Source organism: Microbulbifer maximicatervae (SeqCode) (assembly GCF_052467325.1).
This window is the reverse complement of the sequence record NZ_CP174310.1, coordinates 348530-406200: the sequence shown is the minus strand read 5'-3', so window position 1 is coordinate 406200 and position 57671 is coordinate 348530. Positions and strand designations below refer to the sequence as shown.

At 45.4% G+C, this 57671-nt stretch carries 51 protein-coding genes and 2 tRNA genes (2 of these 53 running past the window's edge); 33 read left to right on the top strand and 20 right to left on the bottom strand.

Annotation, left to right across the window (positions count from 1 at the left end; all coding sequences use genetic code 11):
• The 5 genes from ACJJIE_RS02130 to ACJJIE_RS02110 all read right to left on the bottom strand — a co-directional run.
• Nucleotides 1–90, bottom strand: partial view of a tetratricopeptide repeat protein gene (locus ACJJIE_RS02130; RefSeq protein WP_413662567.1) — the start only. 495 nt of this gene lie to the left of the window's left edge; the window shows 90 of its 585 coding nt (coding positions 1–90); it begins with the start codon at nt 88–90; its stop codon lies off the left edge, out of view.
• Between the two features lie 32 nt (nt 91–122).
• On the bottom strand, nt 123–3257 hold the full coding sequence (locus ACJJIE_RS02125; RefSeq protein WP_444893366.1) for a tetratricopeptide repeat protein: 3135 nt from the start codon (nt 3255–3257) through the stop codon (nt 123–125).
• Nucleotides 3254–5284 (bottom strand): tetratricopeptide repeat protein, encoded by a 2031-nt coding sequence (locus tag ACJJIE_RS02120; RefSeq protein WP_444893365.1) that lies wholly within the window; start codon nt 5282–5284, stop codon nt 3254–3256. Before ACJJIE_RS02120 ends, ACJJIE_RS02125 begins: the two co-directional genes overlap by 4 nt.
• 2 nt (nt 5285–5286) lie before the next feature.
• Nucleotides 5287–5796, bottom strand: coding sequence for a hypothetical protein (locus ACJJIE_RS02115; RefSeq protein WP_282932151.1), 510 nt, complete (start codon nt 5794–5796; stop codon nt 5287–5289).
• Between the two features lie 244 nt (nt 5797–6040).
• Complete coding sequence (locus tag ACJJIE_RS02110; protein WP_444893364.1) at nt 6041–7435, bottom strand: MFS transporter; 1395 nt, start codon at nt 7433–7435, stop codon at nt 6041–6043.
• A 279-nt stretch (nt 7436–7714) separates the two neighbouring features.
• Between ACJJIE_RS02110 and ACJJIE_RS02105 the strand changes: the two genes are divergently transcribed.
• Nucleotides 7715–8143, top strand: a complete 429-nt coding sequence (locus ACJJIE_RS02105; protein ID WP_444893363.1) for a DUF4174 domain-containing protein — start codon at nt 7715–7717, stop codon at nt 8141–8143.
• Nucleotides 8144–8360: 217 nt separating this feature from the next.
• Entirely contained in the window at nt 8361–9008 is a 648-nt protein-coding gene (locus tag ACJJIE_RS02100; protein ID WP_444893362.1) for an NAD(P)H-binding protein, read from the top strand.
• 109 nt (nt 9009–9117) lie between these two features.
• Here ACJJIE_RS02100 and ACJJIE_RS02095 read toward each other — a convergent pair whose 3' ends face one another.
• Entirely contained in the window at nt 9118–9717 is a 600-nt protein-coding gene (locus ACJJIE_RS02095) for a CPBP family intramembrane glutamic endopeptidase (RefSeq protein WP_444893361.1), read from the bottom strand.
• A gap of 382 nt (nt 9718–10099) precedes the next feature.
• Here ACJJIE_RS02095 and ACJJIE_RS02090 point away from each other — a divergent pair, with 382 nt between their 5' ends.
• Nucleotides 10100–10684 (top strand): exopolysaccharide biosynthesis protein, encoded by a 585-nt coding sequence (locus ACJJIE_RS02090; protein WP_444893360.1) that lies wholly within the window; start codon nt 10100–10102, stop codon nt 10682–10684.
• A gap of 56 nt (nt 10685–10740) precedes the next feature.
• Here ACJJIE_RS02090 and ACJJIE_RS02085 read toward each other — a convergent pair whose 3' ends face one another.
• Genes ACJJIE_RS02085 through ACJJIE_RS02075 form a run of 3 tightly spaced genes read right to left on the bottom strand, consistent with a single transcriptional unit; the run spans nt 10741 to nt 13212 of the window.
• Entirely contained in the window at nt 10741–11352 is a 612-nt protein-coding gene (locus ACJJIE_RS02085; RefSeq protein ID WP_444893359.1) for a CPBP family intramembrane glutamic endopeptidase, read from the bottom strand.
• A 19-nt stretch (nt 11353–11371) separates the two neighbouring features.
• Nucleotides 11372–11899, bottom strand: coding sequence for a GDYXXLXY domain-containing protein (locus tag ACJJIE_RS02080; RefSeq protein WP_444893358.1), 528 nt, complete (start codon nt 11897–11899; stop codon nt 11372–11374).
• On the bottom strand, nt 11896–13212 hold the full coding sequence (locus ACJJIE_RS02075; protein WP_444893357.1) for a DUF2157 domain-containing protein: 1317 nt from the start codon (nt 13210–13212) through the stop codon (nt 11896–11898). The genes ACJJIE_RS02080 and ACJJIE_RS02075 overlap by 4 nt, the downstream gene beginning before the upstream one ends.
• A gap of 241 nt (nt 13213–13453) precedes the next feature.
• Between ACJJIE_RS02075 and ahpC (ACJJIE_RS02070) the strand changes: the two genes are divergently transcribed.
• The 8 genes from ahpC (ACJJIE_RS02070) (at nt 13454) to ACJJIE_RS02035 (ending at nt 22539) form a co-directional block, all read left to right on the top strand.
• Entirely contained in the window at nt 13454–14020 is a 567-nt protein-coding gene (ahpC, locus tag ACJJIE_RS02070; RefSeq protein ID WP_413662577.1) for an alkyl hydroperoxide reductase subunit C, read from the top strand.
• A gap of 254 nt (nt 14021–14274) precedes the next feature.
• Nucleotides 14275–14841, top strand: a complete 567-nt coding sequence (ahpC, locus tag ACJJIE_RS02065; RefSeq protein ID WP_282932142.1) for an alkyl hydroperoxide reductase subunit C — start codon at nt 14275–14277, stop codon at nt 14839–14841.
• A 76-nt stretch (nt 14842–14917) separates the two neighbouring features.
• Complete coding sequence (ahpF, locus tag ACJJIE_RS02060) at nt 14918–16468, top strand: alkyl hydroperoxide reductase subunit F (protein ID WP_444893356.1); 1551 nt, start codon at nt 14918–14920, stop codon at nt 16466–16468.
• A gap of 301 nt (nt 16469–16769) precedes the next feature.
• A complete protein-coding gene (locus tag ACJJIE_RS02055; RefSeq protein WP_444893355.1) occupies nt 16770–17747 on the top strand; it encodes a right-handed parallel beta-helix repeat-containing protein in 978 nt (325 codons plus the stop codon).
• A gap of 499 nt (nt 17748–18246) precedes the next feature.
• A complete protein-coding gene (locus ACJJIE_RS02050; RefSeq protein ID WP_444893354.1) occupies nt 18247–19200 on the top strand; it encodes a NosD domain-containing protein in 954 nt (317 codons plus the stop codon).
• 354 nt (nt 19201–19554) lie between these two features.
• A complete protein-coding gene (locus tag ACJJIE_RS02045) occupies nt 19555–20487 on the top strand; it encodes a hypothetical protein (RefSeq protein WP_444893353.1) in 933 nt (310 codons plus the stop codon).
• A gap of 178 nt (nt 20488–20665) precedes the next feature.
• Nucleotides 20666–21175 (top strand): ester cyclase, encoded by a 510-nt coding sequence (locus tag ACJJIE_RS02040; RefSeq protein ID WP_282932136.1) that lies wholly within the window; start codon nt 20666–20668, stop codon nt 21173–21175.
• Between the two features lie 77 nt (nt 21176–21252).
• Entirely contained in the window at nt 21253–22539 is a 1287-nt protein-coding gene (locus ACJJIE_RS02035; protein ID WP_444893352.1) for a hypothetical protein, read from the top strand.
• 34 nt (nt 22540–22573) lie between these two features.
• Here ACJJIE_RS02035 and ACJJIE_RS02030 read toward each other — a convergent pair whose 3' ends face one another.
• From ACJJIE_RS02030 to ACJJIE_RS02020, 3 genes are all read right to left on the bottom strand, one after another.
• Complete coding sequence (locus tag ACJJIE_RS02030; RefSeq protein WP_444893351.1) at nt 22574–24292, bottom strand: SulP family inorganic anion transporter; 1719 nt, start codon at nt 24290–24292, stop codon at nt 22574–22576.
• Nucleotides 24293–24383: 91 nt separating this feature from the next.
• Nucleotides 24384–24797: a protein tyrosine phosphatase family protein gene (locus tag ACJJIE_RS02025; RefSeq protein ID WP_444893350.1), complete on the bottom strand. Its 414-nt coding sequence runs from the start codon at nt 24795–24797 to the stop codon at nt 24384–24386.
• A gap of 55 nt (nt 24798–24852) precedes the next feature.
• On the bottom strand, nt 24853–25731 hold the full coding sequence (locus ACJJIE_RS02020; RefSeq protein WP_444893349.1) for an MBL fold metallo-hydrolase: 879 nt from the start codon (nt 25729–25731) through the stop codon (nt 24853–24855).
• 92 nt (nt 25732–25823) lie between these two features.
• On the opposite strand from ACJJIE_RS02020, the gene ACJJIE_RS02015 reads away from it, so the two are divergent.
• From ACJJIE_RS02015 to ACJJIE_RS01940, 16 genes are all read left to right on the top strand, one after another.
• Nucleotides 25824–26138, top strand: a complete 315-nt coding sequence (locus tag ACJJIE_RS02015; RefSeq protein WP_282932131.1) for an ArsR/SmtB family transcription factor — start codon at nt 25824–25826, stop codon at nt 26136–26138.
• A gap of 4 nt (nt 26139–26142) precedes the next feature.
• Nucleotides 26143–26586: a YeeE/YedE family protein gene (locus tag ACJJIE_RS02010; protein WP_444893348.1), complete on the top strand. Its 444-nt coding sequence runs from the start codon at nt 26143–26145 to the stop codon at nt 26584–26586.
• A complete protein-coding gene (locus tag ACJJIE_RS02005; RefSeq protein ID WP_444893347.1) occupies nt 26586–27020 on the top strand; it encodes a DUF6691 family protein in 435 nt (144 codons plus the stop codon). The genes ACJJIE_RS02010 and ACJJIE_RS02005 overlap by 1 nt, the downstream gene beginning before the upstream one ends.
• Nucleotides 27021–27115: 95 nt before the next feature.
• Nucleotides 27116–28846: a SulP family inorganic anion transporter gene (locus ACJJIE_RS02000; protein WP_444893346.1), complete on the top strand. Its 1731-nt coding sequence runs from the start codon at nt 27116–27118 to the stop codon at nt 28844–28846.
• Between the two features lie 66 nt (nt 28847–28912).
• Complete coding sequence (locus ACJJIE_RS01995; RefSeq protein WP_444893345.1) at nt 28913–31132, top strand: ATP-dependent helicase; 2220 nt, start codon at nt 28913–28915, stop codon at nt 31130–31132.
• A gap of 61 nt (nt 31133–31193) precedes the next feature.
• Nucleotides 31194–31682, top strand: coding sequence for a DUF1993 family protein (locus tag ACJJIE_RS01990; protein ID WP_444893344.1), 489 nt, complete (start codon nt 31194–31196; stop codon nt 31680–31682).
• A 246-nt stretch (nt 31683–31928) separates the two neighbouring features.
• On the top strand, nt 31929–32540 hold the full coding sequence (locus ACJJIE_RS01985; RefSeq protein ID WP_282932124.1) for an outer membrane beta-barrel protein: 612 nt from the start codon (nt 31929–31931) through the stop codon (nt 32538–32540).
• A 257-nt stretch (nt 32541–32797) separates the two neighbouring features.
• A tRNA-Arg gene (locus tag ACJJIE_RS01980) sits at nt 32798–32874 on the top strand.
• 1144 nt (nt 32875–34018) lie between these two features.
• Nucleotides 34019–34095, top strand: a tRNA-Arg gene (locus ACJJIE_RS01975).
• 107 nt (nt 34096–34202) lie between these two features.
• The gene (locus ACJJIE_RS01970) at nt 34203–34373 is read left to right on the top strand and encodes a hypothetical protein (protein ID WP_282932123.1); all 171 of its coding nucleotides are present in this window, start codon (nt 34203–34205) and stop codon (nt 34371–34373) included.
• Nucleotides 34374–34659: 286 nt separating this feature from the next.
• Complete coding sequence (locus ACJJIE_RS01965) at nt 34660–35064, top strand: right-handed parallel beta-helix repeat-containing protein (RefSeq protein ID WP_444894736.1); 405 nt, start codon at nt 34660–34662, stop codon at nt 35062–35064.
• A 199-nt stretch (nt 35065–35263) separates the two neighbouring features.
• Nucleotides 35264–35578 (top strand): hypothetical protein, encoded by a 315-nt coding sequence (locus ACJJIE_RS01960; protein WP_282932121.1) that lies wholly within the window; start codon nt 35264–35266, stop codon nt 35576–35578.
• Complete coding sequence (locus tag ACJJIE_RS01955; RefSeq protein WP_444893343.1) at nt 35578–36120, top strand: hypothetical protein; 543 nt, start codon at nt 35578–35580, stop codon at nt 36118–36120. Before ACJJIE_RS01960 ends, ACJJIE_RS01955 begins: the two co-directional genes overlap by 1 nt.
• 609 nt (nt 36121–36729) lie before the next feature.
• Nucleotides 36730–37890, top strand: coding sequence for a patatin-like phospholipase family protein (locus ACJJIE_RS01950; RefSeq protein ID WP_444893342.1), 1161 nt, complete (start codon nt 36730–36732; stop codon nt 37888–37890).
• Nucleotides 37891–38596: 706 nt separating this feature from the next.
• Nucleotides 38597–39244, top strand: coding sequence for an MOSC domain-containing protein (locus tag ACJJIE_RS01945; protein WP_282932118.1), 648 nt, complete (start codon nt 38597–38599; stop codon nt 39242–39244).
• 317 nt (nt 39245–39561) lie between these two features.
• Nucleotides 39562–40932 (top strand): cytochrome-c peroxidase, encoded by a 1371-nt coding sequence (locus ACJJIE_RS01940; RefSeq protein ID WP_444893341.1) that lies wholly within the window; start codon nt 39562–39564, stop codon nt 40930–40932.
• 100 nt (nt 40933–41032) lie between these two features.
• Here ACJJIE_RS01940 and ACJJIE_RS01935 read toward each other — a convergent pair whose 3' ends face one another.
• From ACJJIE_RS01935 to ACJJIE_RS01925, 3 genes are all read right to left on the bottom strand, one after another.
• On the bottom strand, nt 41033–42520 hold the full coding sequence (locus ACJJIE_RS01935; protein WP_282932116.1) for an APC family permease: 1488 nt from the start codon (nt 42518–42520) through the stop codon (nt 41033–41035).
• A 438-nt stretch (nt 42521–42958) separates the two neighbouring features.
• Nucleotides 42959–44128: a serine hydrolase domain-containing protein gene (locus ACJJIE_RS01930; RefSeq protein ID WP_282934669.1), complete on the bottom strand. Its 1170-nt coding sequence runs from the start codon at nt 44126–44128 to the stop codon at nt 42959–42961.
• Between the two features lie 283 nt (nt 44129–44411).
• Nucleotides 44412–45119 carry an alpha/beta fold hydrolase gene (locus tag ACJJIE_RS01925; RefSeq protein ID WP_282932115.1) on the bottom strand — a complete coding sequence of 236 codons (708 nt, stop codon included), beginning with the start codon at nt 45117–45119 and terminating at the stop codon, nt 44412–44414.
• Between the two features lie 285 nt (nt 45120–45404).
• Here ACJJIE_RS01925 and ACJJIE_RS01920 point away from each other — a divergent pair, with 285 nt between their 5' ends.
• The 4 genes from ACJJIE_RS01920 to ACJJIE_RS01905 are packed head-to-tail and all read left to right on the top strand — an operon-like array spanning nt 45405 to nt 47895.
• Nucleotides 45405–46367: an alkene reductase gene (locus ACJJIE_RS01920; RefSeq protein WP_444893340.1), complete on the top strand. Its 963-nt coding sequence runs from the start codon at nt 45405–45407 to the stop codon at nt 46365–46367.
• Between the two features lie 19 nt (nt 46368–46386).
• A complete protein-coding gene (locus ACJJIE_RS01915; RefSeq protein ID WP_444893339.1) occupies nt 46387–46959 on the top strand; it encodes a TetR/AcrR family transcriptional regulator in 573 nt (190 codons plus the stop codon).
• A 26-nt stretch (nt 46960–46985) separates the two neighbouring features.
• Nucleotides 46986–47285 (top strand): YciI family protein, encoded by a 300-nt coding sequence (locus ACJJIE_RS01910; RefSeq protein WP_444893338.1) that lies wholly within the window; start codon nt 46986–46988, stop codon nt 47283–47285.
• A 1-nt stretch (nt 47286) separates the two neighbouring features.
• Nucleotides 47287–47895 (top strand): DNA-3-methyladenine glycosylase I, encoded by a 609-nt coding sequence (locus ACJJIE_RS01905; protein WP_444893337.1) that lies wholly within the window; start codon nt 47287–47289, stop codon nt 47893–47895.
• 213 nt (nt 47896–48108) lie between these two features.
• On the opposite strand, the gene ACJJIE_RS01900 is transcribed toward ACJJIE_RS01905, so the two are convergent.
• Together ACJJIE_RS01900 and ACJJIE_RS01895 are read right to left on the bottom strand one after the other, a co-directional pair.
• Nucleotides 48109–49341, bottom strand: a complete 1233-nt coding sequence (locus tag ACJJIE_RS01900; RefSeq protein WP_444893336.1) for a serine hydrolase domain-containing protein — start codon at nt 49339–49341, stop codon at nt 48109–48111.
• 1058 nt (nt 49342–50399) lie between these two features.
• On the bottom strand, nt 50400–50525 hold the full coding sequence (locus ACJJIE_RS01895) for a hypothetical protein (protein WP_444893335.1): 126 nt from the start codon (nt 50523–50525) through the stop codon (nt 50400–50402).
• A gap of 449 nt (nt 50526–50974) precedes the next feature.
• Between ACJJIE_RS01895 and ACJJIE_RS01890 the strand changes: the two genes are divergently transcribed.
• Entirely contained in the window at nt 50975–52954 is a 1980-nt protein-coding gene (locus tag ACJJIE_RS01890) for a hypothetical protein (RefSeq protein ID WP_444893334.1), read from the top strand.
• 150 nt (nt 52955–53104) lie between these two features.
• On the opposite strand, the gene ACJJIE_RS01885 is transcribed toward ACJJIE_RS01890, so the two are convergent.
• Nucleotides 53105–53461, bottom strand: coding sequence for a hypothetical protein (locus ACJJIE_RS01885; RefSeq protein ID WP_444893333.1), 357 nt, complete (start codon nt 53459–53461; stop codon nt 53105–53107).
• A 326-nt stretch (nt 53462–53787) separates the two neighbouring features.
• On the opposite strand from ACJJIE_RS01885, the gene ACJJIE_RS01880 reads away from it, so the two are divergent.
• Nucleotides 53788–55365: a phytoene desaturase family protein gene (locus ACJJIE_RS01880; protein ID WP_444893332.1), complete on the top strand. Its 1578-nt coding sequence runs from the start codon at nt 53788–53790 to the stop codon at nt 55363–55365.
• An 889-nt stretch (nt 55366–56254) separates the two neighbouring features.
• Here the strand turns inward: ACJJIE_RS01880 and ACJJIE_RS01875 are convergent.
• Both ACJJIE_RS01875 and ACJJIE_RS01870 read right to left on the bottom strand, forming a co-directional pair.
• Entirely contained in the window at nt 56255–56572 is a 318-nt protein-coding gene (locus ACJJIE_RS01875; RefSeq protein ID WP_444893331.1) for a hypothetical protein, read from the bottom strand.
• A gap of 967 nt (nt 56573–57539) precedes the next feature.
• Nucleotides 57540–57671: the final stretch of a hypothetical protein gene (locus ACJJIE_RS01870; RefSeq protein ID WP_444893330.1), read on the bottom strand. The gene runs 150 nt beyond the window's last position; only the last 132 of its 282 coding nucleotides appear in the window; its start codon lies beyond the right edge, outside the window; its stop codon occupies nt 57540–57542.

Sequence of the window (57671 nt, the reverse complement as noted above, 5' to 3'; positions counted from 1 at the left end):
GATTTTTCCAGACTTGGTTTGGGTGCTGGCGCAAGCTGCTAACAACAAGGCTAAGCCCACCAGAAAAAACAAACGCATTTGTTTTTGCATAACTTTCCACTCCAAAAGGCAAATGCCTGTTATTACTGACCCGAAACTGCTGATCCCGCTGAGGGCAATTCCGGCTCTGGTGGCAGGGGTACAATACTCTGGAGATACTCACCAGCCTCTTCCGCCCGTGCATAGCGAGCGGGCATTAAATTGGCAAGCTTGCCAATACTTTTATCAATCCAGGGGTTATAAATACCGACGCCCAGTAACTCGACATTCTTCTGGTGAACAGAAATGGCTTTTTCCTCGAAGGGATAAATCTGCTCCTCCAGTGCCAACTCATACTCTTCCAGCTCCAGGGCATTCAGGTTGGTTGGACGTTCAGAGTCCTTCAGGGCCACGCTAAAGTGGAGATAAATTTCAGCCAGGTAAAAGGTTGCCGCAGCGGTCACATCGGCCACCTGATAATCAACCAGGTCAGTAAATGCACGGGTGGCTGCTTTCATACGCTTGCGCTTGAGGTTGAGGCTTTTCTCGATAGGCGCAACCAAATCCACCTGGGTGAAAGCCTCAAAGCTGGGTTCAGCCAATAGCAGGGCCGCATTACCTGCGAGATAACGGGTTCGGTCGCTGCGCTGGGAACCACCGCGGGACTCAACTTTCACCAGTTCACGAAGCTCTGCCATATAAAGTTTTTGATTCCCGGACACTTTGTAGATATCGGCAATTTTCTGGCGGGTCTCCAGCGCCGGTTCCATGGGTTCGGGGAAATAATCGACGTAGCGACGCAAAACAGACAGCGCTTTAGCGCTATCTTCTGCCGCTGCGTAAAGATCTGCCGCCTGGGTTAAGGCCTCACGGCGTATTTCATCGTCCTCGGATTCCCGCTCAATACGCTCAAATTCCGCAGCTGCCAGCAACAGCTCACCGCTCTCCTGGTAAACCACTGCCAACTTCTTGGTGACATCTTTCGCCAGCTCATGCTCCGGGAAGTGACTGCGGAAGTTATTCAATACCGTTGCCGCTTGTACCCAATCCTTAAGCACGATCAATGATGCGGCAGCATCGTACTCCGCCGTAGCCAGAATGGTCGCGCCAGGTGCAGCACCTCGAATACGCAGGAAGTGACTCGCTGCGGTTGCATGATCCTCCTGCTTACGGGCCATATCACCCTGCTGGTAGATAGAAGCCGCCAGGTTATCTACCAGACCCGCCCTATCCTTTGCATCCTGGGCAGTCAGCGTCAAAGTTTCACCGTAAGCGATTTCTGCATCCGCAAAGGCCGCAGTATCGAAAGAAGCGTGAGCCACCAGCAGCCAGGCAGAACGTCTAATCTCCTGCTCCGCAGCGGGGAACTGCTCCAACAGTGAACGACCATTGGCGATTGTCGGGGCATAGTCTTTTAACCCGTAGAGATCCTCCACCGCTCCGAGCATGATCTGAGGGGCTTTGGCATGCTCAGGAAATGTGGCTGCAAATGTCAGCGATGAACGGATAATTTCCCGCAATAGTGGTGCACGCTGCTCATCCGTTGCATCTTTTAAGTTATTGGCCAGATGTTCGCGATAAGCGTAAACCGCTGCGTAGCCTGCTTCGCTGGAATCCTTATGCGCAGGATATTCATAGGCCGTGCGCTCATACTCCAGAGCTGCACCATGGAAATCCCAGTTTTCTAACATCAATCCGGCAAGCTGATAATTGATTTCCGGTGCGCGCTCAGTTTCCCGGAAGGAATCGAGATAGCTGCGATACCAGTGAATCGCCTCGCGATAATTCTCGGCCTTCTTATCTTTTAACTTCTTATTCTGGTAAGCCGCATGGTAGTGCCCGGCGAGGTCGATCAGGTTGGTCTGCAGGAAGGCAACCACCTCTCCGTATTCATTAATATCGAAGACAGTCCAGTAATCGGCATTAAGTGCATAAGTAGTGGCGAAATCCTTCTTCGCTTCCAGCACCAGCTTGGGGAATCCGCCTTTACCGTAGATTTCAATAACACGAATTGAGAAATCCGCAGATACTCTGTGCAACTGGTTTCGATCAACAAACGCAATATAGGATTTTGCCGCATCCTGGTAGCGACGCTTTTCCAAATAATATTCACCCAGCTGGCTATATACCCGGAATTCGTAATCTCTATTGCCCTTGCGGGAGAAGTAATCGACAACCGAATCAGGACCTTCCAGGTAAGAAAAGCTCAAGCTGACCACACGGAAAGTATCGTCAATATGCTTGCGCTCGCCTTTATTGTTTTGCTGGTCGAAGTCATATCCCTGGGAGACTTTGTAATCCAGCATGGCGATATAGTCATCCAGGGCCATTTCATACATATCCTGCTTAAACAGCGCCCAACCGCGTTTATACAGGGCAAGCTCGTAGAAACTGGATATCACACCAATATCGATAACTTTTCCGTAGGACTCTTCCGCATCGAGAAACTTCTTGCGGGTAAAATAGTATTCGCCCAACCGGAACCAGGATTCATCGATATGTCGCGAGTCCGGATAGTTGGCCACCAGCTGACGCAGCACATCCACCGCTGCATCAATCTCTCCCGCCTCTTCATAAGCCCGGGATAACTGATACATCACCTGGTCGTTGCGGTGATACAGGGGGTACTTTTGCAGCAATTTAATATAGAGATCGATAGCTTCGCGGGCATTGGCTGACATCATCTCTTCAGAATCAACGCCCGGCGCTTCAAGCGGAGTATCATCTGCAGCTATTTCTATGCTGCCACTAGCGCGGGTTTCAAACTCCTCATCAGACTCGACAACCCCTGGGGCCTGCGCCTCAGTCACTACCGGCTCTACCTTCGCCACCGGCGCTGACGTCTCTGGAGCATCCAGGGTATTTTCAGCCATAGCTTCTGACGCATCGACAGAGATCACCGCCCCGCTTCCAGCAGCTACTCCAGCAAGGTTATCGTATTCTGCATCTTCAGCGCGGTGCGCCTGCTTGATTTTCAGGTCGGCAATCCTGCGCATCGCCTCGGGGGTCAGCTTGGATTCAGGGGTTTCCTGCAAGTACTTCTGGTAGCTGGCCAGTGCTTTCTCCAGGCTGCCATCAATATGCTCTTCCTTGATTTCTACTTCAACATTTTGAAGACTGCCGATGGTCTTGCCGCTGTTTCCCGCACAACCCCCTAGCACTATAAGTGCAGAGAGAAGACCGGCGCCGCGATTGAGAGATTTACCAGCTCGGGATTTAGGTTTGAGCAACTTACTCACGAATCACCTCCCTCTGCTGATTTTTCTTCCTCCACCGGCTCCATCTCCGCTGGATTCTCCTCAGGAATTTGCTCTTCCAACAGCGCCTTGTGCTGCTCTACCTTAAATTCATCTTCACGCTGCTCCTGAAGCTCATTAGCGCGGTCGTAGCTGTCTGCCAGGGCGAAGCGGGCTTTAATTTGATAACTTTCCAACTGTGCGCGACGGCGTTCCAACTCAGCAATTGCCAATGCCTCAAGCATGGTGCCCTGGCGCGCCATCAGGGTTTTCAGTCGCCGTTGGGTTTGCTGGATACGCGCGCGCAAACGAGTAATATCGCGGTCGTAACCGGTATAGCTGTGAGTTGCCGCCTGGCGACTGCGCACAAAGGAATCGTAAACAGACTGGAGACTTTCGATCTCCTGGTTTAATTCCGCCAGGTGTTTGTAGGCTTCGGTCAAACGTTGGTCGTACTCAAAGGAAAGACGCAGGTCCAAAACACCTTTGAGCCGCTGAACCCGCTCCAAAGTAGTTTCAGTAAAGCCCTGGGGATGCTCGGCAATTTTTCCGCTAAGTTCCAGGAGCTTCAAGCGCGCTTCCTGCTCTTCGGCCGTTGCCAGGTATTCTGGGCGGCGGGAGATCAGCATCTGCTCTATACGACTGGCAAACTGATCGCGCTGCTCCATCCGCAGTTGGATACGGGCGTCGAGTTCCCGGAATTGTCTGTCCAGCTCCGGCAACAGGGGCTCGTAATAGTTGCGGCGAATACGAATAATATCTTCGTAGGCTGTGAGGCTTTTTAGCCACTCTTCATTGCGCTCATATAAATCGTTGAGGTCGCGATAGTTACGCAGAAATTCCTGATAGTCATTGGACGCCATCAGGTCGAGTAAGTAATGGGTCTCGGGGGCTTCCGGTAAATTGCGCAAAGCCACTACCCAGTTCTGTACCTGGGTGGCCTCTTTACGACGCAACGCCTCAAGGAACTTACCTTTGCGAATACTATGAATAGACTGAGTGAGGGTATCGATCTCACGCCCGAACGCGTCTAATGCGCGGCCGTAATTAATTGCAGCGGTACTGTGGACATCCAATTTGCCATAGGCATAGGGCACCGCCAACATGACCTCTTGCACTGGCTCACTGGTGCCTTTGCGGTCTTGCAACAGTTTCCAGGGCACCAGTGCCCGGTCATAGCGACCCGCGCGGGCCTCTACCCAGCCAGCACCCAGCAGCGCCCTATTTGAAAAAGGGCCATCGAGATTTACACGATCAAAATAGGGGCGCGCCATATCCAGCTTGCCCAGCTCCATTAAATGAGAGCCCAATAAGAGGTTGGTTTTATCGTAAAGGGCCTGCAGGGCTGCCTCTGAACTGCGCTTTCTTCCCAGTGCAGTCAACTCCAGAACACCGCGCTCCTCTTCTCCCGCCTTCAGTTGAGCAATACCCAAATTGAAGGAAACAAAGCCCTCAAGGGACTCTTCACCCTTCAGGTCTTGCAGCAGTTCTACGGCCTCCTCGAATCGACCGAGCTGCATATAGACTCGAGCACGCAAAAACTGCTCATCTGCACGGACCCTCTCGGGAACCCGCCCGTCAATCATTTCCAGGGCGTGTAAGGCATTGCGCGGCTGTTGTTTGTGATAGTGAATTTTTGCCAGTCGATACGCGGCTTCATTGCGCACCGGCTGGGATACATTTCCCTGCAGTACAGCCTCAATAGCCCGCCCGGCCTCCCTGTGCATTCGGTAGGACAATTCCAAGTCACCCACCGAAAACTCAGCCTGCCCCAAGTGCGCACTGAAAGGATCGAGTTCGGGCTGATCTAAGCGGTGATACTGAGCAAGTTCTGTGTCCAGTGCCACAATCGCATCAAAATATTTTTCCTGATGGGCATGAAACATTGCCGCACCGAAAAACAGGTCTTTAAGTTCTTCCTGCGATTCAGTCGCCGCTGCAGCGGGGAGAGCAGCCAAAGAACAAAGGGATAGAGCACCAAGCATCATCCTGGTTTGACAGGACAACACATTTACCAGGGACCTGAGCATGATTACCAGTCCTTGAAGTTTATCGTGGACTCGGTTCCCAGAACCTTAATCTCGACAAATTTAGGACCCACTGCTTTCTCCACGGTGTAGGAAGCTGTAGCCCGATACTCTTTTCCTGATGGGGTTTTACCGAGAAAACTAACCTCTAATGGATGCCCACCCACTTGCACATTGCCAGTGTATATTTTTTGTACCCCACCTTTTTGCAGGGACTCAATTTCCCGGTAGGTATAGAGATGATGGGCAACTAATTTGCCATTCAGTGTGACCTCAACCGACTCCAGCTCGAAGGGCTTTTCATCAGCCACCGAGACAAAAAGAGCTACCTGCGTATTAGAGGGGAATAAGAGCTTTTCCTCCAGCTGTGACAATTCAGCAGTGAGATCAATTACATCTTTCTTAACATCCTGGATCTGCTCATCCAGGCCACGGATATCATCTCTATCAATAGTCTGAGCATGCCCAGTACTGGCCAACAGAAAGAAAAGTACAATCTGAAGAATTCTGAACATGTGGCCTACCTCCGACCCAACCCTAAACTATCAATTCCTGCCAGAGAACCTGGAACAGGACCACAATAAACCCAGGCACAACAGGGCCTTGAGCTGCGGCATTGTATTGAATAGAGGGCTAATCAGATGTGAGGAAATTCAAATCTCACAAAAACTCAAAGAATGGATAAATTTTGAAAAAAGCACTTCAATTAAAGAAAGGAGATCTACGACACAAAAGAAATGAGACGCACTTCACTTGCGATCAAGAAAGCTCTCCGCTTTGGCTCTCTGGCCTACCGATCACAAAGAACATGCAAACAATCAAACCAACCAAGGCTAGGTAAGCATTTACTGTAAAAGCTCTATCTATACCCGAAGGTATATCTGGAGCGAAGGCGATAATTGTAGCATTCATACCCAAACCAACCGCACCCCCACCAATTTTAAACATATAGAGGATTGCGCCTGCCAAGCTGGCACGGTGAGGTTCCACCACCGTAATACCCGCAGTCGTACTGGATGGATTAAACAGCCCAATACCCACTCCCAACACGACCAAGCCCGGACACATATCCAGAAAACCCGTGTCCGAAGTCAGGTTCGAAAGCATGAACATTCCAACACTCATCCCCAAAATACCTAATGAGACGAGTAATTTTGGTCCAGCTACTTCATAGAAGCGACCGGAGATAATAGCAACCAGCCCCGATATAACCATTAAAGGAACCAAAGACAAACCGGCCTGAAATGCTGAGTAACCACGAAAATTCGCCAAAAACTGGGGGACATAGAGAATTGCCGATAGGAATACCACGGAGATTAGGAGTGTCGTAACGCCTACCGCTAGGAACTTCCGGTTCTTTGCAATATCAGGGGGAATCAGGGCATCTTTACCAACTCGATACTCCACGATGGTAAACAGACAGAGCAACACCAGGAACACAACGATCAGGCTGATAACCACAGGATGCTTGAAACCAATCTCCGCGGAGACATCCAGTGCAAAAAGCAAACAAAATAGCGAGGTGCATAGTAGTAGCACACCGAAGAAGTCTATTTTTTCCTCGGTGTCACGAGGTTTATCGGGGGGCACTGCCCACCAACAAGCCAGCATTGTTGCCAGAGTAAGGAGAATATTAACGAAGAAAATCCATCGCCAACTGAAAAAATCTGCGAGCACCCCACCCAAAACTGGTCCAGCTGCATTCGCTAACCCACAGGTGGCCATCAGGATACCACCTGCCAACCCTGACCTTTCATAGGTCAACAAGTTAAAAGTCATTGCCAAAGTGGACGGCCACATCAATGCCGCACCCACTCCCATCAATGCGCGGGATATCAATAACATCCACATATCCATTGCCAAGCCACCCAGCACGGCAAAGAAAACGAATATTCCCGCTCCAATCATAAATACTCTGCGGCGGCCATAGATATCCGCCAAGCGGCCACCGGTTATGATGAAAACACCAAAAACCAAGGCGTAGCCGTTAATGATCCACTGGGAGCTAGTTATGTCTGCATTGAATTCTCTTTCGATGGCAGGTAGTGCGGGGGCAAAAGCGGTATAGTCATTACTAATAAGGAAGGCCGCGAGAACTAATGCAGCCAACCCCAAGTACTGATCTCGTGTAATTTTGCCGCTCTGTTTAGCCATACTGCGTAATTCACTCGACACCCGAGCCGCTCAGGTAATCCTTCAGAACCTAATTAGCTTGCGATATATTTTTAATACTCCCGCCTAGAGCCTAGACCACTCGCTCATTTACACGCCTTTTGACTAGTCAGTTTTCACTGTCGATACCGATCATCATCTGCCTTGTAACTGGCAGCTCATATCTTATGCTTAAAGGACATCCAAGCGCCGGAAAATTGAATTAGTGATTGGATAGCCTAATGAGCTCCCTAAGATCACGCTAATAGATGAGATTAGTAAATGCATAAGTTCATTGTGCTTGTCTTGGCTCTGTTGACTTCTTCTACATTCGCCCAGGGATCTACGGTGAACGACCTAAAAGATTTCCAGTGGAAAAACCGCATTCTATTACTGAATATCCCGGAAGATCCCAATAGCACAATCAATGAATTACTCAAGTTAGCGCCGCAGTTTGCAGAGAGAAACTTGATATGGTTCCTATTCTCTAACGGCACCCTTGAGACTAACTTCCCCGGTAAAGTCACAGACAATTTTGCTAAAAATGTACGGGAAAAATATCTGCAAGGACCAGCAATGCAAGTACTTCTTATAGGAAAGGATGGGCAAGTAAAGTATAAAGCCAATAAATTCTCAGCCGTCGAAATTTTCCAACGTATCGACAGCATGCCCATGCGACGCAATGAGATGCAGCAAGGATCTGCACAGTGAACAATTATTGAACATCCACAATCTGATAGAGAATTTTTGTATCCTCCAGTATTACTGAGGAATCCCAGAGTTAGATTTCCCTCAGTTAATTACACTTCGGCCTTCTTTGCTCACCAGACACCCTTTCCAGCTGGCAACTTTTAACAAACATAGACATCTTTGCGCTAAAGTACGCTATTAGCCTTGCGAACATATACCCAATGGAAATAGACCTCCAATGAGCAAAAGAGCCATTATCCTCGGAGCTACGGGCCTTATCGGTGGCCATCTCACAGAGCAACTGGCTGGTGAAAAAGTCTTTGATGAAGTACTTACACTCACTCGACGCCCCAAAGCCACTGCAAGTCAAAAAATACAAAATCATATTGTCGACTTTAATCGGTTGGAGGAAGCTGCACCTCTTTTTCAGGGAAATACTCTATTTTCCTGCCTCGGCACCACTCGCAAGCAAGCCGGCAGCCTAGCCGCACAGCACAAGGTTGACGTTGAATATCAATACCAAGCGGCCCAATTGGCAGCGGAGGCAGGAGTCAGCCATTACTTACTGGTTTCATCCAGCGGGGCCAATGCCAATAGCACCAGCGCTTACTTACGTATGAAGGGTGAGCTGGAGGAGAAAATCAAGAAACTTCCATTTAAGCGCATCAGTATACTGCAACCCTCCCTACTCCTCGGAGATCGTGCAAATGCCCGACCCGGTGAGAAAATCGGAGGCATCCTCCTACCAGTAATTTGTATGCTGCCGGGGCTGAGACGTTATAGGCCCATTGAGGGGCGTGAAGTAGCCAAAAAAATGGTTTATTTAAGTCGACAAGAACGAACAGGGGTTGAGACCCTGCGTTTGGATGAGTTATTCAATACTTAAGGAGCCTCTGAATAATTCCGTAATGTCTCGGCGAATCTGGGAGGCTCCTTAAACCCCAAAGGTTAAATTCGGGAGCTTAAAACAAGTAAATCGCTCCCGAATATTGCGGTTATTCTTTTACTTTAATCCCTAGCCAATGCGGATATTGAGTCAAAACAATAAGGACAATTGCATCGTAGACTGCGTGCCAGATTATCACTCCTAATAAGCTTCCGGACACTTGGTAAACCACTCCTAAAACCACACCAATTCCCAAAGTCAGAAAGAAATTGGTCCACGATGAGAAATGAAGTAGCGCAAATGCAATTGCGGAAACTAATAATCCCAACAATGGCGAACTAAGTTCTGACAACCAGGACTGCAAAAAACCCCGAAACAAAAGCTCTTCACAAATTCCGACTACAATAGAAATCAACAGCAGCTGAAAGAAAGACAATCGTGAAAATAGCGGAATCAGGGCGATCGATTGACGCCGCATTGACTTGCCAAGGGTCGTTTCTGAGCGAGTTAACGACAACATCACACCGTAGGTAGCCATTGCACCAATGATGCCAATTATTACTTGTAACCCTACGCTATCACCAATGATCACTACCTTGAGTGAAGCCAGATAAAAGCCCAGAAGGGCCAGCAACAAGCAAACAACCTGAGTACCAATTAATAAAAGAAAAACTGGTGGATTCCCTTTTGTTTGGTCAACAGCATCCATTTGTGACCGTCCTTTTTATTAGTAATTTATCGAGGTAGTCGAGTGGCTCAGTACCTAAATAGACTGCCTTAGGATTCCATTCCAACTAGAAACCACATCGAAATTCAATCAGCCGAAATAAGCACACCCGCCATCGGCAATAATCTAACAGAAAATGATGACAGGCATAATCCTCCGCCAACAGCTTATCTCTATCCGTTTAGTTTGACGCCAGACAGCTTATCCCCTTTGAAAAACTGCCTGACTTTAGCCGAAAAGCCAGTCACAGTGCTATGCTCGACAATATCTCTGGAACCGGATAGCTCGTAGAGACTACCCGGTTTCCAGCCCTCTTATCAGTAGATTGTCTTGCAAAGAAACTACACAGCAACTAATTCCAACCATGACACAAGAAATCATAGGACTGGGCCAGCTGCTGAAGGATATTGAGGAGAAAAGTCAGGGGCAGGAGAAAATCTCCATCCAGCATGTTATTGAGGCTGTGGGGCTTCGATCCTTTGCCCCATTCCTTATCCTTATCGGGTTGATCCTGCTTTCCCCTCTGAGCGGTATTCCCGGAATGTCTACCGCGATGGGCGTATTGCTACTACTGTTTGCCCTACAACTGCTGATGAAGCGCAACTATATCTGGCTTCCACAGTGGTTAATCAACCGCTCCATATCCAGCGAGAAGCTGATGGATGCCCTGCACTGGATGGAAAAGCCCGCCCGGTTTGCCGACCGCTGGATTCAGCCACGGATGGATTTTATCGTGCGCCGATATGGCACCTACGCTATTGCTGGAACCTGCATTTTTATTGCATTGACCCTGCCAATAATGGAAGTAATCCCCTTCTCTGCCTCAACTGCTGGTCTCGCTCTCACCATTTTTGGACTATCGCTGGCAGCTCGAGACGGACTCTTAGCGCTTATTGCTTTTATCCTAACGGCCTCCCTGGTACTAGTGGTGATCGTTGCCGTGATCTAGGAGCCCGCGAGTAACTCCGTAATATCTCTGCAGGTCTCCAGACCAAAGCTGGCTACTTACCCTCGCTTTAAGACTTGATTTTTTAATCCGAGCAAATGGGGAAAGTGCACTATGGCGAAAATTGCCAAAAGGTCGTATACCGCATGCCAAACAATCGCCCCCACCAAGCCCCCGGACATTTGGTAGAAAATGCCTAAAATAAGCCCAATCATAAAGGTAAGGAAGAAGTACACCCAGGAAACACAGTGCAGTAATGCGAATATCAGTGATGCACCCAATAAACCGAGGAATGGCGTACTGAGCTGGGAAAGCCAAGACTGTAGAAAACCACGAAACAACAGCTCCTCACAAACACCTGCAGCTAAAGCAACCCATACCATTTGTGATGGGGACAACTTGGAAAATAGCGGAGTCAATTGAGTACAGTGGAGCCGCAGCATTTTCCCAAATAGCGTCTCAGAACGAGCCAATGTCAGTACTACCGCAAATGTGACAATAGCGCCTAACAATCCCAACAGCAGTTGCAGCCAAACCGTATCACCAATAAATGAAACTTCCATTGGCACAAGGTAGAGACCCAGAGCCGCAAGCAATAGACAGCCCAGTTGAATATCCATTAAAAAAAAGAAAACCGGCAGGCTGCGCCGTGCCGGACCAATCGCTTCCATTCCTGATTTTTCCCTTTGCCTATTGATTTCCTGAGCCTCTGACAACCTTCAAGCTCGCTCGCCCATCCGCAGAAATCATCAATTCGGCCACGCCACCCTCCCGCAGTTGTTTTTCCAGATCCAGGGCTTTTTCCTTCGGAGCAAAGTAGGCTTCAATACCGTAGCGAATCCGGTAGCTATCTGATGAATTCCAAAAATTCTGGCCTGCTACCCGCCCTCGAATAAAGACTCCGCCCTGTGGTTGTTCAAGGCTGACAGAGGCTCGTTCATACAATCCGGATGCCCCTTTTTCTAAGCCCACATAAACCACCTCTCCCTGACGCAGCCGTCCCTGCCCTTTAAACAAGGCTTTATCTAAAGTGGAAAAGGGGTAACTCAACTGGGCATAGTTACCGCGAAATAATGAGCGCGGGTCCACAGGAACAGTTTTCACTGAGACAGGCTGGCCCGTCCACAGCGGCATTTGAGCCTTAATATACATTCCTATCAGTATAAAAAACTGCACGCCAATGGCGACAACCAGGCCAATCACAACTCTACGTTTCATCGCAAACTTCCCCCCGCCTGGTGATATTTCCAATACTTGGCTGCTGCCAGCAATAAAACTGCGAAGAGAATAAACAGGAGAGCTGCTCCTATATAGTCGCCAATCAAGTCAATATAGCGCAGCAGAGCCGTCAACAGAACCGCCATAACTCCGAGGAAGAAGTAGTGCGAGATTCCATCGTGAACACCCCTGAAGATCAACCAGATTCCACAGGCAATCAGGGCGAAGTTTGTAAAAATTTGTAACCAAACTGCGTAGTCACTGGAGCTGGCATTTGTTACGAACGCAAGTACTGCCGCAAAAACACCGCACAACCCCAGTCCGAATAGCAACCTCTGGGACAGCAGCGCCAACACTATCGACACAGCAGACATAGTCCCCACTACCGCCCACATAGAAGGTAGGTGACTCCAGGGGGCTTCTATCATCTCCTCCCAGGGATATTCAAAGCTAAAAATCAGTAAGCCAATTAAAGTGAACCGAAGGCACCAAATAGAGATTACCGCTGCGTAGTCCTTGGCTACCGCCGACGGGCGAGTTGCCAACCAATGGGCAAAGCAATACATCAGGATAAAGAGCGAGACTGCAGCAGCAAGGTTCTCCGGATAAATATCCGCACTAAATTTCCCATCCTGCAAACGCCAAAATTCTGATAGGGAAAATTCCAGCCAAAAACCTAAGCCAAAGATAAAGGTCAGCAAGAGAATCACGCTCGCACGACCACTTAACAGGATATAGAGGGCCCCCAGCAAGAAAATTGGGAACAGGGCGGGGTAAAAGCCTAAACTCGACTCCAGGAAGAACCAAAGCAAAGCCAAGAGCAAGGACTGCTCTGCAATCCATGGGCTGCGGGTAATTAAAGCAAATGGCAAACTACCCAGTGCCCACCAAAAAATACCATCTGGCATATGCTCGCCCAAGTGGTATACCTGTGCGATCAAAATAATCGCCGCACCAAAAAACAGGTTGCCCAACAAGAACAAGCCCTCTCCGGCTTTCCGATCTCCAGACAGGTAAACCTTAAACGCCACTCCCTGGGTCACCAAGGTCAAAGCGATCAGCCCCCCCATTCGCAGCGCTCTGGGGATTTCCTCCCAATTGGCCCCAATCAGTGTAATCACCGCCAGCCCGATAAAGAGATAGGCCAACCCAATCAAAATGCGATATCCAAGTGTTCTTTCTTGCGCCCGGTGATAATCCACTTCATAGCGGGCACAGATCTGCTCAGCCTGAGCTTCACTGATCACACCGTCTTCAACCCAATCTCCGGCCTCTCGGGCCAAGTCATGCTTAAGCAACCGAATCAATCGCATAGATGCGCCTTGTGAAAATTACCCACACACGATAGATGGGTATTATTACTTTGGTCCCGAGTATCCCCGATGTAACCGACGACCTCAAATTGGTACGGATTGCAGACTAAATTATCGCCAGGCTGCCTAGATAGCAGAAAGCTATCTCAGACATTTAAATTGTTAATTTCTATTATCAAAGCTCAACCAATAGCATGAACAACATCAAAGTTAAGAGCCAGGCACCAATAAGGAGCTAACCATGTCCCGCTATATCGAATCCGAACTCAAGCCGTTTAACGCCAAAGCCTACCAAAATGGCGAATTTCACGATGTAAGTGACTCTGACGTCAAAGGTAAATGGGCCGTATTCTTCTTTTACCCCGCAGACTTCACCTTCGTATGCCCCACTGAATTAGGCGATCTGGCAGACAACTATGAGGAGTTTAAGAAGCTGGGTGTAGAGATCTACTCAGTCTCCACAGACACTCACTTCACCCACAAGGCCTGGCACGATTCCTCTGACACCATCGGTAAGATCCAGTACCCGATGATCGGTGATCCTACCGGTACCATCACCCGCAACTTCGGTGTAATGATTGAGGAAGAAGGCATTGCCGACCGCGGTACTTTCGTAATCGACCCGGAAGGTCGTGTTCAAATTGTGGAAATTACTGCTGGCGGTATCGGCCGCGATGCCAGTGAGCTGCTGCGCAAGATCAAAGCTGCCCAGTACATTGCTGCTCACCCCGGTGAAGTTTGCCCAGCAAAATGGAAGGAAGGTGAGGAAACCCTGGCCCCCTCTCTGGATCTGGTAGGCAAAATTTAAGACTTCCCAAGCCCTCACAGGATTGGAACTGACCTTGCCCGCCCTTTTGGCGGGCATTGTCGTTTTTGCTACCTGGAACCACCCACGCCTCTCAAGTCACCCACAAATAAAAAGCTATCGAAATTTAAGCTGTAATTATCAAATACTATCAAACATATAGATATTGGTAATTTTTATTAAAGGCAATTGACCGATAGTATAAATCCCGTTCCCAGACAACGACCAACAAGACAGTGATGAATAAGGAGCTATCCATGTCACGTTACATCGAATCCCAGCTGAAACCCTTTAATGCCAAGGCTTATCAGAACGGCAACTTCTTCGATATCAGCGACGCCGACGTTAAAGGCAAGTGGGCCGTATTCTTCTTCTACCCCGCAGACTTCACCTTTGTCTGCCCCACTGAGCTGGGCGATCTCGCCGACAACTATGAAGAGTTCAAGAAGTTGGGGGTTGAGATCTACTCCGTATCTACCGATACCCACTTCACCCACAAAGCCTGGCACGACTCTTCCGACACCATCGGCAAAATCCAATACCCGATGATCGGCGACCCCACCGGCACCATCACCCGCAACTTCGGTGTGATGATCGAGGAAGAAGGCATCGCCGATCGCGGCACCTTTGTAATCGACCCGGAAGGCCGTATCCAAATTGTCGAGATCACAGCCGGCGGAATCGGTCGCGATGCCAGCGAGTTGTTGCGCAAGATCAAAGCTGCCCAGTACATCGCCGCTCACCCCGGTGAAGTCTGCCCGGCCAAGTGGAAAGAAGGCGAAGAGACCTTAGCCCCTTCCCTAGATCTGGTAGGAAAGATTTAACCCAAACACCTCTGACCCGGCCCATCAAAAGGTGGGCCACAACCAAGCCTTAAATTGTTAGAGAAAGGACACACCGATGTTGGACGTAAACCTGAAAAAACAACTGGACACTTACCTGCAGAATATCGTCAAGCCGATCGAGATTCGTGTGTCCACAGATAACAGTGAAAAATCCAAAGAGCTGGAAGCGCTGGTAGATGAAATCTCTGGACTCTCCAACAAAATTACTGCACAGCAGAGTCAAGCCAAGCGCACGCCGAATATGGCCATCGCCCCTGCCGGAGAGGAACCCCGGGTTAGCTTTGCCGGTATTCCCCTGGGACATGAATTTACCTCACTCGTACTGGCACTATTGCAAGCGGGGGGCCATCCCTCAAAAGCAGACCCGGAGCTACTGGAGCAGGTACGAAACCTGAAGGGTGAATTCCACTTTGAAACCTATATCTCGCTCTCTTGCCAAAACTGCCCGGATGTCGTCCAAGCGCTGAACCTGATGGCAACCCTCAACCCAAACATCACCCACGAAATGATCGACGGTGGCCTGTTCCAAGAGGAAGTTGAAAAGCGCAATGTTATGGCTGTACCTGCGGTTTACCTCAATGGTGAACACTTCGGCCAAGGCAGGATGTCCCTCGAAGAGATTGTTGGAAAACTGGATACTGGCGCAGCCGAGCGTAAAGCTGAAGAACTGAATGAAAAAGCACCCTACGATCTTTTAGTAGTAGGGGGTGGCCCAGCGGGCGCAGCTGCTGCTATTTATGCCGCTCGCAAAGGCATTCGCACTGGCATAGTGGCAGAGCGCTTCGGCGGTCAGGTAATGGATACCGTAGGCATCGAGAACTTTATCTCTGTACCCTACACCGAAGGCCCCAAGCTCGCAGCCAGCCTTGAGCAACATGTTAAAGAGTATGGTGTTGATATTATTACCGACCAACGTGCAGCCAACTTGCGACGCAACGAATTGGTAGATATCAAACTACAAAGCGGTGCGACCCTATCCAGCCGCTCTGTAGTATTGGCTACCGGTGCCCGCTGGAGGGAACTGGGGGTTCCCGGCGAAGCCGAGTACCGCACCAAGGGTGTAGCCTACTGCCCCCATTGCGACGGCCCCTTCTTTAAAGGTAAGCGCGTAGCCGTTATCGGTGGCGGCAACTCGGGCATCGAAGCAGCTATCGACCTCGCCGGAATCGTTGAGCACGTCACCGTACTGGAGTTCGCCGATAAACTGCGTGCAGACGAGGTGCTGGTACGCAAGGCTCAGTTAATGGATAACATTGATATTATCGTCAATGCGCAAACCACCGAAGTACTCGGCGACGGCAACAAAGTTAACGGCCTGGCCTATACCGATCGAGAGAGTGGTGAAAACAAGCAACTCGACCTGGCAGGCGTCTTCGTACAGATTGGCCTGGTACCCAATACGGAGTTCCTTAAGGAAACCGATATAGAGATGAATCGCATGGGCGAAATCGTGATCGACGAGCGCGGCGCAACTTCAGTCCCCGGCGTTTACGCCGCCGGCGATGCGACCACTGTCCCCTACAAACAGATCGTGATCTCTATGGGTGCAGGTGCAACTGCTGCGCTGGGCGCATTTGACTACTTGATTAGGTCTTCGGTTGAATAACACCAGAGCGGTAAAAAGGGCCAGTCATTGACTGGCCCTTTTTTATATTCACTTTAAGCACGGACAATATAGGAGAACAAACTTCAAGCTAAGACCTGAGCCCACATAAAATATCATGCGCCATTTATAAACCTATATTTATAATGGGCACTAAATCTGCACCCTTAATTTATATATATTATTAACAAACCAAAAACAAACTGGTTAAACCCTATAAAATACCACTTGGCATCACCTATCAATTACCAATCGAAAGAAAACTTTAGAGTAAATAATAGACTCATTATCTTGGGAGCCCCCCATGAAGAAGCCAAACCTAACGCTATTTTTAACCCTGCTACCAACCTTTGGATTACCTTTAGCCTCAAACAGTTTTGCTGTGAGCTGTGGTGACACGATTACTACCCAGGAATCCCTCACAGAAGATCTCTCCTGCGAAACCAATCCAGCCCTCACAATTAACGGCCCCGGTGGCGGGCTGAACTTAAATGGGTTTACTATTACCTGTATAGAACCATTACATGAGGGCATCTATCTAACAGGGCTAGCTGCAAGCCTGTTTAATGGTGTAATAGACAATTGCAATGACTCAATAGCACTCACGGAAGATGGTGTTCATTTTGTCAGTGATATTGAGATTAACAATCTTGTAGGTGTGGGCGTACGTATTGAAAGTAACAGTAATTTTGTTACCGGCATCGTGATACCTTTTAATGGTACGCAATATGCAATAGGCATAGAAACAGCTAATCCCGCAAGTCTCAATCAGATCACTGGAAATTTTCTAGAGTTCCCGGGATTTTCAGGAATATATATAGAGGGGCGAAGCAATACAGTCACCGGAAATGAAATTCTTAACCCTGGTGATTTTGGCATAGCTCTTGATTCCGATGGAGGGAACAACTTAATCCTACTTAACACTATAACCAGTGACAGTAAAGCGAGAATATTCAACACTCTCAATGGCGATGGAGATGTGGGAATATCTGTAAGTTCAGATTCAAATCTCATTTCTCAAAATAGTATATCGAACAGCACCACTGGAATCAGAATCAACAATAGTGACAGCAATACCGTAAGCAGTAATGAAGCTGACAATAACATTGACTATGGCATAGTGATCGAGGGAACTAGCGCTGAATTCAATAACATTTTATCTAATACAGCCAATGACAATGGTATATTCGACCTTTACTCCCCTGATGATCCGAACTGCACATCTTCGAACAACTGGATTGGCAACATCTCTACAACCAACGATCCCAACTGTCTGGACTAAATATTCACTCGATTACATTCACACTCCCTAATATACAAGCAATAGCTGAGTAGTATATCGCTGGCTAACAAATAGCATAAATAACCAGGGAGCCTCTGAATAGCTCCGTGATGCCTCTGGGATACAGAGCGGTTCACAATCAAGGCGTTGTTGCGTAGGGATGTCTAGACCTTTCAAGAAGTCGCAACGCGAAGTGTGAATCGCTTTGTATGTCAAGAGATAAAAACTTCAGCCATCCTGCCTGTCTATACCTAAACAACCCCAACAATAAATAGCGCTCTAAAACAGACAAACAGCCCATTTAAATGCGTAGTAATAGATTCATTATTAGAAATAGCCCTTAAGCCATCCTCTATCATTTAAATTAAGTATTATTAAAAATCATTAAAACAACTAAATATTGCAAGGGGAACACTGATATATCCTCACGAAATTCACCCAGACTAAAAAACTGCCTATCTAAGGTATCCGCAATAATTACTGACATGGTACAAACCCTATGAAAAAACTAACAATAGCCCTTTGTTACATCCTTTTAACAACCGCCGCAATATCAACCTCTATTAATAGCTATGCCGTTACCTGTGGAGGCAGTATCACTACAGCGGAGACGCTAACTGAAGATTTAAATTGCACTACAAATGTTGCATTCAGCATTGTGGGTCCATCAGGCAGCCTTAATATGAATGGCTTTACCGTTACATGCCCTCTCACAGCAAATAATGGTATAGTTCTTGGTGGGTTTTTTGCGAGAATATCCTCAGGGACTGTCGAAAACTGTAATAATAGCATTATATTAACAGGAGACGGCTCCCACCAGGTTGTAGACGTTGATATTGTTAACCCTACCTCTACTGCATTATTTGTTATAAGCGATCACAACTTTATCTCCGGTGTTCAGATACAGTCGAACGTCCCCGACTCTAACTTTGGTATACGAATTGAAGACAATGATTTCAACCAGGTTTTCGGAAATACTGTTGATGGTATGGATAACGTTGGCGTGCAAATAGAGGGGTCTTCAAATAGTGTTTCTGGCAATATAATCACCAACACCTCTGACACTAATGGCTCTGGTGTTGGTATATCTATTGAACCCCCTGGCAGCTCCAACATAGTTACATCAAACATTATCGATCAGAGTGCAGGTGAAGGCATTTTAACATTTGAATCAGATTCAAACCTTATATCTCAAAATGTAGTAACAAACAGTCTAACCGGCATCGCAATTGATAATGCAGATAGCAATACAGTCACTATAAATAGCGTTAGCGATAATACGGATTACGGAATATATATTGAGGATGCAAATGCTAGTGGCAATAACATTTTATCCAACTCATCGCTAAACAATGGGAGTTTTGATCTTTACTCCCCCGATGATCCAAGCTGCACCGCCAATACTTGGTTAGGTAATACTTTTGTTACCAGCGACCCTTCATGCCTGAATTAAGCGAAAAGATTACTCAATCGAAGGTTTAGTTTGAAGACGATAATAAAGCTCCATATCGTCTTCTTACATAATTACCAACGCAACTTTAGGATTTACATTGAATTGGAATGCTACGCCTTTATCAACAGCACCACTATTTATTTATCAGTTGTTTAACAAAAATAAGTAAAACCTCCCATTAAACTAATGTCCCACTAAATCAGCACTTACCTCTCATAGCGTCTATCTAGGCCATCTATCAAACTCATACTTGTATCAACCCCATTCACAAGGAGTACGTGCCAGGTTGTCGGCCAAATTCCGATGATCAGGCTAGTGAACGGTGATTGATACGACCTCAACCTTGAAAATGCAATGGAAAACGACATTGGTCGTACAGTCTCATCACTAAAGGAGTTTATGATGAAGAATATTGCACCTCTAGCCGCCAGTATTGCCCTGGCAATCATTAGTCAGGGCGCTATCGCCGACACCAATACCGCTACGGTATACCAGGAAGGTCTTGGGAACACTGCGACAGCTGATCAAAGTGATCCAACCGCCACAAACAATACCATCGATCAAACTCAGATCGGTGATAACAACACCAGCTATGCGGAGCAATCCGCTAACAGTGATGGTGGCACGATTATTCATAATCAAACTGGCGATATGAATACAGCCGAGTCCTATCAGGATAACTCTGTAGGCGCCTATATCGAAATCAATCAGGGAGACAACAATCAATACGTCTTCACTCTCCAGTCATTTGTTGACGGTAGCACCATGTCCATTACCCAAGATGGAGATGGTCACAGTGCAACCTTAAATCAAACTAATAGTACCGATGATGTTATTGTGGTGACTCAAGCTGGAGTAAACCAAACCGCATTTGTTACCCAAACACTGACGTCAAACAGTGAAGTCTATGTAGATCAGCTCGGCGATTCCAACCTGGCGACACACAATCAAGTCAATGGAGACTCTAACTACTCCTACTCATATCAGGACGGTACTACCAACACCCTTAATGTGATTCAAACCAACGATGATCACGAGAGCAACCTCTGGCAAATTGGCGACAACAATGTTGCCATTCATAACCAGACGGGTTCAGATCACTACGCACTGACCGAGCAGCTTGGGACTTCCAACTTTGCCAATATTACGGCAACAGGTATTGGTTCTTCCGCTCAAACTTACCAAAATGGTGTGGGTAACGCCCAAACAACAACGCAAATTGGCGATGCGCAATCCGCTATTGCCAATCAAACCGGGAACGCAAATATAGGTGTGATTTTACAGTAGCGAATCACCTGCACAATGCTGCCCACTTGTGGGCAGCATCCCGGACTTTATAAAACCCAAACTAAACTGAGTCGATATATATCCAAAATATCAGATGACACGCTCACATGTACATCCACCATGCCACCAACAAATAAGTTGAAGGCAATAACTCACTTCAATAGAATGAGGTTCACCGGTGAACAAGCCAACTTTTTACTCTCTACTCTTTGCATTTTGCTACCTTTTTTACCTGACCCCGCCCGCTCTCGCACAATCAAACAACTTACAGGAAAATAAAAAGCTTGCCATGCAGGCTGTTGATATCTGGCTGAGTGGAAGTAAAGTTGACCCCAATAAAGTCTTTTCTCCTGACTATATAAACAACCTGGACTCTTCAACATCGGATAGTGCAGGCCCACAGAAACGTAACCTCAAACAGCTTGAAGAAGAAGCAGCAAAGTTCCATACAGCATTCAAAGATGTCAAAGCAATCAACAACAGGCAAGTTGCGGAAGGAGATTTAGTAGCAACTCATATTACAATCAGAGCCAAACATGTCGGTTCATTTATGGGGGAAAATCCAACAAAGAAAACTATCACTTGGGATGCGGTAGAGTTTAGCAAGATCCAGAATGGAAAAATAGTCGAAGCCTGGGTCACTTGGGACAAATATGGATTCCTGAAACAGCTTGGCGCACTGGAATAATCTATCACGAACAAAGTGAATCCTTAATATGGATTAGTTCAGACCAAATCTATCGATATTATTGACCGGTATCTCTTATGAGTTCAGAAGCTCCATCTCGAGAACTTGGCCCCCAAGAGGCTTTGTTTATTGAGATGACACGGCTTTCCTACGGTGGCTTGCAATTTGTTTCTTTCATAAAGGTTTGCAAACCGTTAAGTGTTGACATTTTACGTAAGGGATTAGAATACCTGCACCGGCGCCATCCCCTTCTACGTGCCCGCATCCAAAGAGGGGAAAAACTTCACTGGGTTTGCGATGTTGACTTCAATGATATCCCATTAAAGACATGCCAGGTTAGTGGCGCTCTCAACTTAGAGGATGAGTTTAAAAACCATGGCACAAACTGTCTGGATAGTGAGAAATATGTATATAGCCTTAAGCTATATCTTGATAAAGAAGGGTTCGTAAAGTGGATTTCAGTCATCAATAATCATGCGGCATTTGATGGCAGATCAGTAATGACCATATTTTCAGATTTGGACAAATTTCTACGCTCAAGCATAGATCCAGAGGAGACTAAATCACTACCGCTGCAAGAGAGTATTGCGAGCCAACTTAAATCAGCTGGCTACTTTGGAGAAAAAGAAATTGAGCACAAGAATATGAGGGGTTTTTGCTGGCCAGTAGAGAAACAGGCTGCACCAAAAGAACGTAGAGCTTGCGCCGTCTCATACCTGATGCCCCCAGAGAAAATTCACAAACTAGCCAGGTGGGGCAAAGACAAGGGAATTAAAATCACAGCAATTTATTGTGCCATTGCATCGATTGCAGCAAGAGCTATACCTGTCGACAAAAACCTAACAGAAGTTATCCTAGCTATGGATGCCAGAGGATTATGCTCGCCAAGCATTCCTATAGGTCACATTGGAGCATTTTCAGAGACCACCAGCTTAGACTTACCAAAAAATATTGAGTCTGCCGATGTTATTGACGTGGCCAGGAAGCTTCAAGAACAGATTTTTTCAGTGCTCCTCAAGCAAAGTCCGATGACAAAAAATCTAAGCTCAGACTATAAAATGGATGATATCACCCGTATGGCATCAGTAATAACGAATCAGCAAAAGTCTTTTCCTGCAGGAATTATCGTTTCCAATGTGGGTAGCATGCGCTTATTGGCGGATGAAATGCAGTATTTCGAGATACAAAAACCTATGATTACCCTAACCAACGGTATAAATCCTCTTATGGCCGTTACCTACACCACCTATCGCAACGCTGTTTTCGTTTTTGGCTATTGTGAACCATTGATTAGCAGGCATAGTATTGACTTATTTGTTGATGAGTACATGCGTATTCTCAACAACCTTATTTCCAGTAAATAAGCCCATCAACCTTTCACAAAACTTAGCCGCAAATTTAGCTCGAGGATGCAAATAAAAACGCCTGATATTGACTCAAAAACACCCGCCCCGACAACTTACTTAAAAAGTGACTTGCCTCCAACCTATCTTTAACCGGACCTTTAACTTCAGACAAATGAAGAGTTATACCTTTATCCGTCAGATTAACATTGATCGCCTGTAACACTTCCAGGGCACTCCAGTCAATCTCATTAACTGCACTACACATTAATATCACATGCTTGATTGCTTTTCTCTGCTCCACACTAGAATAAATACGCTCTTCCAGGATTCTAATATTGGAGAACATCAATCGGCCATCAACCCTGAAGGTGAGCACCTCTGGAACAGTCGTCACAGTATAACGATCAATGTTGCGAAAGTGTTCAGTGCCTTCCACCAAGCCTACTTCAGCAATATGAGGTCTCGACGCACGATAAATGAATAAAAGGAGTGATGCCCCCACTCCACAGACCACACCAACCTCCACACCCAGGAGCAGAGTAACTGCAATTGTTAATGACACAGACATAAAGTCTGCTTTAGAGAAATGCCAAGTCTTTCGAAGAATAGAAACATCTACCAATGCTAAGACGGAAAAAATAATTGTGGCCGCAAGAGTTACCTTTGGAAGAAAATATAGCGGTAAAGTAAGAAAAAGGGCCGTACAACCAATACCAAAGGCGGTAAATAGGCTGGCAAACTGTGTCTGCGCTCCAGCTGCATCATTAACTACAGACCGAGAAAAGCCACCACTAACTGGAAACCCACCAGAGAAACCCGCCCCCACATTTGCTAACCCTAAAGCCACCAATTCTTGATTCGCATCAATTCTCTGCCGGCGTCTTGTAGCTAAAGTCTTGGCCACGGATACGGATTCAACATAGCCAATAATGGCAATCATTAGCGCAGGCACCGCTAGAGATTCAAGAAGGGAAAGAGAAAGGTTCGGTCTGGTAAATGAGGGGAGGCCTGACGGCACACTACCAATTAGTGCTACTCCCCAAGCTTGGAAGTCAAAAGTATATGAGACGTAAATAGTCACCAATACAGACACCGCAGGAGCTGCTTTAGTTAAAAGATCGGCAGTTCTAGATGCTACCCCTAGCTTCTGTAAAAGCTGCACAGCACAAGCTTTTGTTAGATATAGAAATAGCACCACCCCCAGTCCGACCAACAAAGTCAGTTGATTATAGTTAGCCAAATTCTCGGCCAAGTTCGGTAGCAACTCCAGTAGTGTGTCTCCATTTGCTGACACGCCCAACAATTGAGCAACCTGGCTAAGTGCAATTAATAAGGCAGACGCAGTTATAAATCCTGAAATTACCGGGAGGGATAGAAAATCAGCCAGAAAGCCCAACCTAAATATCCCTAGCACCGCAAGTATCACGCCTGACAGCAACGCCAACACGGCAGCAGCGGTGAGATAATCTACCTGACCACTGGCTGTTACCTCACCCAAGGCAGTCGCACTCATCAAGGAGATTACTGCTACAGGCCCTACAGATAGGGTTCTGCTGCTACCAAAAACGCCATAGATCACCAGCGGAACCATACTTGCGTAGAGCCCTACTTCAGCTGGCAGCCCGGCCAGCAGAGCATAAGCTAGCGATTGCGGGATCAGAAGCACGGTGACAACAAGAGCCGCCAGTAAATCCTGAATCAGTAACTGTCGATTATAGAATTGAATAGTAGCCAGAATGGGAAACCATCTGGTGAGATGCTGCATCGCCATGATCTGTTTTCCGCTCTGGCCTTACGGCCTGAGTTCTATCGCCTTAAAAGAAGGGGTTGAATTGCAGCACCGAAAGTGCTGCACTTTAGAGCTAGGGTACAATCGATATCAGCACTGCACCAATATCGAATCCTGCGGCCTGCGCCTGGGAATTGAGCTGCTTTTTATCTGCCCCCATCAGGACCTTGGCACCGGCCCATACCTGGCTGGAACGATTTCCCGTCCGGCAAAACGCGTGCACTTTGTCTCCTTCCTGCAAAACATCACGAAATGCCTCGCAGTGATTTCGCATCATACGTCCGCGAGTAAAAGGTATAGCCACAAATTTAATGCCCACCGCCAATGCGGCCTGCTCCATTTCCACATAGGAAGGGTGAGTCTCACTCTCACCTTCCGGGCAATTGCATACTACAACTTGCACCCCACTCTGAGCCAATGGCACCATACTTTCACAGGCTATATGCTCAGAAACGCTCACCTGTTCATCTAGTTGTTTAATATTCATTGTCACCTCAGTTCTATGCATTCAACTGAATAAATATATCGATCAATAATTTCGTCTAAAGCTGATTAAGCGGCACTTTCAAATAAACCGTACCATTCGATTCTGCCGGGGGCATTTGCCCCGCACGAATATTCACCTGCACAGACGGTACTATCAGCCGCGGCACAGATAAAGTGGCATCGCGCTTGCGGCGCACCGCGACAAAATCGTCCTCGGCAACCCCATCGCGCAAATGAATATTCTCCCTGCGTTGCTCTCCCACGCTGGTCTCACACTGATAGCCCCGCTTACCTTTAGGCGGGTAGTCGTGACACATAAACATGCGGGTTTGGTCGGGAAGGGACAAGATTTTACGCACTGAGCGATACAGCTCTGACGCATCGCCGCCAGGGAAGTCACATCGCGCACTGCCAACATCCGGCATAAATAAGGTATCGCCAACAAAAAGCGCATCGCCGATTAGCCAGGCCATATCTGCGGGGGTGTGGCCGGGACTGTAAATCACTTTCGCTGTCAGCTTACCCACCTGGAAAGTCTCACCATCCTTAAAGAGATGATCAAACTGACTGCCATCTGCCAGGAACTCCCGCTCAAGGTTAAATACATCGCGGAAGATTTTCTGCACCTGGCAAATGTGTTCACCGATTCCGATACGCCCACCCAAATGCTGGCGTAAAAACGGTGCCGCTGATAAGTGGTCAGCATGGGCATGAGTCTCCAGTATCCACTCCAGAGTCAGGTCTTTCTCTTGAATAAATGACACCAGCTCCTCAGCACCTCGGCTACTGGTGCGACCCGAGGCTGAATCAAAATTCAGCACAGAGTCCACAATAGCGGCGGAACCCCCTTCCCTGTCGTACACCACATAGCTCCAGGTTTCTGTATCCCGATCCAGGAACGGCTGTACCCGGGCACAGTGTTCTTCATGAGCCATCTTCTGCTCTCCCGTATTCACTACACCAACAATATACAATGTGATATTATATAAAACAATATATTGTAATTGTGTAAATTGATTTGGTTACTATGCCTGATACTGAACATCTCGATCTCAACAAAATGCGCGATTCCGCTGGCCAGGCGGCAGCGATGCTGCGCTCCCTGGCCAATCAGGACCGCTTGCTACTTCTATGTCAGCTCAGCCAGGAAGAGTTAAATGTAGGCGAATTGGAAGAGCGCCTGGGTATTCATCAACCAAGCCTGTCCCAACAACTGGGTGTCCTCCGTCGCGAAGGCCTGGTCGAAACACGCCGCGAGGGAAAAAACGTCTTCTACCGGGTTGCAGACCCGCGAGTACTCGCCCTGCTGCAAACCCTTTACCAGCTCTACTGTGCGGAGTAATCCCATGACCATCGATTGGACCGCTTTCACCCCTGGCACTTCACTCGCCGGGGGGCTGCTGATTGGCCTTGCCAGTGCCGCTTTACTCGCCTTTAACGGTCGTATCGCAGGTATCTCTGGCATCATTGGCGGACTGCTTGACCAAATCCAGGGCTCCCTATGGCGCCTGGCCTTTATCGGAGGGCTATTGATAAGCCCTCTTGCCTGGAAAATCTTTGCAGCAGTGCCCGACATTGATATCCAGGCAGGTTATCCCACCTTAATTGCAGCGGGATTACTGGTGGGCCTGGGCACGCGGATGGCTTCCGGTTGTACCAGTGGCCATGGTGTTTGCGGCTTGTCCCGACTCTCCACTCGCTCGCTAGCCGCCACCCTGATATTTATGGCCGCGGGCTTCGCAACCGTATTTCTAACGCGACACCTCCTGATCGGCCAGCTGGGGCAGTGATGATGAAAACCAATATCAGCGCACTTTTGGCCGGGCTCACTTTCGGCCTGGGGTTATTGCTCTCCGGTATGGCCAACCCGGAGAAAGTTCTGGGCTTCCTCGATCTAGCCGGCGCCTGGGACCCCTCTCTGGGACTGGTGATGTTTGGCGCTATCGCTGTGGGTCTGCCACTATTCCATTTCATCAGGCGTCGGGGACAGTCTATCTGGAAGCAACCGCTTCACCTGCCGGCAAGTAACCGGGTTGATCGCCGCTTGGTATTGGGCAGCCTTCTATTTGGTGCCGGCTGGGGATTGGCGGGATTTTGTCCCGGACCGGCGATTGTCGCTACCGGGGCGGGAGAGCTAAAAGCGGTAATTTTTACGCTCGCCATGCTCACGGGTATGGGGATACTCCAACTCTTCGGGATCAAGCGCACTGCCGCAGTGGAGTAACTTGCGCCCAAGCACAACGGTGAGGCAGCCGCCGTCTATCTTGTTTGAGCAGTTCACACAATTGCGGCAGGAAGAGAGCGGAAACAAGTGTAAGGATGCGGCTACTCCACCTAATCCCTCCATGGCTTCGACGCTACCAGCCCAAGTGGCTGGTGGGAGATAGTGTTGCCGCCCTCCTGGCCAGCATGATGCTGATCCCACAGGCCCTCGCCTATGCCGCACTTGCCGGCCTGCCCCCTTATCTAGGGCTCTACGCTGGGCTGCTCCCATTAATAGGATACGCACTGTTTGGCTCCAGCTCGGTGCTGTCCGTCGGCCCGGTGGCCGTGCTCGCCCTGATGACCGCTTCAGCTCTCACCCCCATAGCCTCACCGGGAAGTCCCGAGTACATTTCCGGCGCCATATTATTAGCGCTCTTGAGTGGAGCAATCCTGCTATTAATGGGGTTTCTTGGCCTCGGCAGCCTCGCCAACCTCTTGAGTCTTCCGGTTGTTGACGGTTTTGTCTCCGGCGCCGCCTTACTGATTATTGCCGGGCAGATTGCCCCTTTGTTGGGAATATCAAGCAATGGGGATACGGTTCTCGAAATATTGATCAGCACCTTTAACCACCTACCTGAAACCGATCGGGAAGCAGCTCTGCTGGGGCTTATTGCACTGGCCAGCTTAATTGCCGCCCGTCTAGGTTTGCCCTTCCTGCTCAGGAAAATCGGGGTCAGCCCGGCACGATCCAAATTACTTTCGCGGTTGGCGCCCATGCTTATCGTGGTGATTGCCATTGTGCTTACCGCTATTTTTCACTGGGAGAAAGAGTTACCCGTTGTGGGGGTTATTCCCGCTGGCCTACCACACCTAAGTATCCCCTCTATTAACCCGGGGCTGATTTACAAACTGCTTTTGCCCGCCCTGATTATTGCCCTGCTCGGCTTTGTCGAAAGCTTATCTATTGCTCACTCTATCGCCCAGCGGCGCGGCGAGAAACTCAACACTAATGCGGAACTGCGGGGGCTGGGCGCCTCCAACCTGCTCAGCGCATTTTCAGGAGGGTTTGCGGTGACCGGCAGCTTTGCACGGACGGCCGTTAACGATGAGAGTGGAGCAAAAACCCCTCTCAGCGGCGTGATAGCCGCAGTGCTAATTGCCCTGCTACTTCTGTATGCCACTAAAGTCTTTACCGAACTGCCAATCTGCGTGCTAGCCGCCACCATCATTGTTGCAGCCGCAAACCTGATCAACTTCCAGGGTATGGCCCACCACTGGCGCTACGACCGCACCGATGGACTGGCTATGGCCGGCACATTTCTCGGGGTAGTGTTTTTTGGCGTGGAGACCGGGATTGCCCTGGGCGTCGGGCTCTCATTCGCCACATTGATCTGGCGAGCCAGCCGGCCACATATCGCTGTCGTGGGGCGTGTACCGGGTACTGAGCAATTCCGTAATGTTCTTCGCCATACGGTGAAAACCGACTCTGAAATTTTGTTCCTGCGTATTGATGAGAACCTGTTTTTTAGCAACATCAATGCGATTGAGGAGCGACTTTTTGTAGAGATAAAGCGGCATCGCAATACCCGCCATATGGTGCTGATCTTATCGTCTGTTAACCGGATCGACAGCACAGCGATAGAGCGTCTGTTACAAGTAAACCGGGATCTACAAAATCGGAATATCCAGCTGCATCTGGCTGAAGTAAAGGGGGCCGTACTGGATCGCCTGGGCCACTCCAAGCTACTGCAGGAATTGAGCGGCCGCGTGTTCCTCTCTCCCTACATCGCAGAGCTTGCTCTGCGCCACCATCAAATCTCCGATAGCGACAAACCACCCAAATAAGTTAGCGCGACTTGTAAGACAACATCAAACACTGGCAAAATATCCAGTATTTGGGCAAAGAGCGCGATGGGCGGAAACAACCTTACCTCTGAACAGCAGGCAATTGCAGATCACGCCGGTGGTCACGCCAAGATCATTGCCGTTGCCGGCTCTGGCAAAACCACTGCTCTGTTGCACTACATAAAGAACCGCCTTGATGCAGGTATCGCCCCCGAACGACTGCTAGTATTAATGTACAACCGCAGTGCTCGGGAGGACTTCGACCGCCGCTTACGGCAGCTGACTGAAGGCTCGATACCAGCGGTACATACCTTTCACAGTGTTGGGTATCGTTTATACCAACGCATGATCGCCAATGATCATATCGCTGCCGCCAACCTATCCCCCCTGCCTCAATCCACAATCCAATTACAAATCTGGAAGGCCATTGAAGAGTGCGCGCCTACCCACGAACTCGAAGAGATTAGAGCACGGAAGCAATCTGAGATTGAGGCCGCTGAATTTTTTATCGACTACACCAAAACAATTTTATCGGGAGATCTCAGCGCATTTCAGGAACTGAAGCTCGGCGATGAATACATGTATTTTCTGCAAGTATTTCGCACTTTTGAAGCTTGGCGTCGCAGCCAAAATGCGGTCACCTACGCCGACCTGATTTATGACCCAGCCATGCTGCTCAGCATGGATGAGGAGATGGCCGAGCAGTACGGCAGTTATTACGAAGACATCCTGGTGGATGAATACCAGGATATCAATGAGATTCAACACTTTTTATTGCGAGTTCTCTACGGAAAATCTGGCAACGTCATCGCGATTGGCGACCCAGACCAAACAATTTACGAATGGCGAGGCTCCAAACCGGATTTCCTGCTCACATTTTTCGATGGGGATTTTCCCCCCTCGAATATTTATCACCTGAGCCGCACTTTCCGTTACGGCCACCAGCTATCCCTGGCCGCCAACCACTTTATTGAGAACAATCGCGATCGCGCCGATATATTCTGTGTTTCAGCCAATGAAGATCAGCAAACAGAAATCGAGCTGGTAAAAACCGATAAGGAGGGGCGCTGGCTTGTAGAGCACCTGCGCCGATGTCAAAAGCAAGATCAACCACTCAGGGATGTCGCCGTATTGGTGCGGCTGTGGTCTATCGCCGCTCCTATTGAACTGGCACTGCTGGCCAATAATATTCCCTACCGTTCAGCAAGCCGCAACACCGTCCTTTCGCGCCGGGAGCTGCGCCCCTTATTTTGGAGTTTAAATATTGCCTCCGGTCGATTCGCCGAACTTCCACCCAAGCGTCGCCAGCAGGGACTTTACGAATGGCTGACCTCTCCCCATGTGCGTATTCCGCGCAAAGTCCTGGAGCCCATCTGTTCCTCTCTGGCAGCGCTGGGCAAAGGCTGGGGCAAGAAGCTGATTGCCCTGCTACCTGAAAACCTGAGTAAGCCCCAGACCAAACGCTTGCGCCAACGGGCAGACCTGCTTACCCAGATTGAGAGCTGGCGCGGTCACGCTGGAGAGCTACTGCGTCGCCATATCGGTGAACTGGAACTTCTCAGCGGAATCGCTGACGACGCCTTCACCCGCCAACAAGGGGAGGAGAGGCAACAGACCATCCTCGCTTTCTGCAAATACCTGGACACACTGAAGCAGCCACCCGCTGAAGCCCTGGCACATCTACAAGAACTTCAACGCCAACACCGGGAGGGCGAACAAACCGAAGCGGATGCTATACAGATAACGACTATGCACCAAGCTAAAGGTTTGGAATGGGAACAAGTAATTATCCCCACCCTCACCCAGCACAATATGCCCTATCAACCTCAACGGGACTTCAGCACACCCGCGTCACTGGAGAGCGAACGCCGCTTGATGTACGTGGCGATGACCCGCGCCAAGTCAAAACTCTTCTTGTTGGCCCCTGCAGAAGACTCCAAAAAGAATGATCCAGAGGCTTCGCAGCCCTCATTATTTATTAATGAAATGCAGCTTCCTTTAAGTAAATTGATGGCAGACTCCCTAAAGGAGCGCCCGGAAAAAATCGATACCGATGTACCGGTATCGCGTCAAGCGCTCCACTATTTAGAAGCTTGCGATTACAACCCCAATATCAGTGCACCCCGGGCCCCCATGCGAAAACCCGAACCTGGAGAGGGACTACGGCATCGAAAACTTGGCTATGGAAGGGTTTTAGGATGGGAGGACAAGCGTATCGAGATTTTATTTAGCGATGGAAAAGCTCGACGATTTAATTGGGAGACTTTGTCACAATATCTGATGTAGCAATATCCAGGAACGTGTGTACCACAAAAAAATTATTCATTCGCTATTATCAGGTTACCTAATGCAAATATCTATCAAGAGCCTCCTTCATAATTATCTTTCCCAACTACTTTCAATTGTGACTAAAATTCCGCAGGAAATATTTCACAAGCAGCTGGCACCTGACATGTTCAGCTTAGCCGAGAATGCAAAAATTGCAGCCAATTTTTCTCTTCGCGGATATTGCCCACTCGTTGACCAGAAAATTGTGACATTTGAAGAAGATGGGAATACAAAGGAAATTATTCTGAGAACCATCCAGAAAACACTAAATTATTTAGATTCTTTACCCGAAGTAACCGATCTGGACAGTAGTAGAAGAATCAATGATAAAGCGGGTTTCACAACAGTGGATCTCCCACAGCCACAATATATCCATCAATATATAATTCCAAACTTCCTATTCCACATGAGTATGGTTTATGCAATTGCACGCCACTGCGGTGTACCCCTTAGCAAAGGCGATTTTGATGGGTTCCACAGTTATCCGACTGGATTTACTTTTATTTAAAAGCCTTCCTAGATATCCAGCCCCAGTTTTTCATTCACAGTTTTGGCTTCAAATTCTATATCAGCCACTAGCCACCCCGGCATAAAGAGCAACAAAGATTAAATCTTAATCTTACGATGGTACCAAAATATTTTATTTTCAAACCCTTTAAATCCTCCAAAAAACTTGACCACATCCATCAAAAAAATATAAACGCGCTTCAGCTAAATAGTAACATCACCTTTTAAAGGAATAGAGGTAACGGGCATGAAAATTTCTAGATGGTTTCTACTACTCCCGGCTTTGACAATCTCCAGCTTCTCTATGGCTGTAGAAAAACCATTTTATTTAGGAATAGGCACTGGCAACTATGCTTTTGATGGTCAAAAAGACCTCCCAGATTATTATCAAGCAGGTGAGCAATTTACGGATCATGCTCGCTCGACCGAGATATATGTCGGCTACCAATTCCATAAGTATTTTTCTGTGGAGGCCGAGTACAATCACTTTAACGAGACCTACAGCACTTACGCAACCAATGTCACATATATTACTGATGATGAGACTATTAATGCCGACAACATTCAGATAAATTCTGTTGTTCAGTACCCCGTATTGGAAAGCCTTACTTTGAACGCCCTACTAGGCATTTCATACACTAGGGTCGACAGTGTATATAGGCCAAAATCAAGTTGGCTACACGATGGCCCCTTAAGCCCTATTGATGAATCCAAGGATAATAGTTTCGATCTGACCTACGGTATTGGAGCGACCTACAACTTTACCGACAGCTTTTCAAGCAGGCTGCAGTGGACAAGAATCGATAATGACATCGTGAGAATAAGCGGGGCCTCTCTGTCACTGGAAGTTCGCTTCTAACCAATCGTTGAAGAATCCTTAAGGAGCACAGATTTACGGTGCTCCTAACCTCCCCTAACATTGACAACACTACCCACCCAGGAATAGCGACTACTTGGTCAAGAAGCTTCCAAAGTGCAACCCTGGCAGGGGCTATCCGCGACGTATACTATATACCCTAAATGTCCAATCTTTAGCCAACACAATGATTTTTAAGGATTTTTTTATTCTTTAGGTTGACTTGTGCCAGGGGCATCTATAATATCCGCACCCGTAACGCGCTCGTAGCTCAGCTGGATAGAGTACCTGGCTACGAACCAGGCGGTCGGAGGTTCGAATCCTCCCGAGCGCGCCACACACGAAAAGCCCGCACCGAAAGGTCCGGGCTTTTTTTATACCTACTCATGCCTCTCTCAATCCACAAGAAACCTAAACCTCATCCCTGCTGATTTGACACTCCCCCTCCCCATAGCATCCCCACCCTATATCAGCAATACTTTCCCTACACCGATTGACCCAGCCAAGATATTGCAACAAGGATGGCTGCAAGGGGTTACCCATAGGGCTTCCGTGAGAGAAGTGACTGAGCAAGCTGAGGTCAAGCCACGCACCCCCTTCCGCCAGCGACTTTCCAGCTGAAGTTCTTCAAGACGGTGTGCTTAATCTCGTATTTTCATTTGGAGGATCATCAACTCAATCCCTTACTACACAACCTGGCAAGCTAAATGAATTATTTCACCAGCTCATTGGGAGTAGAAATTTTGCCTCTACGCTCAGACTGGCGTATCTAATACAACAGCAACCTTTCAAGATGGAGCCTACGAGGCAATCAATATTGTGTAATTTGGTAGTGGCAACACGGGGAATATCATCCAGTGATATTAATAGCGGCCTTTCCAGGCAATTGGACGGAGCTACAAACCTCGCCCAACTCGATCTCTTTTTCAATTCCCAATAACTACGCAGCTCAATTTAAAAAACTCCAACAATAGCACCCTAAAAAATACCCGCCACAAAATCGCCATAAAATTTGTAACACTTTTGATAAGCCAGTAAGTCTCTTATTAAATTATTGAAAGATAAGCGCATCAAATTTGATTTTTATCAACCTCTAAATTCAAGCCCTACGGTAATGCTCCGCTATCCGGATGGTCAGTCAAAATATGCATCACCACATTCAACCAGAATGTTACAAATAACGCTTTTGCTTCGATTTGAAATAAAATCCTAATAGTCGCCCCACCAACCAAATCGTAAACCATCGCTCTTCAGCGAGTTTCAACCGGGAGAGATTGCGACAAGGTCAAGCAAATGCCCTGCGACAGCCAGCACCTAGCCAAGCCTCCCTCACTATCAACTCAGATAGCGTTACCTCGATCAAAACAACCCCTGCCAACATATTGCCAGCCCTTAATGTCGCCAAACATCAAAAATAATCCAATAGCCGAAGAAAATGCTTGACTCTGCGCCTGCCTATCTATATTGTGCGCCTCCTCGACGCGCTCGTAGCTCAGCTGGATAGAGTACCTGGCTACGAACCAGGCGGTCGGAGGTTCGAATCCTCCCGAGCGCGCCACTTTCAAGGGGCTTACGTTTTTTGACGTAAGCCCCTTTTTTATTGCGGCAACCTCAACCCAAATCGCAGGGCTACGAAAACAAGGAGAGGTTTTCAGGGGTAACACTATGGATATGGACATCACCAATCTGGACATGCTCGAGCAACCAGGCTTGCTGGCCATAGCCTTTACCGCAGTACTCGCTGTTAAGTACGGTGGCACAGTATCTGAGCCCACCGCTCAACCTCGGGACCTTAACCGTGAGTTAAGTGCCACCAACCCTGTATCACCATTTTAGGCCCAACAGGCAGCCCAAATATGGCAGGGTTTGAGCTTAACTATGCACCGCAGGACTCAACACAGACGGATTTCTACACAATAAAGCTCCAGAGCACCGCAGCAATTCCCGGCGACGGCCTACCAACTGCACAAGTGGAGCCACCACCTCCAACTCAGGCCTCCACTCCACCTCTAATATTGGAATAAATAGCGCTCCAAGAAATACCATTTTGCTTTTTGGCAAAGGCGATATCATTACTAACGTCGATATCACGGGTCCTGCTGCCTGATCCACCTCTGGTAGCATTGAGACCCTGGGGGACTACAACAATATGTCCGTTAATACCGCCTCTAGGTTTAGCCAAGATGGCTTCGAGATTGGCAGTGACTTAAAATTTATATCTAACAACATCATTGAGAATAACGGCGAGGCCGGACTTCCGATAAACGACTATTTCAACAACATAGTAAGTAACAGTGTGACAGAAAAAGGCCAGTTGGGTATTAACCTGAGTGGCGACTCAAGCAATTCGATTGCAGGCAACACTATATCCAATAATGGGATTTCGACACTATCGAGCAATGGCGGCATTATCGTCACCAATTCGAACAGCTTGAATAACCAAATTACTGGAAATACCCTAAACAGCACCCAACAATTTGGCCTTGTAGCCCCCTTTAACCCAGACTGCAATAAGGGAAATCTTTGAAGTGGAAACCAGTTTACCATTTCAGCCCCCTCATACTTAGACTAACAGCCCAACAGAGGAGCGGCTTGCCCTGCAGTCGAGCACCCCCCGATCTCACTAAGGCCATTCCCAGGATTTAAACAACAGCAAACAAGACACAAGTACCAAAATTGCTGTTCAAGGTTAAACCAAGTTGAATCAAGAGTCTCAATAGTTAAAAATGCATGAGGAGCTGTCAAAATCAGAAGTAAGGGACTACATGACTGATATCCTCAAAGATATACTCCAGTTTGTTCAAAATATGGGGCTAAAGAATGGCCTCTTTGTCATATTTTTCATCTTTGCACATTACCTGCTTTTCTGGATGTACAGTGGTCGCCTAAAGGACCGCCAAGTTGAAATTGACCGGCTTGCAGCAGATAATAAAGAATATAGGGATAGGTTTTTAAAGCTGATGGATAATGCCTTCTCTTATTCGCCCCCGACCAGAAAAGCCGCGCCTAGAAAGCCAGTTAACGAAAAGGAGTTTGAGTAGTGCTCTATCTATTGCCCGCAATTGCTCTAGCTTTCATTTTCACCAAAATGTACCAACTTCTGGAGGTGAAGAAACATGATCAGCACTTATTTGAGTTTTGTCAGTTACGGAGAGATACGATCAACTACCTCTCTAACTCGTATACTGACCTATCAAGAACTGATTATATTGCCCTAAGAAAGACCAATGATGCACTTAGCACTATCATTGCCGGCTATAAAGAACATAAAACAGTAGTGTTCAATCTCAGGTTGTTTTCAGAGTATGTCAACCAACTAAAAGCCTTTGAAAAAAAGGCAGAAAAAATATCAACCAATAATCCCGAGATACAAGAACTACTAAACAGAGTTCATCAATCAATATTTAATGCATTCCTCGCATTTACACCCTACCTAAAATCCGAGTTAGCTTTCACCGTAATAATGAAACTGATTTCTCTGGGAGTAAATGCTGGAGCCAATTCCTTTAGAGAGCATTTGCTTAATCTTAAGGAAGCTAAATCCTTGCTCACCACTTTTAAGAAGCACTCCTCCCCCTGCTGAAGCCGCCACTAGCTCAGCCTGAAAGATTCACACATTAGCGTACTGAGAGGCACAGATACCAAAATGTATACATATGAACCTCTCATATCAATTAAATTGAGGCCGGCCAGATAGGAAAGACCTCCCTCAGGATCAAAGCTTTATGGTGTAAAAATCAGCTAAAATCGGAACCTGCAGTCAAATAAAAGATAACAAAAATCAATAAGTTAATACATAAGTACGCCCTATTCCTGGAATCTACATTACTCAAAATTAGGACAAATCCTCACCAAGCGCCTCATCTACAGAAAACAACTAAATAGTCATCTTATAAATTTGGAAAACTAATCATCCACCTTCAATATATCGATAATTTCGAAAAAATCGATATACGAAATAATCATTACCAGAAAACTAAAAATAAGACGCGCCAACCTTAAAAGCGCACCTTTTTCTCACAAAAATCTCCCAATAAAAATAAAAAACTAGGGACCACTAAACCCATAAGAATTAATATCACATAGATTTTTCACCGACTCCACGCTTTACAAAACCAGTCTCCTCTGATTGGTCAACCTCGAATATTCAGTGTCTATACCCTTGTAGCGTCAATACCTGATAGGTGCGGAAATGGAACTCGGTCATATTCTTGTTATCTGTACAGTGATCATCGTGATCTTTACTGTCTGCGCCTATCTGTATAACTATATCCTTACAGCGAGCGCAACATTTTATCACTCACCAGTGGGTGACAATGAGAATACGATACGCAGTCATTTAAGAGATAAAGACACGATTAATATACTAGTTGTTGATGGCGGTGGTATTCGCGGACTTATTCCACTCTACGTCATCAAGCACTTGGAGGAAGCTCTCGGACAGCCAGTTGACGAGCTCTTTGATGTTTTCAGTGGTGTGTCAACAGGAGCGGTCATCGTTACCGGATTGAATGTCCGATCTTCTCATCTGGCTAGAAATTATGCTGACATTGATTCCAAAACAGACCTGCTCATTGACTTGTACAAGTCAAAGAGTAACTACTTATTCTCCACCCCCTGGTATCATAAACTCTTAACGGGCTCCGGCCTCTTCTCACCCAAATATCTGGGTCGTCGCCTTCATAAGGTACTGGAGAAGCACTATACACCCGAGCTGAATTTCACCGACCTGAAAAACTATGTGATTATTCCTTCTCTCAGTGTAAATACCGGTGAGCTTCACCTCTTCAAAAACCGGGGAGAAGATACTAGCGCACTTCCCACCAACAGTCTTTATCAGTTGGTTACGGCTGCTGTTAGTGGGGTTTCGTTATTCCCTCCCGTCGGATTTATGGCTGATAGCAATGAGATAGATCACAAATATTTTGCGGATGCAGGTATTTCAGCTAACAACCCTGCAAGTGTAGCGCTTCTGGACATTATCAAGGAGTTCCCTCACAAGAACTACTATATATTAATTCTTGGCTCTGGAACCTCACCACTAACTAGTTCAAAAGTTAAATATAAAGACTTAAAGAACTGGGGCATAATACAGTGGACGCGAGATGCCATCTCCAGTGTTCAGAGATCAATGGATGAGCAGCAGATCCATGCACTGGAAATTGCCAAGCTTCTTTCTGACAATGTAAAAGTTAAGTACAACTATCTCAATGTGGAGGTGACGGAGCCACATGTCGGTCTATTCGACTACGACAATATTGATTCTCTCAAAATTCACTCAGATCGACTCATCAAAAACAATGGAGAAACGATACAGCAGGTAATTGACCAGCTGGCCACCGCCAATGGATAAAAGCTCACCCGGCTAACAAAGGACAATTATCCGAAACTTATAGCGGCGACTCAAAGTACTTTGAGTCGCCGCTATAAGTTTAATCAGAGAGCCCCCAAACTGGAAAACAACTTAACAATCACCTCACCAATAAAAAATAAATATTTCAAAAAAATATAAGGTTTCTCACTGAAGCAAAGCCAATAACACTATCGTTCAAAAAATTAACTTGGTCGACACTTTAATCATGTCAAAACGAGCTTATCTGTTAGCGACTATAATCATTCTAACACCTTACTTCCATACATACGCTAGAGCTGGCGAGCTTCATGATCGAGAAGCGAGGAACAGATGTGTAAAAACCTGCAAAAATAGCTATTACGACTGCATTAAAAATAATGAAAATCAAGATTGGTGTGTAGATAAGAAGGAGCATTGCGATAACATTTGCTATGAATACGAAGAAGATCGCTGGCGTTGGTACCGCGAAAAATCTTCAACACATTAACAGAAATACATAAAATAGAAATATCATGTAAGACTACCCCCACTAGAAGCGCAAGAGTTTAACCTTATCGCCCAATATTTTCTAACACGTTGAAAAGGTAAAGCAAATTGTATCAACCGATAAATAGATGAGTACTCTTTTACCTTAGAAGGCTGTGCTTCAATAATATATTTTGTTAAAATATGGACCTGACAAAGAACTCTCCAAAAATGGGAAAACATGAAACTCCTTTCTATCAATACATCCAAGAAAGTTGACATTGAATACAAGGGTAAAACCGTCACAACAGGGATATTCAAAAATCCCGTTCGGGGTAAAGTTTTTGTAGGCAAAGGCAATCTTGAGGGAGATGAGCAGGCAGATTTGAAAAATCATGGCGGTCAAGATATGGCAGTATATGCATTTTCTTTTGATCACCACTCTTTTTGGAAGAAGCAGTTAGGCAGAAAAGAACTCAAATATGGCTTGTTTGGTGAGAACTTAACAATAGCCGGCCTCCAAGAAGAGGAGATCTATATTGGAGAGCAATTTCGCATTGGCAGCTGCATTCTAGAAGTAAGTCAACCTAGAGTACCCTGCTTCAAGCTAAATATGGCCCTCGAAAATAGGTTTGCAACCAAGATTCTCACTAGCAGCTTTAACTGTGGGGTATATTTTAGAGTCATTGAGGAAGGCCATATTGAAAGCGGAGATCTATTTAACAAGATATTTAAAGCTCCAGGCTCAGTCAGTGTACAATCATTGTTCAGAGCTCTATTTGATAAGCAATTTTCTAATGCAAGGGAGGTACTCCAAATAGCAAGTACTCTAAAGCCGTTATCCCAAGAGTGGAAAGAAAAAGCTACAAAACGACTATCCAAGCTCTGATGGTTGATAAATCCATCATGCTCACTACTTGGTAATATACTCCCTGGAGAGCAGATGCTTAGACAAGCATTTAACTAAAGCAAGAATCTGACCATCAACATCCCCCCCTTCACTATTCAATTTATTAATGATTATTTTTTAGCAATTAATATTGGTTTTAATTTTTATCACCAATAAAAATCCAAGTAATATTAAATATTTCAATTTCTTGTCAACCGCTTCCATTTAAGGACGTTTCAGCTAGCACCCCATGTCATATATAAAGGGTAATTCATTGGTGCTTTGGTCCCAGACTGCAACAAACAAGGAACAGGTTGATGAGCATTGAAATCTCTATCAAATATAAGATACTCATATTTCTATTGATATTTAGTATTTATAGTCAAGCCCAACCCACACCTCCCCCACCCGGAGAGCCAGGAGGAATTGAAATGGGGACTGCGGAGCAAATTGAACTAGGGAAGTTGCTTTTTTTTGATAAGGAGCTAAGTGGAAATCGAAATATTTCATGTGCAACGTGCCATCACCCATCCACTCATACCGGTGATGCTCTTTCCCTGCCGGTGGGGGAAGGTGGGCAGGGATTAGGGAATCTACGCGATACTGGTATTAGCAATGACGCTATAGTCCAACGTGTCGAACGCAACTCTCAAGGGCTTTTCAACCTGGGACGCGGTAATGTACAGCATCTATTCCATGATGGACGTGTTGCCATAGATCTCAACGAAGAATCTGGCTTTAGCAGTCCTGCCGGGTCAGATTTACCTCTTGGCCTGGAAAATATAGTCTCAGTCCAAGCTATGTTTCCAGTTACCTCGGCAACTGAAATGGCAGGGCAAGATGAAGAAAACGAAATTTCTATCGCTGTAGCAGAGGGCAAACTTGCTGGTGAAGACGGCGTATGGGAATTACTCGCTAAGAGACTTCGTGATATTCCTGGTTACTTTGAATTTTTTGCGGCGGCTTATCCGGAAAATGTAGAAACCCAAAGCGATATAACATTTGTCATGGCTGCCAATGCTATTGCAGCCTTTGAAATTAGCGCTTGGCAAGCTCTTAATTCGCCATTCGATCAGCAATTAAGAGGTGAAGATGCAATGAGCGAAGCTGCTTTACGCGGCATGGCGCTATTTAATGATAAAGGCTGTGCAATCTGCCATGCCGGCCCACTCCAAACAGACAATCTATTTCATGCTATCGCTATGCCGCAAATTGGCCCTGGCTTGGGAGATAACACAGAGGGATTCTCAGACGGGCTTGAAGATTTTGGCCGAGAACGAGTCTCAGGTAATAGTGCAGATCGCTTTAAATTCCGCACGCCATCATTACGAAATATTGAATTAACCGCGCCCTATGGGCACTCTGGTGCTTATACAACTCTTGAGAGCATTGTAAATCACTATAACAATCCTGTTCTCTCCTTAATGACCTATGATCAAAGCCAGGCCATATTACCTTCTCGAACCGATTTAGATGAAATAGACTTTACCGTAATGAACAGCCCAGCTCGGACTGGATCGATAGCACAAGCCGCACTACGAGAACCCTTGTTAAGACCCGCCAATATGTCTGCAAGTGAGGTTTCTGATATCGTAGAATTTCTGAAAGCATTGACCGATCCAAATAGCCTTGATCTAAGTGAGAATATTCCCGATTCAGTACCCAGCGGTTTGCCAATATCTGATTAACTCCTCTGTGCACCTGGAATCAAATCCAAAATCTCCAAGTGCACATACCCCCCATTAAATAGAACACAATATTTACAAAGTGAAAATACGCCTTGTGAAATCACAATTTATTATATACCCTGCAAAATCTCACATACGGTTTTGAAGATATCAGCAAATAAAAGACAGCAGAAAAAGCCAAAACCAACCATTCATATTGGAAAAAATATAGAAGCCACAAGTAAATAACAAATGGAAGAACAAGCACTGCCAGCTTTTTCAACCCAATACTGACCACATGTAGTGATGCATAAATACAAATTAAAATAGACAAAGATACACAAACCAACAACAATGAAGATGATGAGGTTATCGTTGTCATTAGTATCCCCAGCAGAGCAAAAACGACTACTCCAAAATTTCTTAGCTTGGGCTCCAATGCTCCCATACTAATGGGAGCTGCCATATATCCAACAATATGATATCCAGAAACGATCACCATTAAAGCCGCCCAGCTATCAGCATGGGCAAGTACAACTGCAGCTATCAGCCAATTAGTGAGCATCGAGCGTCTTGATAAATTGTGTATAGGATCTAAAACAGCCAGCCATCGTGGCATTTGTCCTACTGAGGCCATTGCAAATAGAATTCTCGACGATGCTCCCAAATAGGTATATCCAGATGCAGAGGGGCTTATTACACTGTCAGCAAGTAGTACCATCGCAAGAAAATGCAATCCAAGCAGCGTCGCCAAGTCCAAAAGCGGTGAGTCAAAATTAATTCCTTTCCACCCACCATTTTCCACCAGGAGGTCATTCGGTACTGACGCCATAAATGCGTATTGTAATGCCAGATAAACGAGCGTCATGATTGCAATTGAAAAAGTGACGGCCAAAGGAATATTACGCTTTGGATGTTTTATTTCACTGGCAAATGCAACACTGATCTGAAAGCCATTAAACGAGTAAATTAAACCCGCCCCAATAACTGCTGAAAAAGCACTTTTGAAGCCAAATTCCTGACTAGGGTCAACTGAGAAATTTGACCCACTTGTATCGTTACTAAATACAACTATTAACAATACGATTATTGCAAATGTCGGTGTAAATATTTTTAGTACAGTAATAACATTATTGATCTTGGCAAGAAATCGTATTCCATAATAGTTAATCACCAAGTATATAAAAAGAATACTTAAAGCCAATACCTTTCCCCATGGGGTCAAGGTATGATTATCAATTAACAAAGAAGAATCTATTGCAGACGAGAGGTATTGGGTTGTTGCCTGCGCCTCGGTTGCAACAACCATTAATGTGCCAAACCAGTTAGCGAACGCAAATGGCATCCCAAAGATGCTATTGTGTGACAGTGCACTAGACTGTGCTAGAGCCCCACGAACCGGATAAAATGCAACTACCCGACTTAGACACAAACCTACCATCAAGACCAAAAGTGCCGCTAATATCCAAGCTCCAAAAGCCCAATTACCGGCATAGTTTGCAGTAAGTTGTGCACTGAACAACCAACCCGAACCTATCATACAGGTGGCACTAAGCAGCGTAGCACTCAACAGAGAAACGCGTTTTTTCCCGCCTTTGGCACGACCCATATCAACCGTTTTCTGGAGTGTTTCGCAGGTATCGTATCTATTTAACCTGATTGGCCCTGCTGCCAGTAATATTAGTTTAGCTAGCTCGATTCATTTTAACCACGGAACAGTAAGTTATCCTTTTTGTTTAAGGTCAGAAATCAAAACTAAACATGAAGCTATTGCGCTTTAGGAATAAAAAGCCGTCTGTATTTAGTAAGTTAAATAAACTACCACCAACTCCCTTAGGGGCCAATACGCTTTACCAAAATACCTCGACTCTCAATGCAGTCACTTTATCAAGCTTTAGGTGGTAAAAGCCTCTCTCTCTCCCTAAAGACAAGTTTTGGAAATATTTTCTAGCTCAAATGCTATAGTGAATCGCTCCCATATCCAGTAGTATCATGGATACATAGTGGTACTGCACAGGCTACCTTGGCTGAAATCAAGCGGTAGGTACTAAGCATCCACTGAAGACTGAGCAAAGCTCCAACGGTCACAACTTTGAATATCAATATATTCCTTCAAGATTGACGCAATACGCCCCCTCATGCGCCAGAACTGACCTGGCACATAATTAGTCGCAAAAGCTATTGAAGCTTTGCATTCAGGAACAACTAAAAGGTAAGCCGTAGCAGCATTATCAGTCACTCCACCATGATGCAGCGCTAACCATGACTTATCATCCTTTCCTAGCTTGACACTAGCCACCCTCCAACCAAGTGAGTATTTTTCCTCATTGATCTCGCCACTACGCAATTTTACCGGCATTGAAAGCGCTTGTAGGGCCTCTACTGACAGATACCCTACTCCATAGGTGGCTTGAGCCATTCGCACTAGATCAGTTGGTGTTGAAATAAAACCTCCACCACCAAAAAGGAAACTCCTATCTCGCTTGTCGAGCGAGCGAACATGTAATCCTTCTTTGTTCACACTGGAATAGTAAGTTGCTTCACTCTCCTGTCCGGCAAAAGAGGTATCCAGTTCAGTAGCCTTCATTCCCAAACGATCCCAGACCTCAGAGCTAAGATAATCGACATATCCTTTTGAAGATGCCTCCTCGATAACAGCAGATAGCAATATGTATCCATTTGATGAATAGTGCTGCCCGGTTCCAGGTTCAAATAAAAGAGGATGTTTATCGAATACGTAAAACGCATCCATAGGACGTTGATGATCCTTTACATCAATGAACTCAGCTAAATCTCTCTCAGGAGTATCGTGTGGCACTCCAGCAGTGTGTGCCGCAAGCTCAGCAATACTAAATTTCGACGTATATTGAGGACGCTCCAGATAATCACTTACTGGCTGTCGCAAGTCCAGTTTCCCAGTAGCAACTAACCGGGCCACAGCCAAGCCAGTCATTGGTTTAGACAAGCTGCCAACCGAATATTGGGTATCCGTATTAGCTTCCAGATCCTTTTCAATATCGGAATATCCTACTGCTTGGGCAAAAGTTAGTCTATTGTTAAGTCCAATTGCAACAGATAGTGATGGTAAATTAAACTCTTCCTTTAGCTCTACAATCTTCTGTTCCGCGCTATAAAATTTATCATCAGCAGCATAGGCTCTCAAACTCAAGCCAGCAAATAACGCTACCAAACCAAATAATAAATAATTTTTTAACATTTTTTTCACTTCGAACTTACCATAGTCACACCGGAACTCTTTACCCAATGAGGCACACTCGCTTATCAACTACTAAAGTTTGCAAATATTCCCAAACCGAGGTGAGCCATATTGAAGCAACAACAAATTTATTAGACGCATCTAATGCTAAAAATGGATTCAGCAAGGCAAACTTTTTTATTACCGGTCGTAAACCTACAGTACACTGCAATATTTCCGGTTTAACACTTATCAAAGCTCGTATAAGTGGATGCTCAGTATTTACCTTAAGTGACGACAAGCGTTAAATCGAAGCCACCAAAATTTGTGCAAGTTCCTTGGGCATATCTATCATCACATCATGGCCACAGGGAATGGTCATCGCTTCCCAACCAACTTCTCTCTGAGCTTTTTTGAAGAACGGCCCGCCAATACCTGGCGTCCACCCAGTCGCGTAGATATATCGATATCGAGCTACCTGCTTCCACAATCCTTGCAGCTCTATTGCTTGTACAAAAGACCCCAACGGATGATCGACACAGTGTCGATCCACCCAACCCTGATCTTGCATGCCGACCCCAAAAGCTATAGCCGGAGTTGGCGCTACACGATAGCCATCCCCCTTGGTTCTAGCAGCTTTCTGAAGCTCCATGCCGATATCAGCGGGCAAAAGATCGATGACATTTTGTCCATTTTCTGGGACCAAGGCATCGAGATAGACTAGTGAGCGAATATATTGATGCAATTTGTCAGCAACACCTGTTATTACCACTCCGCCATAGCTATGGCCGCACAGAACAATATCTGTTAACTCTTCACAGGCAACAACACCGAGGATATCTTGAATATGCGTATCTAGGTCTATCGACTCACATAGTAGGTGTGCCCTCTCCCCAAGGCCAGTCAAAGTCGGACAATATACCTCATGGCCATATTGCCTAAGTAACGCTGAGACCCGCTTCCAACACCAGCCACCCTGCCAAGCACCGTGAACCAGGACAAATGTTGCCATATTGGCATCACCATTAGCCGGACATACCGACTGTATAAATTGTCACCGCTTGAGTTCTCACAAGTATAGAAATAAACAAACAGTTGACACCTCTAGGACGATTGACCTAGCATTAATGCGTCTAGGTCGACCGTCCTAGTCGTATTAATGCCAGGTCAAAAGGAGATGCAGCATGGCAAGTCTATTTCACCCCTTCGACTTATCCGGTCTTCAACTTACAAACCGAATGGTTATGGCACCGATGACGCGAAATCGAGCGGACAAAATGGAGTCGTAACCCCTATAATGGTTACTCACTACCAACAGCGGGCAAGCGCTGGCCTAATTATCGCTGAATCATCTCCCGTCTCTACCCAAGGCATTGGATATCCCTATACACCAGGTACATACACTACTGAGCAAGTTGATAGCTGGAGAAAGCTAACCCATGCAGTACATCAGGCTGATGGGAAAATCTTTATACAGCTGCAACACTGCGGTCGGATATCCCATCCCACTCTACAGCCAGGTGGAGAGGTTCCCGTTAGTGCATCGGCAATCAAGCCAACTGGACAAGCTGTTACCTACGAGGGCAAAAAGGATTTTGTCTATCCCCGCGCATTAGAAACTTATGAGATTCCAGAAGTCGTGGAGCAATTTGGTTTTGCAGCACAAATGGCGAAAGAAGCTGGCTTTGATGGAGTTGAAGTTCACGGTGCTAACGGCTATCTAATTGATCAATTTCTCCGTGACGGAACTAATCAGCGCAATGATGTCTATGGCGGGAATATAGAAAGCCGGATGCGCCTCTTAAACGAAGTCATTGATTCCATATTGGAAACTTGGCCTTCAAACCGCATTGGTATACGTCTCACACCAGAGAACAGTTTTAATTCAATGTACGACTCCAATCCACAAGAAAATTTCGAGTATGTATTACAGCAGCTAAATTATCGAAATATTTCCTACGTGCATATTTTAGAAGGCGACATGATGAAGAATAAAAGGACTTTAAACTATCAAGCTCTACGCGAAAGTTTCAAGGGTGTGTACATTGCCAACAATAGCTACAATCTTGAACGGGCTCAAAAATCCCTAAAAAATAATAGTGCCGACCTAATTGCATTTGGAACACCATTTTTAGCTAACCCTGATTTAGTATACCGACTAAAAAAAGGCATACCACTCAATCAGGCCGACCACTCGACTTTTTACGGTGGAAATGAAAAAGGCTACATCGACTATCCATTTTTTTCAACTCAAGTATAAACTCAATAATGTGATCCCTATGGAAAAAATAGACACCCGAGACCGAATCATCGCCATAGCAGATGACTTATTCTATCAGCAGGGTTTTGAACACACTTCGTTCAAAGATATCGCAAATCTATTAAATATATCCAGAGGAAACTTCTACCACCATTTTAAAACAAAAGACCAAATCTTATCTGGCGTTATAGAAAGAAGACTAAAAAAAACCAAAGCAATGCTTGAAGAATGGGAAAAACAAGGAGACACACCCAACCAAAGAATCAAGTGTTATATCCGTATTGTGGATGCTAACTGGGATAAAATTAAGGATTTCGGCTGTCCCGTAGGTACGCTATCCAATGAACTTGCCAAGTTGAATCATTTAAATCGCAAAGATGCCACTAAAGTTTTCACCTTATTTCGAGAATGGCTGAGAAAACAATTCACACAAATTTCCCCCAATATTGATGCAGATAATCTTGCGCTACAAGTACTCTCTTGGAGTCAGGGAATTGCAACCATGGCAACCGCTTTTCAAGACAAGAGCTACGCCGAGCAAGAAATCAGTAAAATGTGTCATTGGGTCGATACATATAGAATGGAAAAATAATATCATCTGTAAGGAAGAGTAAGTATATGTTTATTATCTTGTTAAAGTTTTCAGAGAAAAAAGGACACGCGGCAGAATATATGCCAGACCACAAAGCGTGGCTTCAGAAAGGTTTCGATGATGGAGTATTTCTATTATCGGGCAGTATTAAGCCTGGAATCGGCGGGGGCATTTTAGCATTCAACACCACCCATGAAGATCTACTAGTACGTATCAACCAAGACCCTTTTGTCTCTGAAAGTATCGTTAGCGCCGAAGTCATAGAGATTAATTCATCGAAAGCTAACCAATCGCTTAAATTTCTATTAAATGCTGAGGGAAGTTAATATGACTACACAACTTACTCAAGGTTCTGACGGTAAATATCGCTGTAGCTGGTGTTTCTCTGCACCAGACTTTCTGCAGTACCATGACAATGAGTGGGGATATCCAGTTGATAATGATTTCCGACTATTTGAAAAATTATGCCTGGAGGGTTTTCAGTCCGGCCTAAGCTGGCGTACTATCCTCTCAAAAAGGGAAAATTTTCGGAAGGCATTTCACGACTTTGACTTTAATAAAGTTGCTCACTTTAACAGGGAAAGTATCGAGAAATTACTCACAAATCAAGGGATAGTTCGACATCGAGGAAAAATTGAAGCAGTTATTAACAATGCAAAATGTGCCAAAGAAATCGTTAAGAGTGAGGGCTCTCTTGCATCATTTGTTTGGAAATATGAACCTGAAGATAAAGTACTTGCAAAACCTCAATCTAAGTCTACTTCAAGCGAATCAATTGCATTATCAAAAGACTTAAAGAAGCTAGGCTGGAAATTTGTAGGTCCAACAACAGTATATGCCTTTATGCAAGCAATGGGACTGGTTAATGATCACCTGGAGGGGTGCATAACCCGATCAAAAATACAGAGGGCTAGAAGTAACTTTATAAGACCATGATGTCAGACAACATGCTTACCGCTAAGGCTAAAACAACCTTGCTTTATCTCAGAAATATAAATCTGAATATGAGAGAAAAATTTAGCACGCTACAGGTTAAAGTCAAAGCAAAGAGCTCAAACCGCTTTCCCTCACCTATGATTTCATACGGTGAAATTGAGGAAGGGAAAGACAATTTTATAACCCGCAGTTCTAGCTCTTTACCAATTAAAACTACCTACTTCTTGTGTGAATAAAATCCAACACCTTTAACGACAATGCAGTTAAGTCCGCCGTTTGTTCACTATCTACATTCTTTATAATACTTACAGAACGGGCATGGTCGGGGCAAAGCATCAGGACACTAGTAGCGCCAACACTCGCACCATCAATCATCTTAACATTTGGGTGCTCCTGAATAACTCTAATCAGGTCTACATCCTCTTCTGAATTATACCGATCTAGCAAGGTATTGAAAGCAACGACCCAGCCCACACCAAAGTCCAGTTCCTCGCCACTCGTTAGAGTACCTGGAGTGAAAAGCTCAGAAATCGATTCATCACTCAAGTAGCGGCTATCAAGATGAGATAATGCAAACCTAACCAGATCACTTGGTGTTGAGAGCATACCGCCGCCGGCGTATTTATAGCTGCTATTCACCTCAGGTGAATTGCTAAGACTCTCCCCCCAATAAGAATAGGCCCTCTGCCTATGAGATATGATAGGAGAATTTTCATCAAAGGTACTATTTTTTAGATTTAGGGAATCAAATACCTCCTCTTGCACTAACTCCTTAAATTCAACTCCTGATGCGGACTCCATCGCTGCAGCAAGTAGTGTCCAGGCATAGGTTGAATATTGGAAGTCTGTTCCAGGATAGAAAAGTAAATCATCATCTTTAAAAATATCTAATGCATCTATCGTAGAGTTATATTCCACATTAGATAGTATCTCCTCCATAGAGCTATAGTAGCGTATACCAGAAGTGTGATTTGTTATCTGCCTAAAGCTAATATCTGCATGTGATCCAGGCCACGCTTCCACCAATGGACCAACATAGGAATCCAACTCAATGACTCCCCGATCTTTTAATCTCATTAAAGCAGCTGCTGTAACAACCTTTGATATACTTGCTATCCTCAACTTAGTCCTTCTCGTCATTGGAACATGAGATTCCAAATCAGCATAGCCATAGCCTTTTGCCCAACTGACATGCCCATTTTCTCCTATAGCAACACTAACTCCTGGCACTGAATCCTCAGAAATCACGCTATCAAAAAGATCATCCAAGTTATCTATATGAGATTCTGCATTTGCAGACTGAAATAAAGTGCACAATAAAAGTGCTGCACTAAAAGTAAAACGTTTGTACATATTATTAAATCCTTTTGAAGTGTATAAACTACGTGAAAATACTTTGATGACTGTATCAATCAAACAGAATACAAACAAATGGAAGTTACTCATACCACAATAGATAGCTCATTTTTATTTGTGATCATCAGTAATGACTGATAAAAATCCACAAAAACTCAAGATCTCCTTATTTTGTAACTGTATTTAAGCGATTATACGGACAGATCCCTACTTACCAGTAAGATTTTACATAGCCTTCATCACCTCGTAGAAATACGAAATTAAGCGCTATGCAATATCCAGCCTCAATTATATTCCTTAGTGCCAACAACAGATGAGACGTTAATATAAAACTCACTTATAAAGCTGCTCTCTATTTCCGTAAAGTAACCTCCAAGTTCAAGTAGTAGTTGCGATAAAATTGCCCGGCAACTTCAAAAACAGTTCTTCCGACAATATCTCATCCACGCCTACTTTCCAGACGACCACTTACAAACATCTATTTCTTTATCAAAATCGGTATCTTTTGACGATGCCTTCAAACACATCCCCTAGGATTTTTCGTTGCCCCTACTCCACAGTATGAATATAGTTGGATAGGATAAGAATCAGCCTAAAGATCTAATAGTTAACCCATAAATATAGCTGGACTAAGCTTTAAAAGTACTCACTATAGTGGAACATCTGTTCAAGCTTACCACCAATGCACTAATAGAGCTCAAACAATACGCCGTCCCACAAAGTTAACTTTTAACCACCGCCACTCACAAGACCTAGGATTAATACAAAGTGCCATATTTAAAAGTTAAATTATTAGGTTTTACAAATAGCATTTAGGCTATAATTACAATACCACATCAATTTGCACCTTACTGAAATATCTTGTCAAATCTTACAATAACAGTTTACGTACCAGCCACTATTATTTTTATGATTGTTAAGAACTGAATAAACCTGCTACAATCCTCACCTCCGAGGACATAATTTTAGTGAGAAAAAAACATGAGCCACAAGTTAATATTGGCATATAACGGCTTTGGTTTTCATTAGCAACTCTCAGCTAATGGAGATCAAAGTGAGCTACCGCTACTTTCGAAACCCTCACACCAAAAATGAAATGAAGCAATACTATGCTTCCATTGAAAATGAACTAGAAATTTTTATAAAAATTAGGGACCGGAGAAAACCCGCAAACCTGCCGCATGCTTGGGAGGACTACTTTCGTTGTTTTGAAAGATCTTGGAAACGCCACCGCAGAGCGCAATGGAAAGATCCCCCCCAATCAAGACCCCCATAAATACTCCCACCAAAGACTTCAACTTAATTTGCACCAACAGATTAAGTTGTCGTTTTTCGTAAATCTTATGCTTGATAGATGCAATTTAAGTTCGCTCTATCATTAAGTAATATCTATATTTTTTACACTTCGATCTGATCTCCATAGGGATATCGGTAGATATCGCAGCCAGTCGAGCCAAGCCATCAAGAAGTGAGCTGCTTACCAATCAAGTTTCAATCTAGAATTAAAAAAGTCAGAGCTTAGCTCCTATTGAAGAATCCATTTTTTCTGACAATAACTCCACATATGTACCAATTAACTTCTCTTCTATGTGATGAATGAAGGTAGCTAGAAAACACAAGTGCTTGATATACTTGAAGACCATATGTTTTAGCAAGGCAAAGTAAACCTAGTTAAAAGCTAAGTATCTGGAAGATACTCACTTAAAGATTAAATTCAGCTTGGATGAATATTGATTCGATGAATAAAACTATATTATTTAGTATTTTAGCAGCAATCACCATCTTAACAGGATGTGGTGGTGGCGGTAGTGAAAGCACGGAAAAGTCGGTATCGGACTCACAAGCAGCTCCTGTGTCAGAATCTGGACCCGAACCTGAACCTGAACCTAAACCCGAACCCGAACCCGAACCTAAACCCGAACCCGAACCTAAACCCGAACCCGAACCCGAACCCGAACTATTCTCTACTGCCACTATTAAAGCAGTCGAGAATATAGGGAATGCTCAGGCTAGCTTTCAAATTGAGTGGGTTTTAAATGATGAAGTAAATGCCATACTTCAACTCAATCATTTTCAACTTGATGGCTCCTTCGGCAGTATCGTAGGGTCTGATGGCAGTACCCCAGGCGCGAGGATTCTCTTTGATTCAATCTCCAAGGATGCACATACTTTTAAGTTCCATGTTCCGCTTCATCTTTTCCAGCCAAACGCCAATAAAGATATCCAATTTCAGCTACATGCCGTCGATGCTGAGGGAGAAATTATAGCTTCAACTCAAGCACTGGATACACCGGAAACAGATGAATCTAAAGATCTTATTAGCTATTTAAAGTCGGACAATTCCACTGACTGGGAGTTATTTGGATACTCAACGGCTATCTCTGACGATGGTACGGTTATGGTAGTTTCTGCATCCAGTTACTCCGGTCAGGAGGACTCTCAAGGTGCAGTATATACCTTTGAACGGAATGAGAATTTTGAATGGGAACAGATAAACAAGCTGACTGAAGCTAACCCACAGAAAAAAGCTTATTTTGGGCGGAAATTACAACTTTCAGCTGATGGAAAAATACTAGCAGTGATGTCAAAAAACTTTATTTTCCATCTATTTAAACGTGAAAATACGGATTGGAAACTTTTTAATACGTTTTCTCACACATATGACTGGAATGATAAATTTCTATATAGAAGTCCATTAGCCTTATCCTCAAATGGTAAGCGCTTAGCGGCTAAAACCTTGGAAGGCATTTCCATTTATGAGATTGACATCTATGCAGAGGAAGGTTCCGAGGTAAAATACTTACAAACATTGGCTCCAAAATTTACCGGCTCAGATACAGATACGAAATTTCCAGAAGAATATCTCTATGAATCTAAATTTGGAGCAGCACTTGCTTTTTCTAAAGATGGTGAAATATTAGCTGTTGGAGCACCAATGGATTGGATTGATCCAGGCGATAGGGAATATACACCATCAAGCTCTGATAATCTCGATTACGGTGCAGTTTTTGTTTTTCGAGAGACTGATACCCAAATCTGGGAGCAAGCCGCCTACTTAAAGAGTTCTGACTCTGATTATGGTCAAAATTTTGGTTACTCTGTTTCTCTTTCCCAAAATGGTCGAGTACTTGCTATCGGAGCGCCTAGAGAAGTAGGCTCCGGTAGCGGAGTTACTGCAACCCCCCCAGTAGAATTTGACTACGACTATCTATACGCTGGTGCGACTTATATATATCGAGAGCCTGATGCAAATGAAAAGGTTGACCCATGGTCTGGATACAATGATAGTAACCTGCCGGGGAATCCGGTTTATATAAAATCTCTCTCTCCACAGAGCAGCGAGTATTTTGGTCAATCAGTTCAGTTATCTGGTGATGGTGGCATTTTGGCTATCGCTGCTCCGAACAATAATGGTGGGGCTACAGGTGTGGGAGGACTAATTGAAGATCAATCTAAGCTAAATTCTGGTGCGGCCTATATTTATCTCTATAACGCTCTATCTGGCACATGGGAAACAGGCAACTATATCAAGGCCAGTAATACAGATTCTCGTGATATGTTTGGACACAATTTGGCAATATCATCTGACGGGCAGACCTTAGTCATCGCAACACCTTTCGAAGATGGGAATTCTGATGGAACTGAAGGTGTCGGGCAGGATAACAATGATGCACCTTTAGCCGGCGCGGTGTATGTATATTAATTAGCTTCTTTCAATTAACCCAGGGCCCACTGACAATAACCAACGTATCGGTAGGCCCTGATGGAACATTTTAATCAACAATCGTCTTTAATAAATCAGCTTTATATAACAAGATAAACAATCATAAACTTACGTCAACGATAACTAAATTCAATTGATACAGTTGTAGTAAGTATGAGTTATCTTATTACTGACCCCATAATCCCCATGTATATCTGGCACTTTGGCAATCATCGTCATTTTAATGGTTGCCATCTCTTTCCCCCGCCAGTCTACTATTGTTTCACCAATATGGCACTCCTCGAGAGTGTAATTATCGAGCAGATAATCGCCATTATCATAGTAAAATTCAGCATAGCAATACATTTCGCCTGCATGCTCTTTTTTCTGAAAACTAACACCTTCAACATAAATATTACCACTAATATTCCATGCTCTTTCACAGTCTCCATATACGGATAGGGGCATAAGCATAGTCATCAACACAACAAGCAGTATAGTTTTCATTAGAATTCCTTTCAGTGATTGAAAACGTAAAATATTAATAGTCAGATACAAGGTTGATTTAATAGGCTCTATCATTCTACCCATCTGACATAGTGAAACATATAACAAGAAAGGCACTCTATCACTGTGTAATATCAATATCGGTAAATTTGCCTATCCCATCACAATAAAAATCCAGAAACCCAACTCCATCTTAGATCTATTATGATAAATGGTCAGGCACCATCTTGAGCCACATAAACCGTACTTGAAATATTTATTTCCCTCTTATTTTCTGGTATTTTTTTATATATCCAACCTAGTCCTCATCTACATAGAGAATAATAATGAAGGATTTTTTGATTATTGGCGGAGGTCATAATGGCCTAGTGTGTGCTTGCTACTTGGCAAAAGCGGGAAAAAAAGTAACAATCCTTGAGCGCCGATCTATAGTAGGCGGCGCTGCGGTTACTGAAGAGTTTCATCCAGGTTTCCGAAACTCAGTGGCAAGCTACACTGTGAGTTTACTCAATCCAAAAATCATCGAAGATCTGAACTTGCATGAGCATGGCCTGGAAATCAAATTACGGCCACAATCTAACTTTTTCCCGCTGTCAGATAGAAAAAGTCTCTCCTTCCATAAAAATCTTTTGGATACGCAAGCAGAAGTCGCTCGCTTCTCAGAGAAGGATGCAGCTACCCTACCTGACTTTTATGTCATGCTGGAATCCGTAGCTAATATTCTGCGTGAGGAGCTATTGCGCTCTCCCCCCAATGTGGGGGGCGGCTTTGCGGACTTGGTGCGTGCAGGCGGCTTTGGTTTAAGGGCAAAGAAACTGAGTATGGCATCACGCCGTGATGCGCTTGACTTATTTACCAAGAGCGCCACGAGTGTACTGGATGCCTGGTTTGAAAGTGACCATGTCAAAGCAGCATTCGCCTTCGATTCTATTGTCGGCAACTATGCGGCTCCCAGTACCCCCGGCTCCGCTTATGTACTATTACATCATGTGTTTGGTGAGGCTAACGGTGAGAAAGGTGCTTGGGGGCATGCCATGGGCGGTATGGGTGCTATCACCCAAGCTATGCTTAAAGAAGCAGAACTCCTCGGGATTACTATTCGTACAGATACTGAAGTTAGCAAGGTGTTGGTTAAAGGAGGTAGTACTAGCGGTGTACAGCTAAGTAACGGGGAGACGATTACAGCCAAAAAAGTAATCGCCAATGTCGGCCCTAAACTGCTCTACTCCCAAATGATTGATGAACAACATCTAGAGCCGGAATTCCGTCGCCGCGTGCGCGGTTTCAGAGTAGGTTCCGGTACTTTTCGTATGAACGTGGCACTGTCTGAACTGCCAGACTTCACCTGCAAGCCCGGAATTCATCTACAACCGCATCACCAGTCTGGAATTGTCATCGGCCCCACAATGAACTACTTGGAGCAGGCCTATATGGATGCAATCCAACACGGCTGGTCAACACAACCTATTGTAGAGATGTTGATTCCCTCTACTATAGACCCCTCCCTGGCTCCTCAAGGTCAGCATGTCGCCAGCCTTTTCTGCCAACAATTCGCTCCAGAACTGCCAGATGGCAAAAGCTGGGATGATTGTCGTGAGCTTGCAGCCCAAACTATCATCGATACTGTCACTAGACATGCCCCCAATTTCCATGACTCCATCATCGCCCAACAAATTCATTCACCGCTAGATTTAGAGCGCAAGTTTGGCTTGATAGGGGGAGATATATTCCATGGCGCCTTGGGGCTGGACCAACTGTGGAGCAACCGCCCTTTTATGGGCTTTGCTGATTATCGCACACCGATTCGGGGGTTGTATCTCTGCGGTTCTGGTAGCCACCCCGGAGGTGGAGTTACTGGAATTCCAGGACATAATGCTGCGATGGAGATTTTAAGGGATAGATAAGGATACCCCATTGGCGATAATAAAAAATACCTGGAGCTGGAAAAGCGGGCTGAGAAAAAACTAATACCTGTTGGGCTCAGTCATTACTAAATAGTAGACGAAGTTTGTTTTCAAGCACCACTCAAGATTTTTACTTACCTCCTCCGGTCAGAATGGCTCTCAAAGAAACTCTTTTCATTCGCAGGTACTGCTTACTAACTGGCGCACACAAAGCTGTGAGTACTTTTTCTCTCGCAGCAATGCTCTAAAATAATTCTGAGTTTTAGCTACTAAAAACTACCTCTTCCAATCGACAACGTAGTTATTGTCTACACTTCCCACTCCTTAATTAACCACATCATCATTAGAGTTAGGTAATATCTGTAATTTTTCAATTGGCTTAAGGGAAGCAAGTGCGCCATTAGATACATTGTTTCAGAATTCATGATCATCCAATGGATACCATCACTGAACCCCACATTGTTAGTTACTTTAGCAACCCCTACAATCTCCAACCATTCATCAACTATTCCAACTGGCCGAAAATAACTCTTTTTATTCTTCCTGAGTCAAATTCAACATACTCCCGCCGTAACTCAACCCTCTTCCTATGTATTCCTTCCAATACAATTGATAATTGAAACAGTATAAAAAGGACTGAAAATATCAACCATACCAAATAACTTCAGGCTCTCCCACTATAAAGAAGATGGAAGAGACTATTAGACATATTAAGGCCATAGATAAAACCCCTGCAAAATACAAGGGTATTTCATATCTTGACCGTTAAAATCAATAGGTCATTTGAGTCTTCATCCTGGAAAATAGCCAAAACAAATATAAATAGACACCTATTAATTCAGTAAAACCGACCTCATATTTACTTACATCTCTCAACTTCCATCCGAGACTATTCTCTTTTGTCTGCGTCACTTAATTTTTGCTCTATGGCACTTAGATCCAAATATGGCTTGATAAATGGTTGACATTTATAGCTTGCTCTAACTATAGATACAAATCCTATTGCAACACCTGAAAATAGCAAAATTGAAAAGGCCACGTAAATATTAATTTCGCCAGCTTCCAATAATCGTTTCATAGCAACCAATAAAACAATCATGCCAATCGAGCTAATAACAACAAAGGGCATGCGAGCATAGACTGGCATCCTATTTCTTGAGTAGGAACGGACTACAGAACGTAAAATTTTATTTTCTTGCTTATTCATAATTCCCTAAGATGTCTAACGATAAAAGCACCGGTGCAAAACCTAAACGACTGTTTTGACGTCGGATAGCTTTACTTGTTAACTAACCCCCTAAATTCAGTTCACTGGCTTCAACTCACGCCTCTTTTTGGCAGTAAATCATGAGAGTTTCTGAGTAAGGATTAATCGCTCCCTAGCCTCTACCAATCTACCGCCATAGAATATCATCCGAATCTTTCATTGAAGGGCTCACCGCTAGTGACCAAGATAGAGTGCATACATAAAGATACCTTGAATTTCGCCTGGAGCAGTGATTCGAGTGCGTAGAGATAACTACATTAACAAATGTCTGGGATGAGAACTTACATTGAACTCATTTAAATTAAACTCAATTCTTTTACAGCAGGCCATTCAGCAGATTGAACTCCAGAACACAGTGCCATTCGCTTTAAGATCAATAGATTAGTTCCCTTTAAAAAATACTCCAGGCTCCCTAATACAGCCAGATCTCAGCACATGGACGACCGAAACATAACGTCGGCCGCACAGTCAAATTTATCGGGCGATCGTACTGCTGTTTGTTATGTGGATGAACTCAAATCAAACCCGCAACTCTTGCAGAATTTCGGGTTCAAACCTTTACCTAGATAATTTGTGCACTTAGGACACCGCCAATTGAATCTAGAGAAAACTAAATATGCAACTATAGCGAGAATGCATCCGATCATCCAGGCCACTGTAGGCATACCGGCAAAGGTTTCCACCCCACTTTCCATAGCCTCTAGAGAGACAAAAAGACCGATAAGAGCAGGAGCAAAGAAAATGCTTCCCATAATTTGCTTTCTACGTAACTTCTTAAACTTATCTTTCATCTACTTATTTAACCCATATAATACTTTGCTACGCCACAACCGAAATCAAATCGATTATGCTAGCAGAGTGAAGACCATCGGGGACAGCAACTTGCTATAAAATCCTATAGCGTTAACTAAAAAATTGAGCCGATAGCCTCAAGCACACCCGTAACTGCGTCAACCAAACCGTCTATGAAGGCTTCCAAAACGCCAGTTAAAATCTCAACGACACCCATTGTAGACTCAGAAATAATCGTCGGTATTAC

What these genes read in the sequence shown, in the direction of transcription:
- ahpC (WP_282932142.1), top strand. Translation starts at nt 14,275, where the DNA reads ATGTCACGTTACATCGAATCCCAGCTGAAACCCTTTAATGCCAAGGCT.
- ACJJIE_RS01950 (WP_444893342.1), top strand. Translation starts at nt 36,730, where the DNA reads ATGGAACTCGGTCATATTCTTGTTATCTGTACAGTGATCATCGTGATC.
- ACJJIE_RS02120 (WP_444893365.1), bottom strand. Translation starts at nt 5,284, where the DNA reads ATGCTCAGGTCCCTGGTAAATGTGTTGTCCTGTCAAACCAGGATGATG.
- ACJJIE_RS02025 (WP_444893350.1), bottom strand. Translation starts at nt 24,797, where the DNA reads ATGAATATTAAACAACTAGATGAACAGGTGAGCGTTTCTGAGCATATA.
- ACJJIE_RS01970 (WP_282932123.1), top strand. Translation starts at nt 34,203, where the DNA reads ATGGATATGGACATCACCAATCTGGACATGCTCGAGCAACCAGGCTTG.
- ACJJIE_RS01910 (WP_444893338.1), top strand. Translation starts at nt 46,986, where the DNA reads ATGTTTATTATCTTGTTAAAGTTTTCAGAGAAAAAAGGACACGCGGCA.
- ACJJIE_RS01960 (WP_282932121.1), top strand. Translation starts at nt 35,264, where the DNA reads ATGCATGAGGAGCTGTCAAAATCAGAAGTAAGGGACTACATGACTGAT.
- ACJJIE_RS01985 (WP_282932124.1), top strand. Translation starts at nt 31,929, where the DNA reads ATGAAAATTTCTAGATGGTTTCTACTACTCCCGGCTTTGACAATCTCC.
- ACJJIE_RS02055 (WP_444893355.1), top strand. Translation starts at nt 16,770, where the DNA reads ATGAAGAAGCCAAACCTAACGCTATTTTTAACCCTGCTACCAACCTTT.
- ACJJIE_RS02030 (WP_444893351.1), bottom strand. Translation starts at nt 24,292, where the DNA reads ATGGCGATGCAGCATCTCACCAGATGGTTTCCCATTCTGGCTACTATT.
- ACJJIE_RS01925 (WP_282932115.1), bottom strand. Translation starts at nt 45,119, where the DNA reads ATGGCAACATTTGTCCTGGTTCACGGTGCTTGGCAGGGTGGCTGGTGT.
- ahpF (WP_444893356.1), top strand. Translation starts at nt 14,918, where the DNA reads ATGTTGGACGTAAACCTGAAAAAACAACTGGACACTTACCTGCAGAAT.
- ACJJIE_RS02090 (WP_444893360.1), top strand. Translation starts at nt 10,100, where the DNA reads ATGACACAAGAAATCATAGGACTGGGCCAGCTGCTGAAGGATATTGAG.
- ACJJIE_RS01915 (WP_444893339.1), top strand. Translation starts at nt 46,387, where the DNA reads ATGGAAAAAATAGACACCCGAGACCGAATCATCGCCATAGCAGATGAC.
- ACJJIE_RS02100 (WP_444893362.1), top strand. Translation starts at nt 8,361, where the DNA reads ATGAGCAAAAGAGCCATTATCCTCGGAGCTACGGGCCTTATCGGTGGC.
- ahpC (WP_413662577.1), top strand. Translation starts at nt 13,454, where the DNA reads ATGTCCCGCTATATCGAATCCGAACTCAAGCCGTTTAACGCCAAAGCC.
- ACJJIE_RS02005 (WP_444893347.1), top strand. Translation starts at nt 26,586, where the DNA reads ATGATGAAAACCAATATCAGCGCACTTTTGGCCGGGCTCACTTTCGGC.
- ACJJIE_RS02035 (WP_444893352.1), top strand. Translation starts at nt 21,253, where the DNA reads ATGAGTTCAGAAGCTCCATCTCGAGAACTTGGCCCCCAAGAGGCTTTG.
- ACJJIE_RS01880 (WP_444893332.1), top strand. Translation starts at nt 53,788, where the DNA reads ATGAAGGATTTTTTGATTATTGGCGGAGGTCATAATGGCCTAGTGTGT.
- ACJJIE_RS02050 (WP_444893354.1), top strand. Translation starts at nt 18,247, where the DNA reads ATGAAAAAACTAACAATAGCCCTTTGTTACATCCTTTTAACAACCGCC.
- ACJJIE_RS01895 (WP_444893335.1), bottom strand. Translation starts at nt 50,525, where the DNA reads ATGGGGGTCTTGATTGGGGGGGATCTTTCCATTGCGCTCTGCGGTGGC.
- ACJJIE_RS02045 (WP_444893353.1), top strand. Translation starts at nt 19,555, where the DNA reads ATGGAAAACGACATTGGTCGTACAGTCTCATCACTAAAGGAGTTTATG.
- ACJJIE_RS01885 (WP_444893333.1), bottom strand. Translation starts at nt 53,461, where the DNA reads ATGAAAACTATACTGCTTGTTGTGTTGATGACTATGCTTATGCCCCTA.
- ACJJIE_RS02110 (WP_444893364.1), bottom strand. Translation starts at nt 7,435, where the DNA reads ATGGCTAAACAGAGCGGCAAAATTACACGAGATCAGTACTTGGGGTTG.
- ACJJIE_RS01900 (WP_444893336.1), bottom strand. Translation starts at nt 49,341, where the DNA reads ATGAGTAACTTCCATTTGTTTGTATTCTGTTTGATTGATACAGTCATC.
- ACJJIE_RS02010 (WP_444893348.1), top strand. Translation starts at nt 26,143, where the DNA reads ATGACCATCGATTGGACCGCTTTCACCCCTGGCACTTCACTCGCCGGG.
- ACJJIE_RS01940 (WP_444893341.1), top strand. Translation starts at nt 39,562, where the DNA reads ATGAGCATTGAAATCTCTATCAAATATAAGATACTCATATTTCTATTG.
- ACJJIE_RS02000 (WP_444893346.1), top strand. Translation starts at nt 27,116, where the DNA reads ATGCGGCTACTCCACCTAATCCCTCCATGGCTTCGACGCTACCAGCCC.
- ACJJIE_RS01930 (WP_282934669.1), bottom strand. Translation starts at nt 44,128, where the DNA reads ATGTTAAAAAATTATTTATTATTTGGTTTGGTAGCGTTATTTGCTGGC.
- ACJJIE_RS02080 (WP_444893358.1), bottom strand. Translation starts at nt 11,899, where the DNA reads ATGAAACGTAGAGTTGTGATTGGCCTGGTTGTCGCCATTGGCGTGCAG.
- ACJJIE_RS01905 (WP_444893337.1), top strand. Translation starts at nt 47,287, where the DNA reads ATGACTACACAACTTACTCAAGGTTCTGACGGTAAATATCGCTGTAGC.
- ACJJIE_RS01890 (WP_444893334.1), top strand. Translation starts at nt 50,975, where the DNA reads ATGAATATTGATTCGATGAATAAAACTATATTATTTAGTATTTTAGCA.
- ACJJIE_RS01995 (WP_444893345.1), top strand. Translation starts at nt 28,913, where the DNA reads ATGGGCGGAAACAACCTTACCTCTGAACAGCAGGCAATTGCAGATCAC.
- ACJJIE_RS02020 (WP_444893349.1), bottom strand. Translation starts at nt 25,731, where the DNA reads ATGGCTCATGAAGAACACTGTGCCCGGGTACAGCCGTTCCTGGATCGG.
- ACJJIE_RS02085 (WP_444893359.1), bottom strand. Translation starts at nt 11,352, where the DNA reads ATGGAAGCGATTGGTCCGGCACGGCGCAGCCTGCCGGTTTTCTTTTTT.
- ACJJIE_RS01990 (WP_444893344.1), top strand. Translation starts at nt 31,194, where the DNA reads ATGCAAATATCTATCAAGAGCCTCCTTCATAATTATCTTTCCCAACTA.
- ACJJIE_RS01875 (WP_444893331.1), bottom strand. Translation starts at nt 56,572, where the DNA reads ATGAATAAGCAAGAAAATAAAATTTTACGTTCTGTAGTCCGTTCCTAC.
- ACJJIE_RS01920 (WP_444893340.1), top strand. Translation starts at nt 45,405, where the DNA reads ATGGTTACTCACTACCAACAGCGGGCAAGCGCTGGCCTAATTATCGCT.
- ACJJIE_RS02115 (WP_282932151.1), bottom strand. Translation starts at nt 5,796, where the DNA reads ATGTTCAGAATTCTTCAGATTGTACTTTTCTTTCTGTTGGCCAGTACT.
- ACJJIE_RS02015 (WP_282932131.1), top strand. Translation starts at nt 25,824, where the DNA reads ATGCCTGATACTGAACATCTCGATCTCAACAAAATGCGCGATTCCGCT.
- ACJJIE_RS02105 (WP_444893363.1), top strand. Translation starts at nt 7,715, where the DNA reads ATGCATAAGTTCATTGTGCTTGTCTTGGCTCTGTTGACTTCTTCTACA.
- ACJJIE_RS01945 (WP_282932118.1), top strand. Translation starts at nt 38,597, where the DNA reads ATGAAACTCCTTTCTATCAATACATCCAAGAAAGTTGACATTGAATAC.
- ACJJIE_RS02075 (WP_444893357.1), bottom strand. Translation starts at nt 13,212, where the DNA reads ATGCGATTGATTCGGTTGCTTAAGCATGACTTGGCCCGAGAGGCCGGA.
- ACJJIE_RS01935 (WP_282932116.1), bottom strand. Translation starts at nt 42,520, where the DNA reads ATGGGTCGTGCCAAAGGCGGGAAAAAACGCGTTTCTCTGTTGAGTGCT.
- ACJJIE_RS02095 (WP_444893361.1), bottom strand. Translation starts at nt 9,717, where the DNA reads ATGGATGCTGTTGACCAAACAAAAGGGAATCCACCAGTTTTTCTTTTA.